This is a genomic window from Rhodococcus sp. B10 (genome assembly GCF_011770055.1).
Taxonomy (GTDB): domain Bacteria; phylum Actinomycetota; class Actinomycetes; order Mycobacteriales; family Mycobacteriaceae; genus Rhodococcoides; species Rhodococcoides kyotonensis_B.
Map to the genome: position 1 here is coordinate 1 of NZ_JAAFYV010000025.1, position 57,671 is coordinate 57,671.

The window sequence follows — 57,671 nt, forward strand, 5'->3', positions numbered from 1 at the left end:
AGCAGGCGAGGTGGAGGTGCTCTCCCTCGACCATGCAGGACTCGTCGAGCGGTGCGCCTCGGGTGAGTACAGCGTCGTCGTCTCGCAACTTCGCGACCGTTTCGACGCCGAACTTCTCGAGACCGCGGAAATCACCGGAATCTCCAATTACGCAGTGGGTTTCGACAACATCGACGTCACCGCGGCCACTGCACGCGGGATCACGGTCGGCAACACCCCTGGAGTGCTCACCGATTCGACGGCCGACATCGCACTGCTGCTGATGTTGGCGACGGCGAGACGTGCGGTCGAGGCCGATACTCTCGTCCGAACCGGCGGGTTCGGCGGCTGGGCACCGGAATTCATGCTCGGCACCGATGTGTCCGGCCGAACTCTTGGCCTGGCAGGATTCGGCCGAATCGCCCGCGCGACCGCTCGCCGCGCACTTGGGTTCGGCATGCAGGTCAAATTTTGCCCACGCCCACCATCGGACCGTGAGGTCAGCGACGACGAGCTGGGCGAATTCGCCGGCCGTGTAGACCACGTCGACTGGGACGAGCTCGTGACGACCAGTGACTTTCTCTCACTGCACGTGCCATTGAACGAGGCAACGTTCCATCTCGTCGACACCGATGTCCTGAGCGCGATGAAGAACTCGGCAATTCTCATCAACACCGCTCGCGGACCTGTCGTCGACGAAGAAGCGCTCGTCGTGGCGTTGCGGGAGGGAACCATTACCGGCGCCGGTCTCGACGTCTACGAACGTGAACCGCTGCTCGCCCCCGGCCTTGCCGATCAACCCAACGCAGTCCTACTCCCCCACGTCGGAAGCGCAACGGTATCGGTACGTTCACAGATGGCCCGGTTGTGCGCCGAAAACGCTGCGGCGATGGTGTCGGGGACACTGCCACCGCATCCCGTCAACCCGGAGGCGTGGGCTACTCGTTCGAGCTAGCGGCCCCGCCGATTCCCGCTACGAACGAAACACCGACGTTCGTGCACGTCGACAACCGACCTCTACGAAGCAGGGACTTGACATGACTACATCGACCGCGTCGACCACACCTCCACACGTTCCGGCAGCTTTCGTCAGTGGACTCGAAGGCGTCGTGGCCTTCACCACCGATATCGCCGAGCCCGACAAGGACGGTGGCGCCCTGCGCTACCGCGGCGTCGACATCGAAGACCTCGTCGAGGGGCACGTCACCTTCGGCAACGTGTGGGCACTGCTCGTCGACGGCCGCTTCGGACCCGGTCTGCCACCGGCCGAACCGTTCCCGCTGCCCATCCACACCGGCGACGTCCGCGTCGACGTTCAGGCAGGCCTCGCGATGCTCGCCCCGATCTGGGGCTACCAACCACTTCTCGACATCGACGACGCCACCGCCCGCGACCAACTCGCCCGCGCTTCGGTCATGGCACTGTCCTACGTTGCACAGTCCGCACGCGGCATCTACCAACCCGCCGTCCCGCAGAAAAAGATCGACCGGTGCGAAACCGTCACCGCACGCTTCATGACCCGCTGGAAAGGCGACCCGGACCCCGCGCACACCGAGGCCATCGACGCCTACTGGGTCTCGGCCGCCGAGCACGGCATGAACGCGTCGACCTTCACCGCCCGCGTCATCGCCTCCACCGGCGCCGACGTCGCCGCCTCCCTGTCCGGAGCCATCGGAGCGATGTCCGGTCCGCTGCACGGCGGCGCACCCGCTCGCGTGCTGCCGATGATCGAAGAGGTCGAGAAGTCCGACGATGCCCGCGGACTCGTCAAAGGAATCCTCGACCGCAAAGAGAAGCTCATGGGCTTCGGGCACCGCGTCTACCGCGCCGAGGATCCACGCGCGCGGGTGCTGCGCGCCACCGCGAAACGGCTGAACGCACCTCGGTACGAGGTGGCCGCCGCTCTCGAGCAGGCAGCACTCGCCGAACTCCGTGAGCGTCGCCCGGACCGTCCCATCGAGACCAACGTCGAATTCTGGGCCGCGGTGATCCTCGACTTCGCCGAAGTTCCCGCGCCGATGATGCCCGCGATGTTCACCTGCGGACGTACCGCCGGCTGGTGCGCTCACATTCTCGAGCAGAAGCGCCTGGGCAAGCTGGTACGACCCGCTGCCATCTACACCGGACCCGAACCGCGCTCCCCCGAGTCCGTCGACGGCTGGGACCGGATTGCCTGATTGTCAGCGAGTTCGGGCGCAATCGCCCCTTCGGTCGCTGCACCCATCGAGATTCCATGACAACTGACGAAGCCACGGCCCATACGACACGGCGCAGTATGGTCGCCGTCGGGTGGGCTGTGCTTCTCACCGTGCTGACCAACATGCCCGTCTTTCTCATCGGAGCACTGGCAAACCAAATCTCTACCGACATCCGAACGGGCGCAGCCTCCATTGGTTTTGCGGTTGGAATGTACTGGGTAGGCGCGGCGCTGGCGTCCATGAGCACTGCCCGAATGACACGGCGTCTCAGTGAGGCAACACTCGGCGCCCTCGCCATTGTGTGCGCCACCGTCAGCCTGCTCGGAAGCGCCCTGTGGTTACCGTCGTGGCACTGGCTTATCGGATGGGCGCTGATCGGCGGACTGGGTAATGGCTGTGGCCACCCTGCATCGAACCACCGAATCGTCGGTGCAGTACGAAATGCGCGCCTCGGGTTGTCGTTCGGAATCAAACAGGCCGCAGTTCCCCTGGCGGGTCTCGTCGCCGGTCTTCTCGTTCCATTGACTGCTCTGCGTTTCGGCTGGCACGCCGCGTTCGCGGAGATGGCGGCCGTCGGTGCCGTCCTGCTGCTCGTGTCAGTTCGCCCGATACTGCGGGAGCGTCGCAGCCGCCGACAGCGCACTACCGACCCGCGGGTTCGACGCGGGCTAATCCCCGCTGTGCGGAACGAACTGTTGATCGTCGCAACCATGACCATGTTGAGTGCGGGTGCGTGCAACTCGGTTCTCGCGTTCGCGGTGACCGGAGCACTGGACCGCGGAATCGACTACGCCGGTGCGGGAGCAGTGCTGGCGGGCGTGAGTTCGATGGGTGCAGTGTCGCGTTTTTCACTCGGAGTCGTCGCCGACCGGTTCGACATCAATCCGTTTCGAATAATCACCGCAGTATTGCTGTGTTGCACAACTGGCTTCGGACTCATGCTGATACCGGGTACGGCAACTTATGTGATCGGCATCGTTCTGGCAGGCGGGATCGGCGGCGCCTGGGCCGGTCTGGTTCACCTGTCGATCGCCCGGTTGGCCGGTGAGTCGACAGCCTCCGCCACCGGGTTGGTGCAGACAGGATCGTATATCGGTAGCGCCGCGGGGCCTGTCGCGGCGGGCGCCCTCATCGCCGTCGGCAGCGTCGAGACGGCCTGGATTGCTCTGGGGACGATGGCATTGATCGCGACGGCATTGTCTTTTGTCGTCAATCGCCGCTTGCGACGTTTTCGTGCGCGCGCAGCACCTCTCGTCGACCGGCCCGTTCGGCGGTAATCGGCTCGATCGGGCCGGTCGACAGTCACATCGGGTCGGTGTTGCGACCCGATGATCGAACGAACCCCGATGAGTCCGGGCCTGCACATCCCGGGCACGCGAGAGGGCAGCCTATCGTCGCTCGGGAAGTCAGAAGTCCGGGAAGGGAACCTCTTCTTCTTCGGCCCGTGTTGATGGAGGGAAGTGAAGACGCTCTGGTGTCATCCCGGGCTCGGCTGACACCCGGCTGCATGTGATCGCGTCACAGGTAGTTGGAGAGCTCGATCAGGTTGCCATCGGGATCGCGCACATACACGCTGCGAATCGGGCCTGTAGCGCCCGTCCGTTCGACCGGCCCCTCCACTATGTCGATGCTGTTCTCCCGTAGCTGTGCAATGACCGATTCGACCGTGTCGTCGACCACTAGACACAAGTCGGCGCTACCTGGTGTGGGTACGGAGGCTTTCGGCTCGAACTCGTGCCCAGCAAGATGAAGGTTGATCTTGCTGGATCCGAACTGCAATGCCTTACGGTCGCCGCGGAATGTCTCGACCCGCATGCCGAGCACGCGAACGTAGAAGTCGATGGTTGCATCCAGATCGGACACCGTCAGAACGAAGTGGTCGATTCTGTCGACTATCACGGGCACTCTCCCTGAAGGTCGGAACGTCGACGTTTCACCCTAACGCCCAATGCGTTTGATTCCACCTTTCATCGTATGGAATCACGCGGTCGCAAGAAGGCCGCCGACCCGGTTTCACGCGGGTGGCGGCCTTGCGCGGTCACAGTGCGATGTACTTGGTGTCCAAGTATTCGTCGATCCCTTCGGTGCCGCCCTCGCGCCCGTAGCCGGACTGCTTGATTCCGCCGAAGGGAGCTGCTGCATCGGAGATCACACCGCGATTGACTCCGACCATGCCTGACTTCAAGCGACTGGCGACGCGTGTTGCCCGGACGATGTCGCGGGTGTAGAAGTAGGACGCCAACCCGAACTCGGTGTCGTTGGCAGCGGCGATGCCGTCTTCCTCGCCGTCGAACCCGATCACGGCGGCGACCGGTCCGAATATTTCTTCTTGCAGGAGGCGTGCGTCGGATGTGATGTTGTCCAATACTGTCGGCGTGAAGAAGGACCCGGGGCCCGCAGGCGCGCTGCCGCCGATGCGAACACGCGCTCCCTTGGCGACGGCGTCGTCGACCAGGTCCGCGACTACCGATCGTTGCCTATCGTTGATGAGTGGACCGATGTCGGTGTCGGGGTCGATTCCCGGACCCATTCGCAGCGCCGCGATTCGGCTGGTGAGTTTGTCGGTGAACTCTTCGATAACGGAGTTGTCGACGTGCAACCGATTGGCCGCGGTGCATGCCTGGCCGCCGTTGCGTAGCTTGGCTGCCATGGCACCGTCGACGGCGGCATCGATATCGGCGTCGTCGAACACCACGAAGGGTGCGTTACCGCCGAGCTCCATCGAAGTGCGAAGAAGATTGTCGGCTGCGTTGCGTACAAGAAGCTTTCCGACAGCCGTCGAACCGGTGAAGGTGATCTTGCGGAGCCGTGGATCGGCCATCAGTGGCGCTGTGAGGGTCGGCGCGGTGGACGTCGGCAGAATCGACAGCACTCCGGCGGGTAGCCCGACGTCGGCGAACACCTTCCCCAGCAGCTGCATGGTCAGTGGGGTGTCTTCCGCAGGTTTGACGATGATCGTGCAGCCGGCTGCCAGTGCGGGAGCGATCTTGCGGGTTCCCATGGCCAGTGGGAAGTTCCACGGGGTCACCGCGAGCACGGGGCCCACCGGGCTCTTCGTGACGAGGATTTGTCCGTTGCCAGCCGGGGCGGCGGAATACCGGCCGCCGATACGGACGGCTTCCTCGGCGAACCACCGAAGAAACTCGGCACCGTAGTTGACCTCACCGTGACTCTCGGTGAGCGTTTTGCCCATCTCCAGGGTCATGACCTTCGCGAATTCATCGGCGCGCAGATGTATGAGTTCGTATGCTGCGCGGAGGATTTCACCACGAACACGCGGTGGAGTCATGGCCCACTCGTCCTGCGCGTCGGCGGCCATCTCCAGGGCCCGTAAGCCGTCTTCCGCGCCTGCGTCCGAGATGGTGGCCAGGAGCTGGCCGTTGGACGGGTCGAGAACGTCGAACGTTCTGCCCGACGCGGCGGGTGCGAGTTCACCTCCCATCCACAGTTGTGTGGGTACGGATTCGGTCGTTCGTCCCGTCGATGTCATCGTCGTCATGGTTGTCCTCGTCAGCGGAGATGCAGGGGTGCGGATAGGGCTTCGTACTGCCACTTCGGCTCGTGCAGGCGGGTTCGGATTCGCCACGTCCCGTCGACCTGAACCAATTCGTCGCGATAGCGGATTGCGCGTGCAGAGGCTCGACCGACGCCGTTGTCCCCCCAGTGCACCGTTGCGATGACCCTGCTGTCACAACGTGCGATGTCACCGTCGATGTCGATGTGCAGGTTGCTCAGGGCGTGATCGGTCCCTGTGTACGCCTGCAGTCGGTGGAGCCAGTTCGCCACCCCGCGGCCACCGTGCAGGACCTGCTCTTCGTGGTTGTATCGACTCTCGGAGTCGTCGGTGAAGCACGAGGCGATACCGTCCCAGTCCTGGTTGTCCAGGAAATTGAGGTAGTTCTCGATGGTCTCGCGTACGGCGAGCTTGATCAATGCGGGTTCCGTGCTGGAAACGGTCGTGGACATGTGGGTCTCCTAGTCGGTACTGGTTGCGCGAGTGTTCGTGGATACGACGGAGGTGGCGGTCCGCAGTTGGCGGGCCAATCCGAGAGCGAGGACTGCGGCGATGATGAACGATCCCGACAGCATCAGCAGCCCCGCTTGGTTGTCACCGGTGGATTCGCGGAGCACCCCGAGCAGCCATGGGCCGACGAATCCACCGAGGTTGGCAACGGAGTTGACCAATGCGAGAGCGACTGCCGCCTGAGCACCTGGGAAGTGTTGGGACGGAAAGCTCATCAGCAGCGGTACACCCGCCTGGACACACGCCGCCACGCACAATCCGATGAGCGCAACGACAGCGGATCCGGTCAGAGCAGACACCGCCAGCCCCGCGGCGCAGACTATGAGGACCACGGCAAGGGTCGGACCTCGGTTACCGGTTCGCTGGACGCGTTTGGACACCAGAAGCAACGATATGGCGGACAGGCACCAGGGCAGCGCAGAGATGAAACCCGCTTGGACAGGTCCCACGGTGAAGCGCTCCTGGATGATCTGTGGGAGCCAATAGGTGACCGCGTAGAAGCCGACGAGGATGAAGAAGAAGGTCACGGTGTAGTACCAGGCGGCCTTGCTTTTCACGACCGACATCAAGGCGCTACCGGAGTGGCTGCCGCCGGCGTGTGCGCCGGCAGATTCCGCTTTCAGCGCGGACTGCACCACGGTGCGTTCGCTCTCGGTGAGCCACTTCGCGTCCTTGGGCCCGTTCGCCATGTAGAACAAGGTGATGATTCCGAGGATGACAGCAGCTGCACCCTCGATGATGAACACCCATTGCCAGCCGTGTACGCCCCATACGCCGTCGAGTCGTAGGAGCTGCGCCGTCAGTACCGAACCGAGGGCGAGCGAGATGGGGATACCGAGCTGGAAGAGCGAATATGCTCGTGCTAGTCGTTTGGCGGGAAACCAGAGGCCGAAATAGAAGAGGAGACCGGGGTAGAAGCCGGCTTCGGCGATCCCCAGGAGAAGGCGTGCGACATACAGTGAGTTGGCACCGACCACGAACGTCGTGGCGACGGTAATCAGGCCCCACGTCACCATGATTCGGGCGATCCATATCTTGGCACCGAACTTGTCCATGGCAAGGTTGGACGGGATTTCGAAGAGGATGTAACCGATCGAGAAGAGTCCGGCTGCGAGCCCGAACACGCTGGGACTCAGGCTCAATGACTCGCGCATGGACGATCCGACAACCGCGATGTTCACGCGATCGACGTAGGCGATGAAGAGCCCGAGGATGGCAAGTGGCATGACTCGCCGGCTCACCTTGGCCCAGATGCGTTTTTCTTCCGGGGTCTCGTCGGCGACGTTGGGATTCACCTCGACGTAGGTCGGCGCTTTCGCGCCTCCAGGGTCGTGTTTGTTCATGGCTGACCTTTCGTATTTCGGGCAGGCCGGTGGCCCGCGGGACCGCCGAGGGTCCCGCGGTGACCCGGAAGTGAAGTGTGGGTAGATCTGCAATCAGTCCTTGGAGCCGCCGTCATGAGCGGACACCGTGGGTTCGAGACCGTCGGCGCCGACGACCTCGGCCCATGCCTCGAAACCTGCCTGGAACGCGACGACGCCGGCCTCGGGCAGAGCGATTTCGATGGCCTCGAGGATTTCGGTCGGCGTCAAACCCAAGTCGAGTGCCACACGCACGTGAGATTGGATGTGTCCCTTGGACGCACGCATCACGGTCAGGCTGACGATGAAGATGAGTTCTTTCGTCTTGCGATCGAGCGTCCGCTGGTCGAGATATGCAGCGCTCACCAAGCCGTTGGCTGCCTGAAGTGCCGGAAAGTCGTGCTTGGCCATGATCTTGTGGTACGGCAGAACATAGCCGCGCTTGCGTGCCATGTCGTCGATGTAGTCCTGCGCCTCGGCGAGGTTGTTCTCCTGTGAAATGGTCATGGTGATGTCCTTTCGTGTTCTCTGGTGAGTCAGTGCGTGGTGGTAGGGCTGGTGTGGGCGGCGCTGCGGATGCGGTTCAACGCCGGCGTCAGGTATTCGCGGAACACGGGGTAGTTTTCGGTCACCGGGAAATGACCGATGCCGGTCATTCGTCCGCCAGTTGCTCCGGGAATAGCAGTGATCGTTGCTTCGGTCTCGTCGGCGGTGCACGCGTAGTCGTACTCACCGGTGAGAAGATGAACCGAACATTGCGACGTGTCGATTTCGTGTTCACGGCCGCGCAGATCGAGATCGTTGCTGTAGAAGTAAGTGTCGCCGCGGTAGATGCCAGGCCCACCTTGGCTGTACTCCCACCACACTTCTCTCCGTGATTCTTCTGGGCTTGTCGGTGCCATCAGGCCCGAAACCCATGAGGGCACAACTTGATTGGAATTGATATCGGGCGCGAGCGGCCAGTCGTGGAACCGTCCCTTCACGGTACTGGCACCCGACAGTCCGATCACTCCGCGAAACTCGTCGGGGTGACGGCGTGCGATTTCGAGCACAAGGGAACCGGCCATCGAACATCCGAGAACGACCGGATCGACCAAGTTCAGTCGCTCGCAGAAGGCGCGAACGGTGTCGATGTACCGGTCGGTAGTCAACAGATATTCCTGCTCCCACCATCCGGTGGGCGGCAGGGACTTGCCGTGCCAGGGAAGATCGAACGCCAGCACCCGGTAGTGTTGTGTCACTGCGGAATCGGCGAGCAAGTGTCGGTACTGGCGCGAGTCCGAACCAGCGGTGTGCAGGCACACGAGCGGAATTCCTTCGCCTGCCTCCTCGAAGTAGACCCGGTTGGCGGTCCCGTCGATGTCCAATGACACATAACGCCCCACCACCTCTTCGATGTAGGGATTGCGCGCAGGGCTATTCATCGTTTCCCTCTTTCGACATCGCTGTGCGTGCCAGCGAGAGAATCACCTGCACGAAACGCAGATTCTGGATGAGTTCATGTCGTCCGCTCGCAATGGCGAAATCGTCTTGCCGCCGATCGAGCGCCAACACATCGTTGTGCAGCGGTGGCGGAACCGGTTTGAGAAATTCTCCCCACGCCCTGGCCGAGCCGTCTAGAACAATGACCTCACGTACAGATGTCGACGAGGCGGGCTCGTCTGCCTGCAGAACCCCGTTCTCGAATACACACGTCAGCGACGTCCCTTCACATTGAAGTACCAGGGTCAGCGAGGTCCATCGTCCGACGAGTGCTGCTTCCTTCGATCCATCGATTTCGGCACGCCAGAGCCGCTGCCATGATGGTGTCAGGAATGCGCTGCCCGTATCTGTAAGGCTGTGCTGCATGGTTCTACGTCCTTGATTGTCGAAAGCTCACGCCAATTTTTGGCATGCCGAGTAGAACGGCCGTCCTCATTCAACGACCGAGATGGTTCGGGTACAGGACTAGACGGTCGGTGTCAGCCGTGACAGGGCCGCATCAGCGGCCTGGCGAACGTGTTCGACACAGGCTCGACGCGCGCCGTCCGCGTCACCGGATTCGATTGCCGCGACTATGACACGCAGTTCTCGAACGCTGTCGTGATAACGGCCGGGCGCTCCTAGCGAGAGGTGGCGCAGTTGCTGCACTCTGGCGTGAATAGTCCGCAGCATCGTGTTGATGAACGTGTTGCCCGCTCCGTCCATGAGTACTGCATAGAACTCGTCCTTGGAGACGAGAACATCTGCGAGCACACCCGCGGCCATCGCTTCTTCTACATCGACTAGTGCAGCACGCAGCGCACGCTTTTGTTTCGCTGTCCCCCGCAGTGCGAAGGATTCACCGGCGAGCGCTTCCAGAGCCCCTCGCACTTCGAACAGTTGAGCGGCCTCGTCCGGCGTCAGTGTCGCGACGACGGGCCCTTGATTGGCAACCATCTGGACCAGGCCCTCTGCCTCCAGGTGCCGAAGCGCCTCCCGTACGACGGTTCTGCTCACGTCGAACCGCTCGCACAGCTCACGCTCGCCCAGTCGCTGGCCGGGGCTGTATTCACCGGCCGCCAGCGCTTCTCGGAGCAACTCCACGACCTGCAAACGCAGAGGTGCTGCTACTCGGGCGGGAAGCGTGGGTCGGCCGGCGATGCTCACGACTCTGAATTCTGCCCGAGGAAGTTTTCGTCATCGAGAGCGGACACCAATCCCAGGATGGCACCGAGGTAGCTGTGCTCGCGCAGTCCCATAGACATACCGGTGGCGGTGCGCGTGAAATTGGACTGCCAAGGCCCGCCGGGCAAGCCGCGTCCGGACCACGGCGGCGCCGAGATATTCGAGAAATGGATCTCGACGAACGGCTTCTTGGTCTCTTCCAGCGCGTGACGGGTGGGCTCTCCGGTGGTGGTCAACCCGGCCGGGTTGAGAAGGTAGCCGGATGCGCGGTCCGCGGACTCGTGCACGAAGTCGAGGATTGCGCCCTCGTAGTTGGAGGTGAAGGTCTCGACGTCGACGCCGAGACCGGTGCCGATCTTTCTGACGTAGTCGTGCAACGCGTCGATAGAGGAGATCGGTCCGTAGACGCGCTTGTTGCGGTTACCCAGGTTGGGCATATTCGGTCCGTCGATCAGAACGATGGTGTGCCGCACAGAACCGTTGCGGTGCCACCCCATTGTGTCAGCCATGTGCCGTCCTTTCGTAGTACGAGAGTACCGTAATACGGTATTCGTGTGACTGTCAACACTCATAAGCGAGGAAAGGACGCGTGCCACTGTCGCTACGTGGTCAAACGCCCCCCTGACCGGGCATTCGGCCCGCAGCGGCGGCCGGGCGCGCACGCCGCTGGTAGCGAACACCGACGCCTGGACTCGCTTCGCTCCATGATCGTCGGGTTGATGTCGAACAACGCTCCGACGTGCTTCCGAGCCGCGATCTTTGGTGTCGCCCCTGCCCTGCTAGAGGATCTCGATAATCCGAATCGCCTGCTCACGCGTTGCGGCATCGATCTTCTTTGGTGCGCCTATATCTGCATTCTCCTGGTGAGAACACAGTCTCCACCAGTCCCGGGACATCTCAGCCATCGTTGTTCTTGATGCGTGATACTCGGCATCAGCGTTATTACAGGTTGGTCCCCCGGACCCCGACAGTCGCTTCGTAAACGACCTTGGCTCAAATTGTTACCGCACCGCCAAGACTCCCTGACACGACGTGCACCGATAAGCCGGTTTTATGTCAGGTGGGTCCGTCAAGACCCCTTGACGGTCCCGGTTGTCGTCGGTGTCACGCGGATCCTTCAGGGTGTCGCTTCGTCGCCGAGCAGATCGAGGGTGCGCTGCAACAGCGCTTCGATGCGGTCCTCGACGTCGTCGACCATGCCCGGCACAGCCGCCAAGGCGGTGTGGGCTCGCCGCCGCGCGTCGACCCCATCGCGGTAGTACCCCGAATCGAGTTCAGCTGGTGTGGGCTCGGGTCGAATGATGTCGACCTGTTCGGCGTCCGCTTGTGGTCTGGTGATGCGTCGTCGTGGGGTGTGCAGCGGTGAGAGCCCGGTGCGGTGTGCGGCGATCACCGTTCCGATCTCGGCAGCGGTCATCGGTGCGGCCGGTAGCGGTAGGTGTCCCCACCGGTCGATCGGCACCGCCACCGGACCGCCGTGGTCCGGCAACACGGTCATGTCGGGAAACGTGTTGCGCTGCACATGCTCTGCGAGCAACGCCGTCGACGGATACCGATCCGAGAACCGTAGGACCGTGTTCCACCGTTCCCACACTTCGGCCGGCTGAGAGCCGGTGACGTCGTGGGGGTCGATGCGGATGCGGTGGTGTCCGCCGATCCAGACGCTGTCACCGTCGACGCTGATGTCGCCGCAGTCGAGTTCGGCAATAGCGGTATAGGACAGGCCTGCTCCGGCCAGAAGAAGGAGAACGGCATCGCGTCGCCCGAACAACGCTGCCGTTGACCCTTCGGTCGGCAGTTCGGCAGCAAGGGCCTGGTACTGCGCGGCACGTCGGATGGTTCGGTCGGCGCGCGCAGAATCCAGCGCGAGACGCATCGAGGTCACCCGTCCCGGGGCGGGGTGTCCGGCGTCGAGGTGAGCGCGGTTGATCGCGGACGCCCGCCGCAGCTGCACCGTGTCGCCGGCGGGGTTCTCGTCGAGGAACTGCGCCAACGTAATCGGCGAGGCGGGTAGGGGTGAGGTGTCGGCGGCGGCGCACCAGTCGGCGAACAGCGCCCACTGGTAGCGATAGCTCGTCACCGCACTTGCCTGTCCCGCCGCCATGTGTGCGACGGTACCGGCCTGAACCGACAGATCAGGTTCAGCGGCGAGGGCGGCCCACCAAGGATCTCCATGGCCCCCGCCGGGTATGTCGCTCGTCCCCCACGGTGAACCCTTGTCACCGGGCGAGTCGCCGTGCTGATCGACGAGAGCCACAGGACCCCTGCGGTCCTGTGGCTCGTCGACGTTACGAGGAGGAACTACTCTGCGAGCTTGGCGATCGACTGCGCCCACAAGAAGACTCTCAATGTAGAAGTCAACCCCTCCACGTGGGCGCAATGCGTCGATGTGCCGGCACTACAAACTGCGCGGCCACCACACTTCGTTAGCCGCGTGAGCGATCGCACTTGTTGTCTACGCCGCTGTCGGCGTCCACTCCCGTTCGTCTCGCAGCAGCGCATACATAACGTTCACTCGGCGGCGTGCGAGGGAGATGATCGCGCCCGGGGCACGTTTGCCCTCGGATCGTTTGCGTTGATAGAACTCTCGCGACGCCGGGTCGCATCGGATGGCTGTCAGCGTGGACATGTAGAACACACGTCGCAGGCGACGGTCGTATCGTTGCGGCGAGCGCAGTCGTCCGGTCTGCGTACCGGAGTCTTTGCTCACCGGCGCCAGTCCCGCCCACGCAGCAAGTTGATCTCCGGATTGGAGGCGGCCGGGGTTGCCGATCGCCGCGAGAAATTCCGCTCCGAGGCGAAATCCCATGCCCGGCAGACTCGTGATGACATCGGCTAGCCGGTGGCGACGGAACCGCTCCTCGATTTGGTCGTCGATGTCCTTGATTCGACTGTCGAGGTGAAGCACGTGACGGGCGAGTTCTGCGACGAGGGCGGCGGCAACCTCCTCGCCTGGTAAGCGAACAGCCTGATCCTGTGCAGCGGCGACTGCCCGCTCCGCGATTGCTTCAGCGTTGCGCACCCCGGCACTGACCAACACCTTCGTCAACCGAGACACACCGCAACGCCGGATAGCGGCCGGGCGTTGGTAGCGAGACAACAGTTCGACCCAGCCGCGATCCGCCTTCGGCTGTGCGGCCCGGTCCAGCGACGGGCATACGTTCATCAGCTGGTATTCCAGCCGGTTGAGTGCGCGAGTCCGTTCGGACACCAGGTCAGAGCGGTGCGCAGTGAGCAATTGCAGTGCGACGATCAAGTCGTCGTTCGGTTCCAGAACAGGGAGGTCATCGCCGCGCATCCGCGACTGATCGGCGATCACCCGAGCATCTTTCGCGTCGGTCTTGCTCTCGCCGCCTCGATAGATCGCCGATGCCTGCCACACCGATCGACCGGTCAGGTACCGCACGCGTTGACCTGCGGAGGCTAAAACTGTCAGCAACAATGTCGCGTACGCGTTGGTCAGGTCGACTGCCCACGATGTCGTCGTCGCCAGAGCGGACACGTCGCGAACGATGCTCCCGATCGCGTTCTCGTCGTTCGCTACTTTGCGTGACAGTAGGGTCTTGCCGGTCTCGTCGACCGCGGTGACCCAATGGTTTTCTTTCCCGATATCGATCCCTGCCCACACCTTGTCTGCCGCCATTCGCATCTCCATCTCGTTGTCCACCAATGGATTCCCAGAGGGCGACCTCGTCGACGGTTCCTTAACAAGCGATGGTCCGCCGTTCTCAATCAGCGACTCGAGGATGCCCCAGTGGACCGGGCGGCCAGTCTTCCTGAACCGCACCCGAGAGCCGGCATACTTGTTGCTGCCTCACCCGATCCACCCGGGAAGCAGCACAGCCGAGCTCAGGCCGACGCTGCAACTTCGAACTTAAGGTACTTGTTGCGGCCGAGGTCGCCGATGGTCTTGATGTTGAACGCGGCTTTGAGGTGCTCGGCGTCACCGGGGCTGACGCCCTGCAGTGCGTCGACGGGTGCGTCGACGAGTTCGGTGAGCGGCTTGTCTTCGTATGCGTTGCCCGAGCTTGTCAGCGATTCCAGCCATGGATATGCCTCCTGGATCTCGTGTGCAGGCGCTCGGGTTCGTGCGCCGCCATCCGAGGGTACGGAATCGACCCTGAGAGCAGGGTGTGTTCACGTGCTCGTCACGGTCGACCGGTTCACTGAGATGGTGACCTCAACTGCCGGCTACGACACCGCATTCCTGTCCACCATCGACCTCGACCCACCGACGCGGCCGGGTCTGGTCGTACTGCCGTATACGCACTTCACGGTGGCAATCGACCCCGATCGACGTCTCGCAGCATCGACGGCGGTGAACATCGACGGACCCCAGCTCCGCGACGTCGAGCGTGGCGACGACTGGCAACTCGATCCACGCCTCCCCGCCACCCAGCAAGCCGGACCCGAGCTGTACTCCAGCAACGATCTCGATCGCGGGCATCTGGTGCGCCGCCGCGACCCGGTCTGGGGCAACGCCGCGATCGCCAAGCAGGCCAACGCCGACACGTTCCACTACACCGTGTGCGCGCCGCAGACCGCGACGCTGAACCAGTCGAAAACGTTGTGGCTCGATCTGGAGGACTACGTGCTCGATCATGCCCGGCAGTACGGGCAGCGATTGTCGGTGTACTCGGGATGCATTTTCGCTGACGATGATCCGGTGTACCGAGGCGTGGCGATCCCACGCGGTTCTTCAAAATCGCAGCCTGGGAACAAGACTCCGAGCTCGCCGCGACCGGATACGTCCTCGGCCAGACACCCTCGTTGGGGCCGATCCTCGAACGTCCCGCCCGCACCGACACCGCTAAGCCCCGCCCGGCCCGTACCGAACCTTCCAGGTACCGATAGAGGACATCGCAGGCGCGACCGAGCTGTCGATGCACCAACTCGTCGCCGCCGATCGGTACACGCTTCAGCCCGCTGCTCGGCCCGAACTTGGACGGTGGACTGAACTGACGGCTCACACGGATATCGTTCTGTAGGGCCCCTGCCACACCTGCGGTTGACCTACTTGACTTGACCTTATTGACCTTAGTATCGTGGGTGGCGTGAGTACACCACTGCAGGATCTCGTTGCCGCTGAACTCGCCGCCAGCGGACTCGACGGAACCGAGTTGAACCCGAGCGATGTCGCGTACGTCGAGAACGGGATCCGCAGCGTGCTCTCCGGCCTGAAAGCGCGCCGAACCTGGGAGAACCACATCGGCGCGATCCTCACCCATAAGCAGGTATTGGACGTGACCGGGTGGACGAAACAAGCACTGAGCCAAGCAGTCCGCGACCATCGCGTGCTCCGACTGGTCGCCGCAGACGGATCGGTGGGCTACTCCGTGGCAGGGTTCGACGACAACACACCTGCACGGCCGATCCTCGGAATCAAAGACGCCCTCCGGGTCTGGGCAAGTGCCGACACCGGTGGGTGGATGGCCGCGTCCTGGCTGATGACCGAGCAACCCGAACTCGGCGGACGAACACCGCGGCAGGCATTGCTCGACGGTGACGGGCCGTCAGTCGCCGATCTTGCTCGCGCAGCGACCGAGCAGCTCGCCGCGTGAGCGCTCCGCGTACCGCACTACATCTACTCGCCCCTCCCCCGCCGGACCACCTCCGTGATCGCTTCCCCGCCTTCACGGTTCAGACTGGCACGGCGGTGTTTCGCTGCCACAGCGCTACCCGCGGCCCGTTGTGGTTCACGAACGGCGGCCACGGACGCTTCGACCTCGCCGACGAGAACGGCACCTGCTACACCGCCGAATCCGAACAGATCACCCTCCTCGAAACGTGGGGCGGGATGCGGGTCGTCCCGAGTACCGAACTCCGTACCCGAGCAGTCACATGCCTTCAGGTAGCCGATACACGTGTACTAGCGGATCTGACATCGAACGCTGCCGCTCAGTTCGGGGTCACCGCAGAGATATTCAGCACCGGCAACTACCAGTTGACGCAGCTCTGGGCGTCGGCGCTCCGCAGTGCAGGATTTAGCGGGATCCGATACTGGGCCCGGCACGACCTCGCGCATACCCACGCCTGCCTGGCCCTCTTCGATACAGCCGGCGCCCACACATCCGCCGGCGCGGATCCGCAGCGCTATGCGGTGACTACTACCGACACGCTCTTCGAGCGAGCGGACCTGATCGACTCACTACAACGCGACACCGGCATCACCGTTCTGCCCGTCCCGCCGTCTCTCTGAGTGCCGTCGGCCGGGAGCAGTGGACGAGCTCGCCCACAGTCGTTCATTCAAACGGTATACACGCGCTCCGCCGGAGTCATTCGAACAGCCGACGGTCTCGGCGCAGCGAATGCTGCGTGAACGACAGTTACCGCACCGTCAACCAAGAATGACGGAAACCGTTGTCGATAATCGGTCGCACAATGGTCGATAGCGAGGCTTGCGTAGGAGTCATTCTTGAACCAACGGTGGAACAGCACCGGCGCGTGTTGCGGTACCCGACATAGTGGGTTGCACATATGTCACGCGCCGGCACTGGGTTCATTGTCCGAGTTGTAGTCTTCCGTCGACTCGGCGTGGGATAGAAAGGTAGTCATCTTGCAGCTCTTCTGGAAGGACGGCTGTCGGTGCGCTCTGCCAGGTGACCGGCCGTAGCCACCGTCTGATCGAGGTCGTACCGACTGAGGTGTGCAGGGTGTTCGTCGATGGCCATGGGCCACCATGCTGCTGCGCCCACGACACCAATACACCCGTGGGGTATCCGTTGAACAGCAGCCGACCGGACTTGGGGAGAAGCGATGCCGAGAGGCGTTGCACCAGTTCGGTTTCGTCGTCTTCGGCGTGGATGGTGCTGGTCAACGATGCAGGAAGGGCTGCGATCGCCTGATCGAGTGAGTCGAGATCGTATCGAGCGATAATGGCGGTCGGTCCGAAGCACTCTTCGACTTCCCCGCCGTGCAGAGAGGTCGCGTCGACCTGCAGCAGGCGCGGTGTGACCGAGAACCCGTCGCCGACCGGCTTACCGCCTTCGGCGATGACAGTGACCTCCTCGGTCTGTTTGAGCGAGGTACTGATCTGGTCGTATGAGGTACTGATCCGCTGGTTCAGCAGTGTCGCGGCAGGCGCTTGTTCGACGAGTTCGGCTGCAGCGGAGACCAACGCATCACCCTCTGATCCTAGTGGGACGAGCACAAGTCCGGGTTTGGTGCATAGCTGACCACCTGATCCGGTCACCGATGCCACCACGCCGGCGGCGATATCCGCGCCGCGTGCTGCGGCGGCCCCGGGGGTCACGACGAGAGGGTTGAGACTCGATAGTTCGCCGTAGAACGGAATCGGGCCCGGTCGCCCGGCGATGATGTCGAGTAGTGCCTTCCCACCACCGAGAGATCCGGTGAAACCGACCGCGGCGATAGCGGGATTGGCGACCAGTCGAGCGCCAGACGAGGTACCGAATACGATGCCCAGCAACCCATCCGGCGCGTCAACCGTCCGGGCTGCTCGTGTCATGGTGTCGAAGGTCAACTTCGACAGTGCTGGATGGGAACTGTGTGCCTTGACGATTACTGGACACCCCGCCGCGAGGGCGGAGACGGTGTCACCGCCCGGGACCGAAAACGCCAGCGGGAAGTTACTGGCACCGAACACCGCAACCGGCCCCAAGGGTACGAGTAGGCGACGCAGATCCGGGCCGGGACCCATCGGGGTGTCACCGGCATGATCGATCGTGGCCTCGAGGTAGCCACCATCGTCGACGACCTCGGCGAACAGGCGGGCTTGGTACACCGTTCTGGTGAGCTCACCGTTCAAACGTGCTTCGGGCAGGGCTGTTTCGCGGGTACCGACGGCGACTATGTCGGTGCGAATCGATTCGAGTTCGTCGGCGATCGCGCGTAGAAGCCTGGCACGGAACTCACGGCCGAGTGCGGCGAACACGGGCGCCGCTGCAGCGGCTTTCGACGCCAGTGCGTCGACCTCTGCATTTGTGGTCACTTCGGCGACGCTCTCGACGATGGCCCCCGTGGTCGGGTCGATGCTGTCGATCATGCTCATTTGTCGATGCCTTCCGGGTTCATCCGGCTTCGATGATCTCGTGGAAACTCCGCAGCGGAAGCAGCTTGGCCATGTCGTACTCGACGCCGATACCGGGACCTGTCGGTACCGCCAGGGTGCCGTCGGAGGAGATCGTGTCCACATGGTCGGAGTAACCGCAGGAATAGATTTCGGGCGACGGGTCTAGTCCAGCAGGAGAGACATTGGCAACCTCGTACAACGTCGTTTGCTGCATAGCTGCGATCAAATGACGGTGGACTGGACTGGGAGCATGCATTTCGGTTGTAACGCCGAGTGACTCACCGAAATGGATGGTCTTGAGGGCTCCGGTGATTCCCAGGTCGTAGTGGACGTCGACGCGCAGCAGATCAGTGCCGCCAGCGAGCAGGAAGTCTGCCTTGGCTTCGGGTCCCGCGACATGCTCGGTCTGCAGGATCGGAATATCGAGCGCGTCTCGGAGCTTCTTGTGCGCGAAAGCACCCAACCCAGTCGGGCGGATCGGATCCTCGTACCATCTGAATTCCGCGTCCTGGCAGGCTTTTCCGACATAGATGGCGTCGGAGAGCGAATCGAAGACGCAGGCAGGGTCGAGCATCAATTCGGCCTGCTCGCCAAGTCGCTCGCGCATGTTACGGACGTTCGCGGCTTCTTCACGCTTGTCGCCGCGATGCCATGAGTGCATCTTGAAGTTACGAAATCCCATGTCTTGCAACCTAACAAAGAAATCGGCGACTGCATCCTGATTCGACAGGTTACCCAGGCGGTCGCCGTTGTGACTGGAGGCGTACGCGGTGACCTCGGTTCGATGTCCACCGAGCATCTGGGTGAGCGAGAGGTTCTGCGCGCGCCCCGCCAGATCCCACAGCGCGACGTCAAGGAAGGACAGACCGTAGGAATGCGCGGGCCTCGCGGAGCGCCGAACGGTGCGGTAAATCAATTCGCGCTCGTGCATTTCATGGCCGACGGCGACGCGAGCCGCAGTGACGGCCTGGGGAACGGCAGCGGAGACATTCCAGTACGCGTAGGAACCTTCGTGACCGTCGTCGGTGAAGACCTGAACCATCAGCACGGACCGATTCGAGGTCGCCCCCGGTGCATAGGTGAACGAGCCGCCGTAGGTGTCGTCGTCGTAGTTATGCGCGAAGTTCTCCACGGGGATGTCGAAGACGCTTACCTCGACGCGATCGATGGTACTCATAGAAACCCTCCTGTGGTCATATATCATATCTTTTGGTCAAGTAAGGCTCCGCATTGTGCGGTGACCAGACTGCTAGGCGGTGTCGAACATCGTGTCGAAGCGAAGACCGAACGACTCGATGTGCTTCTTGATCAGTTCGGCAGCCAATCCGGCGTTGCCGTCCTGGGCGGCCTGCAGAATGTTTCGATGCTCGTCCCATTCGGCTGCCCAGCTGTCGGAGGCGTCCCACCCTTGGATGCTGACCAACGCCATGCGATCCCTGAGTCCGTCGAGGGTCTCCACCATGAGACTGTTCCCGCAGTAGCGGTACAACTCCGAATGGAACCGACGATTGAGCACGCTCAACTTGGCTCGCGCATTGTCGCCGTCCAGTGACGCTGCCTCGACGAGTAGTCGCTCTGCCTCCTCGAACTGCCCGTTCTGCCGGTGTACAGCCAGTTCGACCGCTGCGGGCTCGAGAACGGAGCGAACGCCGATGACTTGCTCGGCCAATTCGCGAGTAGGAACGCGAACGGTTGCGCCCTTGTACGGCTCGAAGACGACAAGGCCAGAACTGGACAGAAGTTTCAGCGCCTCACGAACAGGAGTCTTCGACACTCCGAATTCCTGCGCCAGTTCGGCTTCCACCAATGCCTGCCCAGGAGCGAATTCCCGGGAAAGGATGCCCTCCCGAATCTGCGCGTGGACCCAGTCGATGCGAGATGCGGGGATCTCGAGGCTTCGGGCCATGTGCTCACTCCTCGTGTTGCGACGCCGGCGGCGCTTGAACTTCTGAACGAATGTACCGAACGTGGACGCGTGTTCTCAGGCGCGAAGGGATGCCGTCAGCTGTGTGTTGCTGTTCTTCTCGACGTTCCAGGCGCCGAGCATGCGTCCGACGGCCCGACGGTCATCTTCCGACAACAGGCTGATCGGTGCACGCACCGCTCGGTCGCACAGGCCCAATTGATGGAGGGCTTCCTTGACGACGGAGACGTTCAGTGCGTTGTTGTCCCGCGCGCGGAGATCTTCGAAGGCTTTGATCGCACGCCACTGCTCCAGCGCGAGAGTGAAGTCGCCTGATTGAAGAGCGCGAAGGAACGCAATCGACACTTCTGGGACGACGTTGGCCAATCCAGACGTGAAACCGGTTGCGGTGGCTGCAAATCCCGATGGCGCGTAGGACTCCGCCAGGCCAGCTATCCACACGAGGTCCGATCCGTCGGCATCGGCGAGCGTCGTCGCGAACTGCACAGGATCGGGCAGAGCGTATTTGATGCCCACGAAGTTTTCTGCCCGCCTGCGTAATTCGGCGATGGCCGCGCCCGTGATCGCAGCGTTTTTCACATAGGTCACCAGCCCGAGTTCCGGTACCGCGCGAGCGATGGCGTCGTTGTAGTCGATCCACCCGTCCGCACTGATGTAAGGATGTACGGGCTGATGAACCATCACCGCCTCGGCGCCAGCTTCACGAGCAAAGCGTGCTTCGGCCAACGCATTCGACACCGAGCCGCCGACCCCCACCAACACTGACGCAGGTTCAGCATGCCCCACTGCGAGCTCTACACACCGGCGACGCTCTCCGTCGGTCAGTGAGTAATACTCCCCGGTGTTGCCGTTCGGTGTGATCACCTCGATCCCGGCATCGATCATTCGACGATTGATCACCACCACGGCGTCCTCGTCGATGCGATCTGCATTGTCGAACGGTGTCACCGGTATCGCGACGACGCCCGCGAGCCGCTTCTTCAGCTGATCGAATGCCACATGCCCTCCTCATATATTCCGTAACGTGCATCACGTTTCGTTGATCGTATCTCATATCTTAGCGCAGTCAAATAGAGGGTTCTCGCAGGTGGAAGAGGTTGACGAATCAGCGTTCGGATCGTAGTGTCGGCCATCACACCGCGTCGTACACGATATACGACAGGTTTCTAGGTGCATTCCGCACCACACCACCTCGCCCGACGCAAGGATCCGAACCATGGCAATTGCTTCCACCGCCGAGAACCCGATTCTCGAAGGTGCACTGAAGAAAGCGTTCACCAGAATCGTTCCACTGATCATGATCATGTTCGTTCTCAACTACATCGATCGTGTCAACATCGGCTTTGCCAAGCACGAACTCGAGGTACACGCAGGTATCACCGCCGCCGCGTACGGCGTCGGCGCAGGCCTGTTCTTCATCACCTACGCGATATTCGAAGTCCCGAGCAACGCATTGATGGAAAAGTTCGGCGCGAAAGCCTGGCTCACCCGCATCATGATCACGTGGGGACTGGTCTCCGCATCAATGATGTTCGTGCAGAACACCGCAATGTTCTACGCACTCCGGCTCCTGCTCGGCGTGGCCGAGGCAGGATTCTTCGCAGGCGTGCTGCTCTACTTCACGTACTGGTTCCCCGACCGCTATCGCGGACGCGCGAACTCCAGCCTGTACATCGGGTCGATCGTCGGCGCAGTGATCGCAGCTCCGTTGTCCGGGGTGTTCTTGAGCATGACCTCGGTCGCCGGGTTGATGGGGTGGCAATGGATGTTCTTGGTCGAGGGTGGCGCGTCCGTCGTCGTCGGTTTCGTCATCTGGTTCTTCCTCGTCTCCAAGCCTGCCGACGCGAAATGGCTGACGCAACCCGAGAAGAACGCCATCGCGCAGGAGCTGGCGCGTGAATCCGCAGCCAAGAGAGCGGCCTCCGGCATCACCGAGGCACCCTCGCGCTGGCGAATGCTTCTCGATCCACAGATCACCCTGTTCTGTACAATGATGTTCGCAGCGCAGGTCGCCAATTACGGCGTCACGTTCTGGCTGCCATCGGTCGTCCGATCGATCGATGGGCTCGGCGAACTCCAAATCGGGTTCATCTCGGCACTCCCCTATGCTCTTGCGGGCGTCGCCGTATTCGTGGCCGCCCGCATCTCCGATCGCACAGGGCTTCGCCGCACAGTCCTTGCCGCCGGCTTCGTAGCCGCAGCCCTAGGAGCGCTGATAACCGCGATGGCGTCGCCGATCGTTGCCATCGTCGGATTATGCATCGCGACAATCGGATTCAAGGTAGCAGCAGGATCGTTCTACGTGATACCGCAGGGCTACCTCGATATCCGTCTCCTCGCGCCGGGACTCGCCCTTATCAACTCCATCGGCAACCTCGGCGGTTTCGTCGCACCCGCGGTGCTGGGCGCCGTCGAAGAACGCACCGGTGATCCGGCAGCTGGGTTCCTGTTCATTGCAGTTGTCACCGGAATCGCCATCATCGGAGTGGGGAGAATGCGGACACACCCTCGTCGAGCCGAAGGAAGCCCCAACGTTCCTACCAGCGAGAGCAACACGCAACCCCGGGTAGCCGGCCAATCCCGGCCCTGAAGGCCTGAACCATCTCTGCTGACCGTGGTGAACCACCACGGTCAGCAGGGCGATCGTATTTTTCCTGTCTAGCCCGTGCCCTGATCGCGGTAGCGCTGTCACCGGCGTCGGCCGGGGGATGCCGCCGCCGTGCATCCGATCGTGTGGGACCGCAAGCGCGTGGCTACGAACCGCCGACAGTTGGAATCGATCAACCCAGTGAGCGAGGAACAGGAAGACCGAGTCGCACGCTCCAGGGGCGGATGCGATGCCAGACCTGATCTGAGATGAGGACGCCGTTGCGCAGCTGATCTCGCCGATCCGCCAGTGCACGTTCTCCTGGGAGCCGGATGGTTCGTCCGCCGGGGCGAACCCGCGAGGCTCGGATACTGGCCACCAAATGGTCCGTCTCATCGAGAAAGGCAGCCCTGCCGGCAAAGTGAGCAGGATTGAAGACCTGGAGGAACACGCCCCAACAGCGAAGATTAGGATCCCAGTTTTCGGTGGTACCGGCCCGTCTGCTCGGCTGCAAATGTCCCCCGGCCGGGCACCCTATCGACGATGCCCTCGGCGACGAGGTCGTGGAATGCCCTACGAATTGTCTGACGGCTTGCACCGTACTCCGCAGCTAGTTCCGCCTCGGTGGGAAGCCGAACGCCGTCCTTGTATACCCCCGCAGATATTTCGCTCCGCAATCTGTTCGCGACAGTGCGGTAGACGGGTTCGGACGGGCGTTCGGTTTCAGTCATGACCGACAGATAATAACGCCGAGCCTTCCGTCAGAGCTTTCCGCGCGACACGAGTTGGCTCGCGATGACATTGCGTTGGATCTCGTTGGTACCTTCTCCGACGATCATCAAGGGTGCGTCGCGGAAGTATCGCTCCACGTCGTACTCGGTGGAGTAACCGTATCCGCCGTGAATGCGGACCGCATCGAGAGCAATCTCCATGGCAACTTCCGAAGCGAACAGCTTGGCCATGCCGGCCTCCATGTCACACCGCTCACCGCTGTCGAACTTTTCCGCCGCATGCAGTGTCAGTTGACGAGCGGCGGTGAGCTTTGTTGCCATGTTGGCAAGATAATTACCGACCGACTGATGCTTCCAGATCGGCTTACCGAAGCTTTCACGTTGTTGCGCATACGCGAGTGAATCCTCCAACGCGGCCGCTGCGACGCCGAGGGCCCGGCAGGCAACCTGGATGCGGCCGGTCTCGAGTCCCTTCATCATCTGAGCGAATCCAGCGCCGGGCTCTCCACCGAGTATCGCCTGGGACGAGATTCGGTAGTTGTCGAACGACAACTCGCAGGTTTCGACACCTTTGTATCCGAGCTTGGGAAGATCTCGCGAAACAGTAAGTCCTGGGCCGTGTTCGACCAATACGATCGAAATTCCCTTGTGCCTGGGCGTTGCGGACGGGTCCGTCTTGCACAGCAGCGCGATCACACCGGAGCGACGCGCATTGGTGATCCACGTCTTGGAACCGTTGATGATCAGATCGTCGCCATCGGCCTTGGCGTTCGTGGACATGGCCTGCAGGTCGGATCCGCCGCCCGGCTCGGTGAGTGCCATCGTCGCTCGTACCTCACCTGTAGCCATTTTCGGCAAGTACTTCTGCTTCTGCTCCTCGGTGCCGTACAGCGTTATGAGCTTGGCCACTACCGTGTGGCCGCCCATGGCTCCTGCAAGACTCATCCAGCCGCGAGCAAGTTCCTCGGTCACGTGGACATAACACGGCATCGTGACCGGTGAACCACCGTATTCTTCCGGGATCGCCAGGCCGTAGATGCCGATCTGCTTCATCTGCTCGATCCACTTCTCGGGGTACTCGTTCGCGTGCTCGACCTCTTGCACAGTCGGCTTGACCTCGCGGTCCACGAACTTTCGAACGGTCTCCACCAGGAAGGTTTCTTCGTCGTTCAATTTGAGGCTCATCGTCACTACCTTCGAGTCGAGAGAACCGGACTGCACGCCCGGCGACGAGTATATGTACGGCCATTTTGCTCTGGATATATTTAATTGTCAAGAACTCTCAGGGGTGGTGAGGGCAATCCGAAATCGTCAGGCACCGAGCGTTCACCGTCGGCCCACGCCGCTGCTGTGGATTGTCGAGCGGCTGTTCCAAGAAGGCGGCTGCCTCGAATCGTTGCCGAACAGGGACAGGGTCGGCGTCATGGCCGATCGAGTGTCTCCCGAATGGGGATAACCAAGCCAGTGGGTGCCACAGCTGTCCGCGCACGTCGCCACAGGTGATTGGACAGTTCGAAGTGGCTGGTGCCACCGTTGAGTACACTCTATATTCATGAGTTCGAGTCACTTGGAGGAACGTCGACCGCGACGTCGACTGCGTCTGAGCGATGAGGCCGCAGCACACGTAAGGGAACGGATTCTTGCGGGTGAACTCCGTGCCGGCGAATTCATACGCTCGGAATCGGTGGCCGACGAGCTCGACATCAGTGCGACCCCAGCGCGAGAAGGCCTGCTTGTCTTGCAGGCGGAAGGCTTTCTTCGTGTCGTGCCCCGCAAAGGATTCGTCGTTGCCCCCTTGGACCCGAAGGATATCGACGACGTATTCACCGCGCAGTCTTTGCTGGCAGGCGAACTCGCTGCGCGCGCTTCGACACACGCCGACGCGTCAGTGATCGGTTCTCTCAACACGATTCAGGATTCACTGGAGAGGGCAGCGAGCGAGAAGAACTACGACGAAGTGGAACGGCTCAATCACGCGTTCCACCGCACGGTGTATGCGCTAGCGGACAGTCCCAAGTTGCAGTGGCTCGTAGGGTCGACGCTCGGGTATGCACCTCGAAAGTTCTTCGCTGCCATCCCTGGATGGCCGGAGGCATCTGCCCACGACCACCGCCGCATCGTCGAACTGTTGGAGGCCGGCGATTCCGAGGGCGCCCGCAGCGCCATGGCTGCGCACATTCTCGACGCGGGCCGCCTCCTCACCGCGCACGTCGAGAACATGCACATGCCGCAGACGGCATCGTAGCGATCAGCGTCCGGGAATCGGCCGCGCGCTCACCCTTGTGAATTCGACGATCGAGTCGAAGGTCTCTACCGCACATTCCTCGAAGAACGCGTGTCTCGCACCGGGAAAAGTATGAACAGCAGCGCCCGGGATGCGCGACGCGATTAGCTCGCTGTTCGTCACAGGCGCCAGCAAGTCGTCGGTTCCGTGAAGGATCAATGTAGGAGATGCAATCGTCGGCAACATCTCCCAAGCGTCGTGGGTCCCACTTGCCCTCATATGCCACGCCCGTGCGTCGGGTGTCATTGCCGCGTCACCGAGTGTGACGTACGGCGGCGGGACGCCGGCTACATATCGGTCGGTGTACATCAGCGACGTCAAGACCCCACGTGTGACGGACGAATCCGCGATCAGCGATAACCGAACGGCGTCCGATCGCTCGACGGCGTGGGGTCCTCCGGGCGTCGTGCATCCCAATACGAGTCGGTCGACGCGGTGCGGTGCATCGATGGCGAGCCATTGCGCAACTCGTCCCCCCATAGACGTTCCGAATACGTGACACCTGGATATCCCCACTGCGTCGAGACACCGAACGGCGTCCTGCGCAAGAGTTCTCGTGGTAAACGGACGCGCCCCCAGTGTGCTGTGCCCTGTCCCCCGGTAGTCGAGAGTCACGACGGTATAGACCGTGGAGTAGAGCGAGCGCACTCGGTCCCACCAGTGATGGTTGTTTGCCTGGCCCGACAGCAGAAGCAGGGGCGGACCAAGTCCGGTCACTTGAAGCTCTACCTGCGCCCCGCCCGTGACACGAACGAGCTCTCGGTACTCCCCGGGCACTGTTATCTTGCTGTCGCCAGGATCCGGGCGGCGCGAGCGACTACAGGTGGATCGACCATATGTCCGTCCACACTCGCGACCCCGCCGTCCGAGGACAGAGACGCCGTTATCTTCTCGGCCCACGCAACCTCTTCTGACGTCGGGGTCAAAGCAGTCTTCGCTGGACCGATCTGTGCTGGATGTATACACAGTTTGCCGCTGAACCCCAACGATTTTCCGTACAGCACATCCGCTTCGAGCACCTTCGGATCGCTCAAGTCGGTCGTCACCCCGTCTACTGGTGAGTTGATACCGGCGGCGGCCGCGGCAATCACGAGAGACGACCGTGCCGCGAGAAGCGCCTCGCGATGGTCGGGGTCGACACCCAGTTCGGCTGCCAGGTCGATGTGTCCGAGGGCAGTGCGCACTACACCCGGTACTGAGGAGAGCTCGGACGCTGCAAGTAACCCCCGTGCGGTTTCGACGAGTGCGACTACCGGTACGTTTTGCGCGACTTCCGCCAAGACCTGCGGATCGTCGGCCTTGGGGACCATGATCGCTGACCCCGTTGCGATTATGGCCGCGATGTCCGCTGTCCAGTGTGGAGAGGTACGCGCGTTGACCCGTACCACCGCGTTCCCCCCGCCGCGTAGCCACTCGACGACAGTGGTTCGCGCGATGTCTTTGTCGCCGCCTGCGACAGCATCTTCGAGGTCGATGATGACTACGTCCGCACCCGATGTGGCCGCTCTGTCGAAGCGTTCTGGTCTAGTTCCCGGCACGAAGAGGAAGGTGCGCGCTACCGCTGCTCGCTGCGCGATGGTGGAGGTCATCGCCGCACTGCCTTGGCTGTTGCCGCGGTGGCCACCGAACCCGTGACCGACAGGGCGGCGGACTGCGCGGCGTCGTCGACCGATCCTTCGACGACGAACAGGTCGTCGGCGAAGAGAGGATGTTTGAGACGGAAGGAGAACTCTCCGACCTCCGCGTCGCCCCATGCGCGGCCCACAAGGTCTGCCATCAGCGTTGCGAGGAGTGGGCCGTGCACGACGAGGCCCGGATACCCCTCTACGCCGGTTGCGTACGGTGCGTCGTAGTGAATTCGGTGAGCGTTGGCTGTAAGCGCGCTGTAGCGGAACAACGTCGGGGTGGCCACCGAGCGCGTTGTCGCCCAGGTGGAGTCGGCCTGAGGTTCGACCTGCTTTGTTGCCTGTTCGAACGTCCTGGTCGGTCCGCCGCTGTCGCTTCGGTAGACGATCTGTTGCTGTTCGGTGCGGCACAGGCGGCCGTTCTGCTCGAAATCGTGGCGCACGACGACAAACAGCATCTCACCGGTGCCGCCACGTTTCGGGGTGACGGACTCGACGGAGGAACGGCGGGCGGTCTCGGTATCGACGTGCAAATGGCTGTGTGATGTCACGGTTGAACCGGCGAACATGCGGCGTCGATCGGGAATCGGAGGATAAAAGTGCCCGGCCGCGGGATGCCCATCCAATCCGAGCTCCGAGGTAGCAGGCCAATCCTGAAATGCCGTCCAGTGACCGAGGATCGGGACAATTCCGTCGGCGAATCGCGCTTCGTCGAAGTCCAACGTCCGGGCGAGCTGGATCACTCGTTCGAGGTGCACGCGGTCCGTCGTTTCGACAGGCTCGGGGGTCCATCCGTCGACGTATCGCGCGAGTTCGATCGATTCGGCTGTGTTGTTCTGAGTCATTACACGCTCTTCCTGACTCGGTCCACGCACCGTCGTCGATGACGCAATGTACGAGTCTTAACAATTCTTTGTAGAAAATATTCTACATGGATAGCGTGGGCTAGGCCATGGTTTCGTTCGGATCGCCAGCGAACTGTGGCCACGATGTAGCCGACCCTGGGGTGTCCGCACGGGGTCCCCACGCCACTTGCAGGGACGGGTCCCATCGGTGGACCCATCACCCCATGTTCACCTCGACGGCGCTCTCTGCGCCGCGAAATGCATCGGCGGGTGGGCAATAGCCAGGTCGCTGGTCGCCAGACAGTCGACAGTATGCGAGCACCTCGATCCGCTTGCATTGCGTTCCTCGTCGAACGTTCCGCTGTTAGGGTCAATCTCGTGGTCGGGAGCTACAACTGCTGCTGAGGTGGCATATATGCAGAATCACCGTGCATGCCCCGATCAAAATCCAAGACAAGCTCACGCTTTTTGCGAGCGCGACTAGTCACTTCTGCCCGACTGCACTGCAGCAGCCGAGCCGTTCTTGAATAGCGAATGAGGCTGAGGACAGCACGACCTACGGCGAGGCACGTCGCTGTCGCTGCTGAAGGTTGGTAGTTCGACTTACCGGTAGTTGGAAAGTTCGATGAGGTTATTGTCCGGGTCGCGGATGTAGACGCTCAGAATCGACCCCCTTGCGCCGGTTCGTTCAACCGGACCGTCTTCGACCGCAATGCCGTGGTCCTTCAACTCTGCAGCGACGTCGGTGATCGATTCAGTGACCACGAAACACAGGTCGGCACTGCCGGGCGTCGGCTTGTGCGCTTTGGGCTCGAACTCGTGTCCCGCCTCGTGCAGGTTGATCTTGCTGGCACCGAACGTCAACGCTTTTCGGCCTTCTCGAAATGTCTCTTCGCGCATCCCGAGGACACGAACATAGAAATCTATCGAGGCGCCGATATCTGCGACGGTGAGGACGAGATGGTCGAGACGATCGATGTTCACATGCGACCCTTCGCTGAATTCGTGTGGTCGTCGTCAGCCTAGCTCTGCCGTAGACAGGCCTACCGATGCAAGGTGGTGGTGGTCTCGTGTCAGCAATCACCAGGGGCTGACACGAGACCACGTTCGACGCAAATGTGGAGTCACAGTCCGACATTCGCGTCGAAGTATACGCACTATGAGGCGACGTACTTGGTGTCGAGGTACTCTTCGATGCCTTCGGTGCCACCTTCACGGCCGTATCCGGATTGATTCACACCACCGAAGGGTGCAGCAGCATCAGAGATGATTCCTCGATTGACACCGACCATCCCCGAGTTGAGTTCGTTGGCCACCCGCGCAGCACGCGCACTGTCTCGCGTATAGAAGTACGAAGCCAACCCGAACTCGGTGTCGTTCGCTGCAGCGACTCCTTCCTCCTCGGTGTCGAACCCGATTACAGCGGCCACCGGCCCGAAGATCTCTTCGCGAAGCAATAGCGCGTCCGAGGGGACTCGGTCGAGGACAGTCGGTTCGAAGAACGAGCCTGGGCCGACCGGAGCGCTGCCCCCGGTTCGTACGCGTGCACCCTTGCGCACCGCATCGTCGACGAGGCGCGCCACCACCGTGCGTTGGCGTTCGTTGATGAGTGGACCGAGATCGGTGTCCGCGTCCAGTCCGGGTCCGATGCGCAAAGCGGCAATCCGTGAGGTGAGCTTGTCCGTGAATTCGTCGATGACCGCATTGTCGACGTGTAGTCGGTTCGCTGCCGTGCATGCCTGTCCCCCGTTGCGCATCTTAGCGGCCATTGCACCGTCGACCGCTGCGTCTATGTCCGCATCTGCGAACACCACGAAGGGTGCATTGCCACCCAGTTCCATCGACGTATGGAGGAGGTTGTCCGCAGCATTGCGCACCAAGAGCTTTCCTACCGCCGTGGATCCTGTGAACGTCACTTTTCGCAAGCGAGGGTCGGCCATCAGCGGTCCGGTCAACGGCGGCGCCGTCGAGGTCGGCAGGATCGACAGGACGCCGGGCGGAAGTCCTACATCGGCGAATACTTGGCCCAGTAGCTGCATTGTCAGTGGAGTGTCTTCTGCAGGCTTGACGATGATCGTGCAGCCCGCGGCCAGGGCAGGCGCGATCTTTCTGGTTCCCATCGCAAGAGGGAAATTCCAGGGAGTGATCGCGAGTACCGGCCCTACGGGTGTCTTCGTGACCAGGATTTGTCCGTTGCCGGCTGGTGCGCTGGTGTACCTACCCCCGATTCTGACTGCTTCTTCGGCGAACCATCGCAGGAACTCTGCTCCGTAGTTCACTTCGCCGTAGCTCTCGCTGAGCGCTTTACCCATCTCGAGAGTCATTACATGCGCGAAGTCGTCGGCTCGCTCGTGTACCAGATCGAAAGCTGCACGGAGGATTTCGCTGCGGACTCGTGGTGCGGTAGCGGCCCACTCCGGTTGGATCTGCGACGCAAGTGCGAGCGCCTCGAGCCCATCCTCCGCGCACGCATCGGCCACGGACGCGATCACCTCTCCATTGGAGGGGTCGGTCACCTCGAAGGTCTTCCCGGAGGCAGAGGGTTTCTGCACCCCGCCCAACCACAGTTGGCGGGGGACGGATGCGACTGTGCGCGTGATGCTGTTGCTGTCCATCAGTGGCGTTCCCATCTAGCGCAGATGCAACGGGGCCGACAGTGCCTCGTACTGCCATTTGGGCTCGTGGAGGCGCTTGCGAATCCGCCAGACACCGTCGACCTGTACGAGTTCGTCTCGGTATCGGATAGCTCGAGCAGACGCCCGTCCGACTCCGTTGTCGCCCCAGTGGACAGTGGCGATGACGCGGCTGTCGGAGAATGCGACCTCGCCGTCGATGTCGATGTGCAGATTGCTCAACGCGTGATCGGTCCCTGAATAGGCTTGAAGACGGTGGAGCCAGTCGGCAACGCCCTTGCCGCCATGAAGAATCTGTTCTTCGTGGTTGTAATGACTCTCCGAGTCATCGGTGAAGCACGAAGCGATGCCTTTCCAATCTTGGTTGTCGAGGTAGTTGAGGTAGTTCTCGACCGTCTCGCGGACAGCGAGCTTGGTAAGAGCGAGTTCGGTGGTGGAGATGCTCTGTGTCATCGAAGCTTCCTTAGTGAGTAGTGCGATTGTCTGATGGAGAAGAAGACGTGATACCGGTTGTCGCTGTACGCAGTTGGCGTGCAAGGCCGAGCGCAAGGATTGCTGCGATCACGAAGGATCCGGCCAACATGAGCAGTCCCGCTCGGTTGTTGCCGGTCGCCTCCCGCAGAACTCCGAGGAGCCAGGGACCGACGAAGCCGCCGAGGTTGGCTACCGAGTTCACGAGTGCCAGGGCCACGGCCGCTTGTGCCCCAGGAAAGTGCTGCGAGGGGAAGCTCATCAGTAGTGGTACCCCCGCCTGGACGCAGGCCGCGACGCAGAGACCGATCAGGGCAATGACGGCAGAACCCGTCAGCGCCGACACCGCCAGACCTCCCGCGCAGATGACGAGGACGACTGCCAATGTAGGACCGCGGTTTCCGGTTCGTTGTACTCGCTTGGATACCAGCAGTAGCGACGCGGCGGACAGGCACCATGGGAGTGCCGAGATGAACCCGGCCTGGACGGCGCCGACCGTGAATCGTTCTTGGATGATCTGGGGTAGTCAGTAGGTGACGGCGTAGAAGCCCACGAGCATGAAGAAGAAGGTGACGGTGTAATACCACGCGGCCGGGTTCTTGATGACGGACATCATGGCGCCGCGTGAGTGGCCTCCGCCGGAGTGGTCACCGCCGGCGACCGCTTCTGCTTCCAGAGCGCCGACGACGACACGTCGCTCGGCGTCGTTGAGCCACTTCGCGTCTTTCGGACCGTTGGCCATGTATACGAGCGTGACGATTCCGAGGATCACAGCGGCGGCTCCTTCGATGATGAAGACCCACTGCCACCCGTGAACACCCCATACGCCGTCCAGCCGAAGGAGCTGGGCTGTGAGCACTGAACCCGAGGCGAGCGAGATCGGGATGCCGAGCTGGAAGAGTGAATAGGCCCGAGCGAGGCGGCGTGCGGGGAACCACAGGCCGAAGTAGAACAGCAGACCGGGGTAGAAGCCGGCTTCGGCGATTCCGAGTAGTAGTCTCGCAACGTAGAGAGAGTGGGCGCCGACGACGAAGGTCGTTGCCATGGTGATGACTCCCCAGGTGACCATGATACGGGCGATCCAGAGCTTCGCGCCGAATTTGTCCATGGCCAGGTTCGATGGAATCTCGAACAGAATGTATCCGAGCGAGAACAGACCTGCTGCGAGACCGAAGACACTGGGGCTCAGGTGCAGGGACTCTCGCATGGACGATCCGACCACTGCGATGTTGACGCGGTCGACGTAGGCGATGAACAAGCCCAGAATCGCCAGGGGCATGATCCGCCGGCTGACCTTTGCCCAAATACGCTTCTCTTCGGGAGTTTCGTCGATCGTGGTGGGGTTGATGTCGACGGTCTTACGAGCCGGGGCTCCGCCAGGGTCGTGCTGGTTCATGATGTGGCCTTCCGGTTTCGGGTACGCCGGCGGACCGCGGGGCCGGTTAGGGCCCCGCGGTGACACCGAAAAGAGCGACGGGTTGATCTGCGATCAGTCCTTGGAGCCGCCGTCGTGTGCGGCAACAGTCGGTTCCAGCCCTTCTGCACCTACCACCTCTGCCCATGCTTCGAAGCCGGCCTGGAAGGCAACGACGCCTGCTTCCGGCAGGGAGATCTCGATCGCTTCGAGGATTTCGGTGGGTGTCAGTCCGAGATCGAGTGCGACCCGGATGTGGCCTTGGATATGGCCTTTGGACGCTCGCATGACCGTGAGGCTCACGATGAAGATGAGCTCTTTCGTCTTGCGGTCGAGGGTGCGCTGATCGAGGTAGGCAGCGCTGACCAGACCGTTCGCGGCTTTGAGAGCGGGAAAGTCCTGCTTGGCCATGATCTTGTGGTACGGCAGCACGTATCCGCGTTTGCGGGCCATGTCATCGATGTAGTCCTGCGCCTCGTCGAGGTTGTTGTCCTGCTGCAGTGTCATATTGATGATCCTTTCTTTTTGGTGGGTCAGTGGGTGGAGTCCGCGCGCCGACTGTCTATGTCGCGCAGTGCAGGCAAGAGGTATTCGCGGAACTTCGGGTAGTTCTCCGAGACCGGGAAGTGTCCGATGTCGGTCATTCGGCCACCTGTCGCCCCAGGGATCGCTGCGATGGTCGCCTCGGTTTCATCGGCGGTACATGCATAGTCGTATTCACCGGTCAGCAGGTGGACACTGCATTTCACGGTGTCGATCTCGTGTTCTTTGCCGCGTAGGTCGAGGTCGTTGCTGTAGAAGTAGGTGTCGCCGCGGTAGATACCGGGACCACCCTGGCTGTACTCCCACCACACTTCGCGACGCGATTCTTCAGGGCTCGTCGGTGACATGAGACCGGAAACCCAGGACGGCACAACTTGATTGGAGTTCACGTCCGGCGCGAGCGGCCAATCGTGAAACCGGCCCTTGACGGTGCTTGCTCCGGAGAGTCCGATCACGCCGGTGAATCGATCCGCATGCGTGCGCGCGAGCTCGAGTACAAGCGATCCTGCCATCGAACATCCCAGCACGACAGGGCTTTCGAGTTCCAACCGGTCGCAGAACGCGAGTACGGTCTCGATATACCGATCCGTGGTAAGCAGGTATTCCTGCTCCCACCACCCAGCCGGGGGAAGGGACTTTCCATGCCATGGCAAATCGAAAGCCAGCACCCTGAAACGTTCGGTCACTGCCTCGTCGGCGAGGAGGTGACGGTACTGCCTGGAATCGGAACCCGCGGTGTGTAGGCATACCAAGGGGGTTCCCGAGCCGGATTCTTCGAAGTACACGCGATTGTCGACACCGTCGATGGAGAGCGTGATGTATCGACCGACAACTTCTTCGACATAGGGATTGTGCTCGTAGTCAGGCATCGTTTCCTACCTTCTGCACCGCTGTCCTGGCGAGCGCGAGAACGAGTTGGACGAACCGCAAGTTCTGAATGAGTGTGTGTCGCCCCGATTCGACGGCGAAATCGTCTTGCCGACGGTCCAATGCCAAGACATCGTTGTGTAGAGGTGGAGGAGTAGGCAGGAGGAACATCCCCCATGCGCGAGAGGACCCGCGAAGGACGATTGCGTCCCGACCGCCGTCTTCGACGTCGGTTCTCCCTGTCAGTACCCCGTCGACGAAGCGGCAGGTCAGGGTTCGTTCGTCACATTTGAGGACGAGGGTGATCGAAGTCCATCGACCGACGAGTTCGACTTCGCGAGATCGGGAGAGTGCGTGTTGCCAGTTCGTCTGCCATTCCTCGCCGAGAAACGGGGAGTTCGTCGCAGAGATGTTGTTCTGCATGTTCGGGTCCTTGTCGGGGCATGCGGGATTATGGGCATGCTGAATAGAGCCGATGTGTGGTCGGCAGGGGTGTTGTTACTCGGCTGTTTAAACCTGTGCGCCGGCTGCCAAACGTGCGAGAGCCACATTGGAGGCCTGCTGGACATGTTCGACACAGGCGATTCGGGCCGCTTCGGCGTCGCCGTCCTCGATTGCGGACACGATCGCTCGTAGCTCACGGATGGTGTCGACGTGTCGACCAGGTGCCCCGAGCGAAAGATGTCTCAGTTGTTGAACCCGTGCGTGGATCGTCCGCAGCATTGTCGAGACGAACTCGTTTCCAGCGCCGGCCATCAGAACCGCGTAGAACTCGTCCTTGCTGACCAGTACATCTGCAAGTTCGCCTGTTTCCATGGCTTCTTCCACATCCTGCAGAGAAGACGCCAGCATGCGCTTCTGCTTCGGTGTGCCGCGGACAGCAAAGGACTGCCCCGCCAAGGCCTCGAGAGCCCCTCGCACTTCGAACAACGCAGCTGCCTCGCTCGCCGTCAAGGTCGCCACGATCGGCCCTTGATTGGCGACCATCTGGACCAAACCCTCAGCTTCGAGATGGCGCAAGGCTTCGCGAACGACAGTCCTACTGACATCGAACCGTTCACACAGTTCGCGTTCTCCCAGCCGTTGACCCGGGCCGTACTCCCCCGACGCCAAAGCCTCGCGAAGCAACTCGACCACCTGCAGACGCAGCGGTGCTGCTACTCGAGAAGGAAGCGAGGGCCGACCGGTGATGCTCACAACGGTGAATTCTGCCCGAGGAAGTTTTCGTCATCGAGGGCAGACACCAATGCGATGATCGCGCCCAGGTAACTGTGCTCACGCAACCCCATCGACATGCCGGTCGCGGTACGCGTGAAATTCGACTGCCACGGACCGCCGGGTAGTCCACGACCGGACCACGGAGGCGCAGAAATATTGGAGAAATGAATCTCGACGAACGGCTTCTTCGTCTCCTCGAGAGCGTGCCGGGTGGGTTCGCCGGTCGTGGTCAGACCTGCCGGATTGAGCAAATAACCGGAGGCGCGGTCGGAGGACTCGTGGACGAAATCGAGGATCGCACCTTCGTAATTCGAGGTGAACGTCTCGACCTCGACACCAAGGCCAGCACCTATCTTCTTCACGTAGTCGTGCAGTGAGTCGATCGACGAGATCGGCCCGTAGACCCTCTTGTTGCGTTTGCCCAGGTTCGGCATGTTCGGGCCATCGATCAGAACGATGGTGTGCTTCTCGGTTCCGCCCCGGTGCCACGCCAATGTGTCAGCCATGTGAATTCCTTCCGTAATACGAGAAGACCGTAATACGGTATGAGTGTGACTGTCAACACCGGAAACCGCGAAGCATGCCTGCATCACGCTCCTCTCTCGTCGGACCCAGCTGTTGCTGACAGACGTGCAAATTCATGTGCCGGGCGTCGCAGGCGATGGATGGTCGCAGACGATGGCAGGAGCGAAAATCTCAGCTCACTCGGACTACAGGACGGCCAGGCCGCTCTGAATGAGGTCGCGCATGTCGAGCGATCGTGCGGCTCGGCGATCGAGCTCCGAAGGAGGGGTGGGTCCCGGCGTGGACGAGTCGGTTGAACTGCGCGCGGTGAGACGAATACTGAGCCCGATCGACGCTCGCTCCTCGGATTCAGTGGGTGTACCGGCTGCAGGCTCATTCGAGGGTTCGGGTGCGCGTTCCGGTGGGCCCACGAATTCAGCAGCACCATCGTCTCGGAGCGATCGAATCGGTACAGCCATGATGCGGAGCGGCCTGCGTGTCAGCGGTCACGTAATTCCCCAGGCTTGAGGGGTTGTCCGTCACGTAATTCCTCACCCGCTGTCACGTAATTCCCCACCCTGGGGCGTGTCGGTGCGGGGTTGGGGTGCTGCTCAGGTTCGCTCCTGACACGAGGTCCTGCCAAGGGCTCGTGGAAGGGGCCTGAGGTGGCAAGGAAGTCATTCACCGTGAACGATCTCATCGAGATGTTCCGACACTGGAACGCCGGCCGATCCCAGGTCGATATCTCCGAAGCACTGGGACTCGACCGCAAAACCATCCGCAAATACCTCCAATCAGCGGTCGCCGAAGACATCGAACCAGCGCCGAAGGAGGTGTTCGACGAACAACTCTGGCGCGAGCGGATCGACCGCTGGTTCCCCGCACTCACCGACCCGGCGGCCCGCGCGCTCACATGGGAGCAGATCGCACCGCACCACGACTGGATTACCAGCCAGCTCGACGTCCCTGTCACCGTCGCCACCATCGCCCAGCGGCTCCGCGACGACCACCGTGTCGATGTGTCTGAATCGACCGTCCGACGTTACATCGCAACAACATTCGCCGAACAACGTCTCGAAGAGAAAGTGACCGTGCCACGCGGCAGCGTCGAACCGGGCAGCGAAGCGCAGATCGACTACGGCAAACTCGGCATGTGGTTCGACCCGAGCCTTGGCCGCCGCATCACCGTGTGGGCGTTCGTGATGATCCTGTCCTGCTCCCGCAAAATGTTCGTCCAACCCGTCTTCCGGATGGATCAAGCATCGTGGAACGCCTCCCACGTCGCGGCGTTCGAGTTCTTCGGCGGCGTCCCGGCACGGATGGTCTGCGACAACCTCAAAACCGGTGTGCAGCGACCCGACCTCTACGACCCGATGATCAACCCCGCCTACCAGGAGTTGGCGAGCTTCTACGGCACTCTCATCGATCCCGCCCGAGCCCGCAAACCCAAAGACAAACCCCGCGTCGAACGTCCCATGCCTTACATTCGAGACTCCTTCTGGGCCGGAAGCGAGTTCACCTCACTCGCACAGATGCAGAGCGCGGCATTGCATTGGTCCACAGAGGTATACGGGCGTCACCAGCACCGCGGACTCGACGGCGTATCACCCTCGGCGATGTTCGAGGCCGTCGAACGATCCGCCCTCGCACCGCTCCCCGCCCGACCGTTCGAGGCCGTGCACTACTCGGTCGGCACCGTCGCTCCGGACTGCCACGTCAAAGCCGGCAAAGCGTTCTACTCAGTGCCCTGGCGCCTGCTCGGACAAAAAGTCATCATCCGCACCGCCGGGGACATCGTCCAGGTATTTCACGACGATGCCGTCGCCGCGACTCACGTCCTGCACCTGAGCGGGCGGTCCACGAACCTCGAGCACTACCCTCCGCAGAAAGTCGCACACACCCTGCGCAGTGTCACCTGGTGCCGAGCGCAAGCCGAACAAATCGGTTCCGGCGCAACACAAGTGATCGACGAACTGTCCTCCGTCAACGCTATCCACCGACTCTGGGCCATCCAAGCCATCATTCGACTCCGCGAGAAATACGACGACACCCGCCTCGACGCCGCCTGCACCAGAGCGCTCGAACTCGACGACGTGCACTACCGCACCATCAAAGGACTCCTCGTCGCAGGAAACGAACACGGAGAGCACCCCGACGACCAACCGTCGGTTCCGCTGCCGCCGGCGATGCTCCGCGGCCCCGACGCGTTCGACACCGAACGTTCAGCATGACGCGACGAAATCCCGAACGCACCGTCTACGAACGACCTTCGATAGCGAGGACACCATGACCATTCACGACCCTTCTCTGAGAACCGCGCTGAAGACCCTCAAACTCACCGGGATGCTCGACACCCTCGACGCCAGATTGGCGCAAACCCGCGACGGGCAACTCGGGCACCTCGAATTCCTGCAAGTGCTCTGCGAAGACGAAATCGCCCGCCGCGAATCAGCCGCCCTGACCAGACGAGTCCGCCGAGCCAAGTTCGAACAAGCCAATACCTTCGAAGACTTCGACTTCACCGTCAGCCCGAAACTCCCCGCCGCGATGCTCCGCGACCTCGCCGCGCTACGCTGGCTCGACGCCGGTGAATCGGGGACTGTCAGATAAACGGTTGATCCGGTCTTGGTTCGACACGCCGAGCTGAGCTTGGCAGGAAGGATCGACGATGACCGAAACACTGGAGCCCATGGCGGACGAGGTGGATCAGAAGCAGTTGGCCGAGCAGCTCCTGGCTCAAGCCAAGGAGCAGGGCGTGGAGTTGATGGGCCCGAACGGGCTGCTCAATCAGCTCACGAAAAACGTCCTCGAGACCGCACTGGATGCTGAGATGACCGAGCACCTCGGCTATGAGAGACACGACGCTGCCGGCCGCGGCAGCGGGAATTCTCGAAACGGTACCCGTTCGAAGACGGTGCTCACCGAGATCGGGCCGGTGGAAATCGATGTTCCCCGCGACATCGACTCCTCGTTTGCGCCGCAGATCGTCAAGAAACGTCAACGCCGTCTGACGGGTATCGACGAGATCGTATTGTCGCTCACTGCAAAGGGATTAACGACCGGTGAGGTGTCCGCGCATTTCCAGGACATCTACGGTGCGACGGTATCGAAGGACACCATCTCCCGCATCACCGACAAAGTCGTCGGGGAGATGACCGAGTGGCAGAACCGGCCCCTCGAACGGGTGTACCCGGTGATGTTCATCGACGCTGTGCACGTCAAGGTCCGGGACGGGCAGGTCACGAACAGGCCGATGTATGTCGCGATCGGTGTCACCGTGGGCGGTGAACGCGACATCTTGGGGATCTGGGCCGGCGACGGTGGTGAGGGCGCGAAGTTCTGGCTTTCGGTGCTCACCGAGATCAAGAACCGAGGCGTTGCCGATGTGTGCATCGTGGTGTGCGACGGACTGAAGGGATTGCCGGACGCGATCAACACGGTCTGGGAGCTGGCGGTGGTGCAGACATGCATTATTCATCTGATACGCAACACCTTTCGGTTCGCGTCACGGAAATACTGGGATGAGATGGCGCGTGATCTGCGGCCGGTCTACACCGCGCCTTCGGAGTCGGCGGCGAAGGAACGGTTCACCGAGTTCAGGAAGAAATGGGGTGAGCAGTATCCGGCGATCATCAGGATGTGGGATAACGCGTGGAGTGAGTTCGTTCCGTTCCTGGACTACGACGTGGAGATCAGGAGGGTGATCTGCTCGACGAACGCGATCGAGTCCGTCAACGCCCGATACAGGCGTGCTGTGCGTGCTCGTGGGCACTTTCCGACCGAGCAGGCGGCGCTTAAGTGCTTGTATCTGGCGACTCGAGCGCTGGACCCCACAGGGAAAGGTAAGGCACGATGGGCAATGAGGTGGAAGCCAGCGCTCAATGCCTTCGCGATCACCTTCGAAGGACGCATCACCCCGAACGGTAACTAACCGACGCCGAGATCGGATCCACCGTTAATCGGACACTCCCGTGAATCGGTCATCCTCTACGGACCGGGTGTTATCTATGGGTTGGGTCAGAACGGTGGTTCGTGTGCGGGTCAGGTTGTCGTTTCGATTGATTCAGCAGTGTGTTGGGTGTTGCCGCGGCGGGCCCTTTCGCGTCGTAGGTCGAGGTTTTCGCCGTGGGCTTGTTCGAGCGCGTCGCGCAGAGCTTGGGTTTGCTGTCGGTGACGTTTCTTGAGTTCAGTCATCTGTTGTGTAAGCGTGATGACCAGCGGGTTCTCGTCGGTGGCGATGGGGCGTGCGGTTGTCGTTGAGAGGTGCTTCCCGCGTAGGTATTCGATGCGTCGGCGAAGCTCGGAGTGCTTGTAAAGGAAGGCGTGCGAGACGGCCGGCCTCTCGTTGCACGGACTGAAATGTGATGGGTTCACCGCGTTTGACCAGGGATCTGATTGCTTGATCGGCAGCGTGTGCGGCGCGCTGAGATTTGGCCTTCGCGGCGGCAGTGAGGACGGCGATGCGGCGTTCTCGGGTGTCGGTCATGGTGTGCCTCTGCGGTCTTTGATCGGCTCGAGAGTTAGTGCGATCGGCCCGGCAGTGGAGCGGTTGCACGGCGGGGTGATGTCGTCGAGTGGATTCTCGGGTGTGCGTTCGAGGGTATCTAGGAGGTCTGTAAGGGCGGTGTGTTCGGCGCGGCGGAGGTTGAGCCAGACGTTGTCCGAGGGCATAGGTTGGCCGTGTTTCTGTTCGAATTCTGTTGTGGCTCTGTCGATGATCTCTGTGGTCTCGTGAAGCTGACGTTTGAGGACGCTGCTGTGAGTGATGTCTGTGACGAAGACCGAGCATGTCAGGCATGCGTTGCCTTTTCCGCATGTCTGCAGTGGAGGAAGCATGCACCAGCCGTTCGGGAGGATTCGGTCGGCACTGCGGAACAGATGCAGGCTGTCGTGGTCGTCGCTGGACAATGCGATGCGCGTGCCGTCGGCGCGGAGTTTCGTGGTCGCGAGAAATGCTTGTTCGGCGTGTTCGTCGCGGGCCGCGATGTAGTGCATGGTCATCGTCGGGGTGGCATGGCCGGCATAGCGTTGGAGCACGTGAACCGGTAAACCGAGTTCGGCCAGGCGGGTAAGTCGGGTGTGACGAAACCGGTGAGTGTGACTCAGTTGCACCCGGTGTCCGCGGGAATCTTTGATCTGGATCACCGAACTGAGGGTGCGCAAAACCCAGTTGTATGTGCCGGATGGATAGGTTTTGTCGCCGCGACGGTTGCCGCTGCGTTGGACGAACAGGAAGCGGTGATCGACGTTCGGATAGTGAGTGTGCAGCCAATGTTTCTGTTCGGCGATGATTTCTGCTACTTCACGGTCGACGAGGATGGTGTCCGGTGCAACGTCGATCTTGCTCTGAGCGTAGCGGAACCTCGACAATGTTCCGTCGGCGTCGGCGCTTTGATCGGCCGTGGCGGAAAGGCAGTCGTAATCGCACGTTCGGATCTCGCTCGAACGTCGGCCGGTGAGGATTTGTAGCAGGATCATGCGCATGGCCTGCGGATCCTCGAGCCCGTCGACAGTGATGTCGGTACCGTCGCCGCGTGTGAGGGTGAGCTGTTGATCGCGGGGCAACCCGATCAACGGCAGAGCTGCGGTGATCTGGCTGAGCGCATGGTCGTCGATGTAGTGGGTGTCGCTGAACCCGTGGTGGTGTGGAATTCGGGTTACTCGGCCGAACCAGCTGTCCGCGTGGGTGGTGGTCACGTGCTGCCAGGGGCCGGGGCCCAGAACGGTGCGCGACTCGGCGGGGTTGGCCGCGATGAACTCGAAGAGACCGGCGACGGCACGCAGGTCGTCGTTCACGGCGCGGATCGCCACGGGTGTGCCGAGGTGTCGGGTATCGGATTGGCGGGTGGCGCGATTGCGGCGATCCGCGGTCCAGCGGGAAAAGGCCGCGGCCTGCTCTACGGCGGTGGCCGGGTCACCGAGGACGTCGGTCGCGTCGGATAGTGTTGTACTGAGCCAGGTGTCGAACCGACGTAAGCTCAGGATTCGTTCCTGGCTGACCGTGGTCCACCGCAATGTGCCGGACTCGAGCATGGTGCCCAGATACCATTTCACTGCAGACCGCAGCCATGGCTGGGTGATCTGCCCGGGCGAACACCCGTAGTTCCCGCATGGCTCCCTCGCGGTCAGTGGGATCCGCGGATTGCAGCGCGGATGCCACTCGTCGAGCTGCCACCAAGGACCGTCGTGGCACGCCGAGATCAAGGCCTGGCGGGCGAAACCGAACAGCACCCGCAGCCGCGCACGTCCCTTGTGAGAGGGCACCGACTTGCCTCTACTGAGATAGAACCAGCTCTGCAGTGCGACGGCAGCGTCGTAGTCCATCTCGCGAATCGATGACGGAACCCGATGCCCCTCTGCTGTTGCGCGGCGCAGCACGTTCGCCAACTGCGCAATCGCAAGCACCGCTACACGGGTGCCGTCTTCGCTCTGCCAATGTGCCATCCACGCCAACTCCGCGGCAAAGGGATCCGGAATCGAACTCAAATCGAGCTGAGGCCAGTCATTCTCGGTGATCGCTGCCCAGTTCTCGATGCCGGGGCCCAGGACCGGTCCGTGCCATTGCGGCGGCAGTGCGTCATGTAGTCGCCAGATCGGGTCGATACCGATGCCGACGCCAACGGGCGGGTCCTGCCGCTGAGGGGTCATCGTCTTACCTGCATCGCACCGGCATAGGCGGCCCAGTTCGCTGCAGCGCGCAAGGCCTCGTCTTCTCGGACCCACCCGTAGAGGTCGAGGGTGGTCTGCACGTGGGCGTGGCCGAGTCGGCGCGATACAACCCAGTCGGGTGTCCCGGCCAGAAGCAACGCGGTGGCGTGCGTATGCCGAAACCAGTGTGGAGTCCACTCGGGTGGGCCGGCGCCGTGTCTGCGTAGCGCCGACACTTTCTCTCGTACCGTCGTTTCGCGCAGCGCAGCCAGCAGAGGTGGGCGCATCACATTCACCAGAAGAGGACTGTCCTCGGTCAACGTCAGACCGAATTCAGCAGCCCTGCAAACGATGTAAGTGAGGTAGTCAGCGAAAAGACGTTCGAGGTCGGAGCCGACGTAAACCCGTCTCGGACGCATCATTTTCACTCGAGCCCCATTCGTGTTGTCCTCTCTCGGGACGATCTCGACGAACGGTGTCCCGCCGCGACCCATCACGAAGTCGCCGATCCGCAACCCCAAAGCCTCACCGAGCCGCATACCGGTGTCTGCGAGCAATGCGAAGAGAAACCGGTCTCGCAGGTTCCCTTCCCACTCTGCGGTGACGGCATCGAACACCGCGCATCCATCCAAGATGGCCTGAATCTGGTTGGGCAACAGTATCGGTGGACGGCGAGTGCCGCGATGACCGCGCACCCGCACCAGTGACGATGGTTGCGGTGCAGCGCGAAAAACGAGATGAGAAAGCAGACCCCGTGTCGGTATCCGCCGCGACGTTCCGCGCATCAACTTTCCCGCAACTGGAACTCCGAATACTGCTTCTTGCCAACGATAGAAGGACACCACCGCCGCAAGGCGGGCCTCCAACGTCGACGCCTGCGGCGCTGAGTCGGGTGGGACGAGGCTGTGCTCGACTTTGCGGTCGTTGCGCAACCAGGACAGAAATCCGGTCACTGCCGGGGCGCCCACATTGTGCCAGTTGCCTTCGTCGCCTCGCTGCTCCAGAAACGACCACCACTGCGCCAGCGATGTTGCATACCCACGCACGGTGTTCGGCGACCACAGGTGCCGGTGAGCTTCCAACCACTGCTCGATCGGTACTACCGTGCGGTAGAACGCGTCGACCACAGTCCAGGTACGGGTCCCTCCAGCAGGCGTAATCGCCAATCCGAATGCCACACACATCATCCCCTTCGTTGTTGCGGTCCCTCCGATAACCCCGAAACAACGATGACCGAGCAAGACCAACTACCGTCGTCGTGGACGTTACGGACAGTGGAATAACACCCGTTGATAACGGTCGGTGTCGGGAAAACCCATGTCGCACAAGCACTCGGCCATCAAGTCGCCCGCCGCGGAGGCGACATCCGGTTCGTCAAATGTTCCCGCATGCTCGCCGACCTCGCGGGCGGACACGCCGACCGGACCATCGGACAACGCATGCGCGAATACACCCGACCGCACGTACTCATCATCGACGACTTCGCGATGCGTGAGCACACCACCACTCAATCCGATGATCTCTACGACCTCGTGTCCAATCGCGCGATCGCCGGTAAACCGTTGATCCTGACGAGCAACAGAGCCCCCAAAGATTGGTACCCACTGTTCCCGAACCCCGTCGTCGCCGAATCGCTCCTCGACCGACTCATCAACACCAGCCACCAAGTCCTCATGGACGGGCCGTCCTACCGACCCCGCAAACGACCCGGAGCCAAGACCACCTGACAACCGAGTCCGTCACCGATATCCTCACCTCAGCAGCTCCCGGCATGGGGAATTACGTGACAACTACCCCTGGGGAATTACGCGACCGTCGACATGCGCGTGTGAGCACGTTTGTCACAACCAGAGATCGCTTTCGCCTGCTGACGCACACAACTCGGTCGAAGGGTCGAACGTCCAATGCGCACCTACAGCGACTACCGCGCAGTATGCATAAGTGAACAGTGCTGTCCCCGCACCCGTGCTTACAGTCTCACGGTGGGGTCATCCTGCTTCACCCGACACTGTTCGAGTACCTGCTTGCTACGGCCCACAGAGTCGAGCTGCGCCGGAGTCGAAGACTCGACCAACGGACAACTCGACCCACGGACAACTCGCCCCACGGACGTTGGCGGCTGGATTCGCGAACGACTCGTGCTGAGTTGCCCGGCACCGCCACGCGCGGTGTCCTCAACGCCCACCTGTTAGCAACGATGGTGCACTTCGTTAACAGGTCGCGCTTTGTACGCGCGGTGATTCAGAAAGAGTCTGGTCTTCTACGGAGTTCGACGACCAGAACCTCGACCGTGCGCAGTACATACGCAGGGTCGAGGTATCACCGCTCGCAACTGCAGCCCGTGCAGACATTGGGCCACGAGTCGGCGTCGTTGTTCCGATGGAGAAGAGAGATCGGGCACCGGCGTGCTGCATCCGGCCCACGTACAGGTTGCTCGACCGAACCTCGCATGGGCCGCCAAGACCAGTGTGAGAGGTATTCCGAGATTGGGTTCTGTGTGCACCTCAGGCAGTAGGACGCACAAGCACTCTCGCCGGCGCACCGTCGTAAGCTCGGATGTTCAGCGCTGCGAAAATGAATTCGGCGCGTCGACCGGATACCTCGGTCGGTGGTTTGAGGTGCTCGCTGATGAGGACACCTGCTTTGAGCAGCAGTCGGTGGACGGGCCAGTCGAACGGTGTGGGACGTTGGTAAGTGGGCAGATCGGGCGACCCGAAATCGACTGCCAACATCTTGATTTCACGGTCGGCGAGCCATTGCGCACCCGCCAGGTCGATGCTCGGATGCTGAAGGTAAGTGTCCGTGCCGACGTGAGCCGCCCAGCCGGTGTCTAGCGCGACGATGTCGCCTGGCTCGATACTCGGTGTCGCATTCTCGAAATGCTCGGCGGAGATGACCCCACCAGGCTCGACGTCGATCTGCACGACCACTCCTGGACCGGTCAGGCGTTCGAGTGGTACATCCTCGAATGCCGGACCGTCGGCGTAGAAGTGGCGGGGGGAGTCCACGTGGGTTCCGATATGGACGACCATGGAGATCTCACTGACATTGATCATGTCGTCTTCGAGTGTGCGGAATTTGCTGAAGACCGGGGCGTCGAACGGGACCATCCGCGGAATGTTCTCGTCGATGACGTGTGTCGCATCGAGCCAGGGCCCGACCGGCGTGTAGGCGGAGGTTGATTCGCACGGCCATCCGGCCCAACCGGTGATCGGCGGTTTCGTGTAGTCACACATTGGCTTGTCCAGTCGTAGTTAGTTGGGTCCGGTGGCAACAGGGCGCGACGAATCGTTGGACCACTGCGACCAGGAACCCGGATAGAGGGCAGGACTGACGCCCAGAATGTTCAGTCCTGCAATGACATGCGAGGCAGTAACTCCCGAACCGCAATATACCGCTGCGACTTCGCTGCCCGTACCGACATGATCGGCCAGGACCTTCCGAAGGTCGTCGTCGCCGAGAAACGTGCCGTCGCTATCGAGGAGTGCACTGGTCGGCAGATTCTTTGCCCCGGGGATGTGTCCGGCCTTCGGGTCGACGGGTTCGACCTCGCCGCGAAAGCGTTCTGTGGCACGTGCATCCACCAGTCCGCCGGCGTCGGCGATTCGGGCTGCGCCGTCGGCGTCGATAGTTTCGAGGTTGCCTGCCTGCAACGTCACGTCGCCGGGAAGAATGGACCCGTCGCCGGCCTCGATCGGGTGGGCGGATCGGACCCAGGCGTCGAATCCTCCGTCGAGGATCTTCACGTTCTCGAGTCCGGCCCACCGAAGCAGCCACCAGGCGCGTGCTGCCGAGGTGCTCGGACCTGCGTCGTACACGACGACGTCATCTCCGTCGTCGATTCCCCATCGACGGGCAGCGGCTTGCAGATCTGCGATGTCGGGCAGTGGATGCCGACCGTGTTCTGGGCTGGCGGCGCCGGCCAGCTCGGTGTCCAGGTCGACATACACTGCACCTGGGATATGCGAATGCCGGTACAACTCGTGGCCGTCGCTGCGTCCGAGGGCCCAGCGCACGTCGAGAATCACTGTGCGACTTGTCGAATTGGGTCGAGCGAGCTCCTCAGCTCTCACCAGCACGGCATGGCGGGATGTTTGCGATGTCATCGTGTTTCCTACGTTGTCGAACTTGTGGGTGGATGTCAGCTCGCAGAATCGGCGATGACCCATTCGAACGCATTCGCGGTCGACCGTGCTCCCTGCGCCGTCTTGGTCCGGTTCGGCTCCCCCAGGTCGGACAGCAACTTCTCGGTGGTGCGTACGATTTCCCCGAGAGACTCTGGTGTGAGCCATTCGGGCCTCGTCGCGAACAGAATGTCCTCGGTCGAGGTATTACCACTGGCGCCGGGCGCGAAAGGGCAACCGCCCAGACCGCCGAGCGAACCGTCCACCATGGCAGCGCCTGCGGAGATTGCGGCGAGAGTGTTGGCGACGCCGAGACCCCAGGTGTCGTGCCCGTGGTACACCACGCGCCGTGCCGGTGTTTCGCCGACGACTCGTGCGATCAGCCTCGACACCTGAGTTGGTACCGCCTGTCCGAGCGTGTCGCAGATGACGATGTCGTCTGCGCCGTCGGTGCGCGGGTCGTTTGCGATCTCGATGATGCGGTCCTCGCTCACATATCCCTCGAACGGGCACGTGAACGACGTGGCGAGGGTGAGCTGGATGCGCCCGCCGACTGATTTGACCTTCTCGATCGCCGCAGGCATCGCCGCGATGCTGTCCTCGGTGGGGCGGCCGATGTTGGCCTTGTTGTGCGAGTCGGATGCGGACAGACAATATTGAAAGTTTTTCGCACCGGCGTCTATGGCCTTTTCCACATGCCGGGGCGTAGCCACCCACAACCACGACCGGTCGAGCTCGTCCTCGGTGAGACCGCGCACGACATCGAGCGAGTCGGCAAGTGTCGGAACAAGATCAGGCCTCGCGAGCGAACCGATCTCGAGCTCTGGCACGCCGAGTCGGATCAGTTGCCGGATCAGGTCGATCTTTGCTTCGGTCGAGGGCGCTACCTTGGTCAGCTGCAGGCCGTCACGCAGTGTGACGTCGCGAACGAGTGTGCTGGGTTGAAACTGGAAACTCATGGTCAAATCCTCACTGTGACGGGGCATGCTTGGCGAACGACTCGAGACTGGCGAGTACTTCTGCAGTGTGTTCGCCCAAATCCGGTCCGGCCGATTCGATGTCGATGGATCGTTCACCGATGACGGGCACGATGCCGGAGAACGCGACGTCCTCGATGCGGCCATTCGTGATCTCGACCGGAATCTTCTGAATCATGTTACGCGAGAGATACTGTGGGTCGGAGATGATGTCCTCGGCTGTGTAGATGGGACCGGCGGGCACCTCTGCTTCGTCGAGAATCGCCAATGCTTCATCCCTCGTCAACGACCCGGCCCACCCACCGATCACGATGTCGAGTTCATCGCGGCGCTCCCATCTGCCCGCATTGGTGGCAAGACCCTGATCTTGGGCGAGATCATCGCGTCCGATGACCCTCATGCATCGCCCGAAGATCGAATCTGCGTTCGCGGCAACGATGATCGAACGCCCGTCCGAGCAGACGTATGCATTCGACGGCGCAATCCCTTCCATCCGCCCACCGGTCCGGGTACGTGTGACCCCGTACGCCGAGCGATCGGGAACCAGAGATTCCATCATCGACAGAATGGACTCGTTCAACGCCACATCGATGGTGCGAGCGACAAGTGGAAGCGTATGTCCGTCGAGAATTTGACGCTGAAAGAGCGCCATGACCGTGCCGAAAGCCGCGTACAGTCCCGCGATGGAATCACCGATGGATACCCCGACGCGTACGGGCGGCCGATCCGGATCGCCGACGAGTTCACGCATTCCCCCAACGGCTTCGGCAACAGCGGCGAATCCGGGTTTGCCCGAGAGCGGACCGGTCTGGCCGAACGCCGAGATTCTGGTGATCACGAGGTCGGGATTGACGCTGGTAAGTTCGTTCGGGCCGAGTCCCCACTTCTCCAACGTGCCCGGGCGGAAGTTCTCGAGCACGACATCGCACGTGGCAGCGAGGGCGAGGACGGTCTGCTTGCCCTCATCGGTGCGGAGATCGAGCACCACCGACTTCTTGTTCCGATTCACCGTACGGAACAACATCGAGGTCGTTCCCTCGTACAAGCGCCAGTTGCGGAGCTCGTCACCGACGAGGGGGCGTTCGATCTTGATGACTTCTGCGCCGAAGTCTGCGAGTAGTCGGCCGGCCGTGGGTGCGGCGATGTAGTTGCCGAGCTCGAGGACCCGAACACCTGCAAGTGGAAGCGGTGCGGTGTCGCTCACGACCACGAACCCGTCGCCGACTCGGGCAAAGGATCAAGCCCCGCCTCACGCCACGCGGGATACCCTCCGGACACCTGGACGACCGGTGTAAACCCCAAGGCGGCAAGTTGTTCCACGACAGGACCAGAGCCACCTTCACTTGTGCAGAAGACCACGATCGGCCGATCACGTGCAGCGTGCTCGAGGTCGCCTCCGGATCCGAATCGGATTGCCACATCCGGCTTGAGTACCGAGATCGCTCCGTCGATGACGCCGGCCTCCTCTCGCGTCGCAACCCTGCGAACATCGATCAGAATTCCACCGTCGGACACCACCTGATGTGCAACCTCGGGGGCCACTGAGCTACCGCTGTTCAACTCGACCATCTGCTACTACCTTTCAGCAAAAACTACGTCTGGAGCATGTGTGGATCAGTGTTCGTAGCCGAGAATCACATCCTGCTCCCAAGCGCGAATTCGGACATCACGTACTCGCTCGAGGTGTCGACTCAACAGGCGACGGGCTGCATCCTGGTCACGTGAGGCGATCGCTTCCATCACACCCCGATGCTCAGCGTCGGTCTCCTCCAGGTTTTCGTGGACCTCGATTCGGGCGGAGTTGTACGGTGCAAGCTGAGCGACGGTACGTTCCAACAGTTCCGAGGCGGTGCGGTTCTTTCCTATCGATACCGCCGACAGATGCCACTTTCGATTCAGTTCCGTCTTGACAGCGCGATCGGTTTCACTACATGCACGTTCGAACATTGCATTGAGCGCACTGATGTCGCGGGTGGTTGCTCTTTCGCACGCCGAAACGACCGCGGTCACTTCCAACGCGATGCGCACGTTGTAGATATCGATGATTTCCTCGACATCGCGTTGGGGAACTTCGTACCCGCGCACCACCCGGCGCAGCAAACCATCGTGCTCGAGCCGACTGAGGGCATCACGGATCGGAGTACGCGACATCCCGTACGGGCCGGTCAGTCCGGCTTCGGTGAGCGTCGTACCAGGCGAGAGGACCCCGGAGACAATATCGTCGCGAATGCGACGGTAACCGGCCTCGGTCCGTGTACTCACATCTTGTGTACTCACAAGGTCTCCCCGTGCTCGTTTCTCGAATGCGGATTCTCGACGTTCACGCTCAACCGGAGGTTGCCGGTTCGGCGAGGCCGGAGGTCCCCACTTTGGGCACGGCGTCGATCAGTTGCCGGGTATACGGCTTCTGCGGCTCCGTGAGCACATCGTGGGTAGTTCCTTCCTCGACCACTATGCCTTTCTTCATAACCGATACCGTGTCCGACACCTGTTGCACGACAGCGAGGTCGTGCGTGATGAACAGGTAGGTCAAGTGGTGCTCGGCCTGTAGATCCACCAACAGTCGGAGCACTCGATCCTGCACCGATACATCAAGCGCTGATACCGGCTCGTCGAGAATGAGCAGCTCGGGTTGCAGCGCCAGCGCGCGCGCGATGGCGACACGCTGGCGCTGGCCGCCCGACAGCTCGCGCGGCTTGCTCCGCACGACACGTTCCGGTAGCGCAACCGCGTCCAGGAGCTCCCTCACCCGCGCTCCTCTGCCCGCTCGATTCCCGATGCCGAAGGAATCGAGAGGTTCGCGCACGATGGACTCGATGCTCGACCGAGGGTCGAGTGAGGAGTAGGGGTTTTGATACACCAACTGCACGCCTTGATGCCACCGCCGGATCTCCGCGCGAGAGCCTCCTGCAGGAGTCGCGCCGACGGAGTGCCCGGCCACCGATACCGTGCCGGAATCAGGAACCTCGAGACGTGCGACCAGACGCGCGACAGTGGTCTTGCCCGAGCCGGATTCGCCGACGAGGGTGTGTGTGGTCCCTTTCGTGATGGAGAACGACACGTCATCGAGTGCGACGGTGCTGGGGCCACGACCCCCGGCGCGGAATGTCTTCCTCAATCCTGCCGCGGTGACGAGAGCGCCGGGTTCAGACGCCGACACCACCGGTGTGTCAACAACGCGAGGGCGAATGCGTCCGGTGAGGCCGAGCGTGGGTGCCGCCGCGACGAGTTGAACCGTGTAGGGATGAGTAGGTGTCCGAAGAACGGCGTCCGAGTCGCCGTGCTCGACCAGTCGGCCGTGTTGAAATACCAGCACCCGAGATGCACGTTCTACCGCGACGCCTAGGTCATGGGTGATGAGGAGGACCGACGTCTTGCTCTTGTCGGCCATCAAGCCCAACGCGTCGAGTACGCGCTTTTGCACAGTGACGTCCAAAGCCGAAGTGGGTTCGTCGGCGATCACCAGTGCCGGAGCGCACGCCATGGCAATGGCGATCAGTACACGCTGACGCATACCACCGGACAACTCATGCGGATACGACCGAGCGACCAGATCTGGATCGGGCAGCCCGACTTCATCGAGAAGGGCCCGGCTTCGGGTCTGCGCGCTGTCTTTCGAATGCCCGTGAAGTCGGAGCGCTTCCGCGACCTGTACGCCGACTCGTTGTACTGGATTGAGCGAGACCGTCGGATCTTGGGGAACCAGCGAGATGTCGCGCCCTCGAATAGCATCGAGTTCTTTGCGCGGTCTCCCCGAGGTGACCCGGCCTCGCAACGCGACGGTCCCGTTGGTCACTTCCGAGCCCTTCGGGAGCAGCCCGAGTACGGCATGTGCCAGTGTGCTTTTGCCCGAACCGGATTCACCAACGACCGCCACGGTCTCCCCGGGGTGCACAACGAACGAGACGTCCTGCAAAGCTCGATGAGATCGGGTGCCCTTGCCGTACGCGACGGTCAGGTTGTCGATCGCCAGCAAGGGGTCCTCATCCGGGCTCATCGCAGATCTCTTTCGATTGCATGGCCGATTCGGTTCGCGGAAACGACGACCAGTACGACGACTATTCCCGGCAAGGTGGTCAACCACCATCCCGACGCCAGAAAATTGCGCCCTTCGGCGATCATCTGGCCCCACTCCGGATCAGGGGGCTGTGCGCCGAATCCGAGAAAGCTCAGAGCAGCGACGGACAAGATCGCCGACCCGAATTCGAGGGCCGCGAGGGAAAGCACCGAACCAGCAGAATTCGGCAGGACTCGGCGGAACAGGACTTTGTACCAACGACCGCCCACCATCGACGACGCCTCGACGAATGCCCATCCACGTACACGCACCACCTCGGACCGCATGACACGAGCGAACGATCCTGCGGCGGCCACACCGACTGCGATCGCGACGTTCAAGGTGCCGAAACCCAGAACAGTCACCACCATCAGGGACAGCAACAGCCCGGGAATGGCGAGCAGAACGTCGACTCCGCGCATGATCACATCGTCGAGTGCCCCGCCGATGTATCCGGCCGCCAGGCCGATGAGCGAACCCACCATCAGTGCAATGAGAACGGCAACGATCGTCGCCTGCAGAGACAGTGATGCCCCATGTACGACACGCGCGTAGATATCACGGCCGAGGTTGTCGGTACCGAACCAGTGCTCACCGCTCGGGCCCTGCAACCGGTTTCGCGGTTCGGCGAACAACGGATCGCGTGATGTGAACAGTGATGGGATCAAAGCCCATCCGACTACGCCCGCGATGACCACGATTGCGAGCGCAAGGCTCGGTTGCCGGAAGGCCGCGCGAAGACGTCCGCCGCGTCGGGATACCACGGGGTCCACGGGCTGGCGGTCCGATCCGAGATCTGCTTCGAGGACCGGTGAGTCCGTTGCTCTGACTGCCTCGAATTCGACGGATACGTTCATGCCGAGACTTCCTCGTCTATACGAATCTTCCTGCCCGGACGGGTGACTCGTGGATCCAGAAGGGGGTACGCGAGATCGACCACGAGGCTGGTGACTACGAACATCGTGGCAGCCAGTAGCACCAGACCCTGCACCATTGGTATGTCCTGTGCCTTCACTGCCTGCTCGGTAAGTCTGCCGACCCCGACCCGCGAGAACACGGTTTCGGTCACCACTGAGCCCGCGAACAGCCCGCCGAACACGACACCGGCGAGGGTAGTTGCCGGTATGGCGGCATTGCGCAACATGTGGCGCAGGTGCACACGATGCTTACTGGCGCCCTTGGCGGTGGCTGTGTCGATGTAGGGTTGCTCACCGACTTCGGTCAGAGCCTTGACCAAGACCTGGGATATTACGGCAGCTGTCGGGATCGACAGCGTGATCGCAGGCAGTACGAGAGTCTCGAACCCATCGTTTCCGATTGCCGGGAGCAGTCTGAGGTTGAACGAAAAAACCTGCACCAGCACGAGACCGATCCAGAACGTCGGTAGCGCCGACCACAACGGTGGGATGCTCTGCAACGAGTTGCGCAGCCAGGGGGTTTCGACGTAGGTGGCAATCAACGCCAGTGCAACACCGACGATCACGGCGATGACAATCGCCCCGCCCGCAAGCTGCGCGGTCTGAGGTATCGCGGTGGCGATGCTGTGCGACACCGAGTCGCCCGTCTGGATCGACGTGCCGAAATCACCCCGGATGGCGGCGAACAAGCGGGCGATGTACTGCTCGATGATCGGTCGGTCGAATCCGTACTGGGCGCGTAATTCCGCGGCGCGAGTCTGATCCACCGCTCCGGCGGACTCCCCCTCGGTGCGCAGCATGATCGAAATCGGATCGCTGGGTAGGAAGTACAACACGACGAACGTGACTGTGTATGCAGCCCAGAGCACGCCTACCGCCTGCGCGATACGACGAATCAGATACCGAGTCATGACAGTGCACTGTCCGCGGGCGCATCTGCGACCCCGAGATGCTCGCGCAGCGTACGCCCTGCGTACTCGCTTCTGTATCGCCCACGATTCTGTAGCTCGGGCACCACATTGCGTACGAACTCTCCGATTCCAGAAGGCAGTACCGAAGGCGAGATCACGAAACCGTCGCAGGTCTGCTCATCGACCCACTCGATGAGCTGCTCCGCGATCTCCTTGGGTCCACCGACGACGCAATTTTCTCTGGACCGCAGCAATTCGATGACCAGACCCCGCGCACTCAGATTCGCACTCGATGCCATTTCGCGCCAACGCTCGACAATCGGCTCAGCGGTACGCGGTGCGTCGGCGCGTCGGGTCGTGATCCGAACACTCGGCCGGTGGCCTGGTGCCGGAGCAATGGATGGAAGGGGGGAATCCACATCGAGATCGGGGAAATCGATTCCCCATGCGTCCTCGACGTAGGAACGCACAAGGGCCGGCGTTGCACGTAAGGCCAATTCATACTCCGCTCGATCGAGTGCATCAGCTGCGTTCTCTCCCAGTACGAACCGAGTACTGGCCATGACCTTCAACGCATCAGGGCTCCTACCGAAACCGACCAACCGCCGTTCGATGTCGCGGTAGAACCCACGTCCTTCGTCTAGGGATCTGCGTTCGGTGAAGATCGCATCCGCGTACTTCGCAGCGAGGGAACGTCCCTCATCGGAATCACCCGACTGCACCAGAATCGGTCTCTGCTGAGGGCTGACAGGCAGCGACGGCGAACCGGAGATCGTGACGTGGAGACCACGGTGGTCCACCTCGCCCCGCCCGTTCCACACTGCCTGCACGGCCGTCAGGTAGTCCTCGGCACGGTTGTACCGATCTTGGTGGGGAACGAATCGCCCGCGTCGGAAGTTGGCGGCGATCAGATCATCGCTGGCGGTGACAAGATTCCAGCCTGCGCGCCCACCGCTGAGCACATCCAGGCTCAGAATGCGGCGAGCGAGATCGAACGGCTCGCTGTGGGTCGCGTTGCCTGTAGAGATCAGTCCGATCCGATCCGTGGACGCCGCTACTGCCGACAACCTCGTGACCGGATCCGGACGATCGGCAACGTTGTGGTCGACGACAGCGCCGTTGGATTCGTGGATGCGTAGCCCTTCGGCGAGGAAGACCGCATCGAAGAGACCCTGTTCGGCAACGGAGGCGAACTCGCGGAACGAGTCGACGTCGATCTGACTCCCCGCGTCGGGGTGACTCCACAGAGTTTCCGGATTGGTGCCCGGAAAGAATGCGAACAGGTGCAGTGGACGTTCGGACGGCTCGGTCATGACATGACCTCGGTGAACGTGCCGACGGCATAAATGCTGTCGGGCCGACTCAAACCGAACATCTCGCGCAGTGTGCCCGCGGCACCGACATCACCCCAGGTGTGTGCGAGTAGTCCGCGCAGTGCCGCGCCGGACATCGGTCGGATCAGGACGCCTGAGACATAACCCTGTCTACGCAACGACGCGACGGTATCGATGGTGGCGTGTATTTCTTCTGAATCCAGCTGTGCAAGCACAGGTGTCGCGCCGACTGCCGCGGCGATCTCGGTCGAATCGCCGAGAGGAGCGATCAACACCTCGGCCGAATCGGCATCGGTACCGGCGCGTTGTGAGCTGGTGCGCAGGAACGTCGGCACTCGGCCCTGAGGCGAGCGGGGGGTGACCAGTGGGCCGCGGACGCGAATACTCCTCCCGTGGTGGTCGATTCGATGAAGCTTGGCCACATCCAGGTAGCGCCCGGACTCGATGTCGCGAATGACCGCTCCGTCCTCCCACCCGTCGAACAATCGCTGAGTCACGCCGATGAACTCGTCGATTTCCGCGTCGATCTCGTCTGGATCCTCGGTGACCGGTCTGTCGAACAGGTTCGCGTGAGCGGCCGCGCTGGGTCGCACCGGCAACCATCCGGTTCGACCCAGGGTGTCGAAGTCCGAGGTGGCCAGCGCCTCACCGATGTCGAACGGCTCCAGGTACAAGGGCTGCACCGTCGCCACGACACCGATCGAGGTGGTCGACGCGCCGAGGAAGGAGGTCACAGCAATCGGATCGAGTGTGGTCTGCGACGTTTCGTCGCCGTAGCTGTCCTCGACGAGGAGAAAACCGATGCCCGATGATTCCGCAGTTCGCGCGACATCGAGGAGGGCGGCGATGTCGACATCGGTTCCTGCGGTGAGCTGTCCCAGTGACAGTCCGACAACGAATCGAGATGCGCTCATTGATTCAAGTCCCTTTCGACCAGTTCGTGTGCTTGCTCAGGACTCGACCCATGTGTCGTAGAAGGACAAGCGAGCGCCCGTGTCGAAGCGCACGTCGTGTACCCCGTCGCGGTACGCCTTGGTTTGGACGATTTCCCACAGCGGCGCCAAGTGGCCCTCGCTCAAGATCAACGACTGGGCCTGGTGCACCAGGTCGAGACGTTTGGTCGCGTCGGGCTCGGATGCCTGCGTGTCGAGCAAGGACTGGACCTCAGGATTGAGAACTTTGTTGGTGTTCTCGAAATCCGTCGAAAGATAGAACCGAAGGATGTCGGGGTCACCACGAGTCCAATTCACGTAGTAGAGGTCGTACTGGTTTTCGCTGACCTTCTGATCGAGCGTGGCACTGTCGACTCGCTCGAGGTTCACATCGATACCGACGGCCAACAACTGCTGCTGGATGAGGGTGAGACGATCTGTCTCGTCCTGGAAGAAGGGAAGTTCCAACGTGAGCTTCTGACCGTCCTTCACGCGGACACCGTCCGGCCCCTCTGTCCACCCAGCGTCGTCGAGCAACTCTTTCGACAGTGCGGGATCGTAGGCGAACTCGCTCGATGCGTCGTACCAGCCCGGGGTTGTACTGGACAGTGCGTTGGTCGCCGGTTCGGCAACACCCTGCAGGATAGATTCGACGATCTCGGAACGGTCGATCGCGTGCTGAAGGGCAAGTCGAACGTTTCTGTCGCTCATGATCGGGCGAGACTCGTTGGGCGTCAGGTTGTATGACAGACCTGCGCCGATCGCGGATGCGAGGTAGAACCCGTTGCCGTCGAATGTCGGCTGATCCTGAGCCTGTACGTCATCGATCCCATCCACCTGGCCCGAGGTGAGTAGTCCGACCCGGACTCCGCTTTCGGGCACGATCGGGAACACGATCCGATCCAGATACGTAGGTCCGGAATGGGTGGCCTGACTGGACGCCCAGTCGTAACCGTCGCGCTTCGCGAGCACGATCTCACGGTCGGGACTGTAACTGTCGAGAACGAAAGGTCCCGACCCCACCACACCCTTGGACTTTCGTTCATCGACGCTGAGCTGCGTACTGGCAGGTGAGATGATTCCAAGCGAGATCGTGGAGGTGCCCTGCAGGAACTGCGCAGTGGGCTTGTCGAACACCACGGTGAAGTTCAGCGGATCGGTGACCCGAGTCTCTTGATATCCCTCGAGGTAGCCGGCGGCGAGACTGTGAGTAGGCCCCAGCGTGCCTACCGTATCGAAGTTCGCTTTCACTGCTGCCGCATCCAGTGCGGTGCCATCGCTGAACGTGATGCCCGGGCGCAACGTGAACGAGAATTCGGTCAGGGTGTCGTTCTGCGTCCAACTTTCCGCCAGCCACGGAGACAGTTCACCGGTCTCGGTGTTCTGGTCGGTCAATGATGCGACCAACTGTCTTAGGACAGGCGGCCCACCCTTGCTGATGTTGCGTTGGGGATCGAGACTCTTGGAGTCGTAGCTCAGGGCGAACGTGAACGTCCCTCCCTGCGCCGGTCCGCTGGACTCACCGGGCGTAGTGTCTCCCGAACCGCAGGCCGTCAATGCCAATGTAGTTGCGGCCACAATCAACGCCAAGGCGGACTTGCGCCAGTTGGTACTCATATCCTGCTTCCATCAGTTTCATGGTGCGACAACGCAGCGTCTCCGGCTGTACGAACAGAACCAACGTATACATCAGTATTCAGCACCGACAGACTTACAATCGCCGTGATTCAATCTCCCTCACTGCATCTTTGGATTGCGAACGTGCGTTATGCGAATTATTCTGAGTTGAATTCAAGGGGCACGCTGTATGCGGTCGTATTCGATTCGACGCCGGCGACCTCGAAATCAACGGATCGAATTTCCCCACCAGCGGACCGTTCTGAAC

At 61.8% G+C, this 57,671-nt stretch carries 52 protein-coding genes and 4 pseudogenes; 12 read left to right on the forward strand and 44 right to left on the reverse strand.

From position 1 onward, the window contains the following. From RhoFasB10_RS16905 to RhoFasB10_RS16915, 3 genes are all read left to right on the forward strand, one after another. Window positions 1–934, forward strand: a 934-nt coding sequence (locus RhoFasB10_RS16905; RefSeq protein WP_167677458.1) for a D-glycerate dehydrogenase, incomplete at its 5' end; no start/stop codon positions are given. Window positions 935–1,016: 82 nt separating this feature from the next. Then, window positions 1,017–2,156 carry a citrate synthase 2 gene (locus tag RhoFasB10_RS16910; protein WP_167677460.1) on the forward strand — a complete coding sequence of 380 codons (1,140 nt, stop codon included), beginning with the start codon at window positions 1,017–1,019 and terminating at the stop codon, window positions 2,154–2,156. 56 nt (window positions 2,157–2,212) lie between these two features. Next, entirely contained in the window at window positions 2,213–3,454 is a 1,242-nt protein-coding gene (locus tag RhoFasB10_RS16915) for an MFS transporter (protein ID WP_167677462.1), read from the forward strand. A gap of 241 nt (window positions 3,455–3,695) precedes the next feature. On the opposite strand, the gene RhoFasB10_RS16920 is transcribed toward RhoFasB10_RS16915, so the two are convergent. The 12 genes and pseudogenes from RhoFasB10_RS16920 to RhoFasB10_RS26415 all read right to left on the reverse strand — a co-directional run bounded on the left by RhoFasB10_RS16920 (window position 3,696) and on the right by RhoFasB10_RS26415 (window position 14,256). After that, entirely contained in the window at window positions 3,696–4,076 is a 381-nt protein-coding gene (locus tag RhoFasB10_RS16920; protein WP_167677464.1) for a VOC family protein, read from the reverse strand. 139 nt (window positions 4,077–4,215) lie between these two features. Beyond that, a complete protein-coding gene (locus tag RhoFasB10_RS16925) occupies window positions 4,216–5,667 on the reverse strand; it encodes an NAD-dependent succinate-semialdehyde dehydrogenase (protein WP_167677599.1) in 1,452 nt (483 codons plus the stop codon). Window positions 5,668–5,687: 20 nt separating this feature from the next. After that, the gene (locus RhoFasB10_RS16930) at window positions 5,688–6,143 is read right to left on the reverse strand and encodes a nuclear transport factor 2 family protein (protein WP_167677466.1); all 456 of its coding nucleotides are present in this window, start codon (window positions 6,141–6,143) and stop codon (window positions 5,688–5,690) included. Between the two features lie 9 nt (window positions 6,144–6,152). Beyond that, entirely contained in the window at window positions 6,153–7,544 is a 1,392-nt protein-coding gene (locus RhoFasB10_RS16935; RefSeq protein ID WP_167677468.1) for an MFS transporter, read from the reverse strand. A gap of 93 nt (window positions 7,545–7,637) precedes the next feature. Further along, a complete protein-coding gene (locus RhoFasB10_RS16940; protein ID WP_167677469.1) occupies window positions 7,638–8,069 on the reverse strand; it encodes a carboxymuconolactone decarboxylase family protein in 432 nt (143 codons plus the stop codon). Between the two features lie 29 nt (window positions 8,070–8,098). Continuing rightward, window positions 8,099–8,986, reverse strand: coding sequence for an alpha/beta hydrolase (locus tag RhoFasB10_RS16945; RefSeq protein WP_167677471.1), 888 nt, complete (start codon window positions 8,984–8,986; stop codon window positions 8,099–8,101). Beyond that, window positions 8,979–9,410: a hypothetical protein gene (locus RhoFasB10_RS16950; protein WP_167677473.1), complete on the reverse strand. Its 432-nt coding sequence runs from the start codon at window positions 9,408–9,410 to the stop codon at window positions 8,979–8,981. The genes RhoFasB10_RS16945 and RhoFasB10_RS16950 overlap by 8 nt, the downstream gene beginning before the upstream one ends. Before the next feature lie 99 nt (window positions 9,411–9,509). Then, complete coding sequence (locus RhoFasB10_RS16955; protein WP_346764414.1) at window positions 9,510–10,190, reverse strand: GntR family transcriptional regulator; 681 nt, start codon at window positions 10,188–10,190, stop codon at window positions 9,510–9,512. Further along, on the reverse strand, window positions 10,187–10,717 hold the full coding sequence (locus tag RhoFasB10_RS16960) for a type II 3-dehydroquinate dehydratase (protein WP_167677475.1): 531 nt from the start codon (window positions 10,715–10,717) through the stop codon (window positions 10,187–10,189). Before RhoFasB10_RS16960 ends, RhoFasB10_RS16955 begins: the two co-directional genes overlap by 4 nt. Before the next feature lie 608 nt (window positions 10,718–11,325). Next, on the reverse strand, window positions 11,326–12,312 hold the full coding sequence (locus RhoFasB10_RS16965; protein ID WP_206031026.1) for a hypothetical protein: 987 nt from the start codon (window positions 12,310–12,312) through the stop codon (window positions 11,326–11,328). A gap of 351 nt (window positions 12,313–12,663) precedes the next feature. After that, the gene (locus RhoFasB10_RS16970) at window positions 12,664–13,851 is read right to left on the reverse strand and encodes an IS110 family transposase (protein ID WP_167677477.1); all 1,188 of its coding nucleotides are present in this window, start codon (window positions 13,849–13,851) and stop codon (window positions 12,664–12,666) included. A 206-nt stretch (window positions 13,852–14,057) separates the two neighbouring features. Then, window positions 14,058–14,256 (reverse strand): annotated as a pseudogene (locus RhoFasB10_RS26415) (hypothetical protein). Window positions 14,257–14,382: 126 nt separating this feature from the next. Between RhoFasB10_RS26415 and RhoFasB10_RS16980 the strand changes: the two are divergent. From RhoFasB10_RS16980 to RhoFasB10_RS16990, 3 genes are all read left to right on the forward strand, one after another. Then, window positions 14,383–15,165, forward strand: coding sequence for a DNA/RNA non-specific endonuclease (locus tag RhoFasB10_RS16980; protein ID WP_206031027.1), 783 nt, complete (start codon window positions 14,383–14,385; stop codon window positions 15,163–15,165). Between the two features lie 97 nt (window positions 15,166–15,262). Beyond that, a complete protein-coding gene (locus tag RhoFasB10_RS16985) occupies window positions 15,263–15,769 on the forward strand; it encodes a hypothetical protein (protein WP_167677479.1) in 507 nt (168 codons plus the stop codon). Continuing rightward, the gene (locus RhoFasB10_RS16990; protein ID WP_346764415.1) at window positions 15,766–16,407 is read left to right on the forward strand and encodes an RES family NAD+ phosphorylase; all 642 of its coding nucleotides are present in this window, start codon (window positions 15,766–15,768) and stop codon (window positions 16,405–16,407) included. The genes RhoFasB10_RS16985 and RhoFasB10_RS16990 overlap by 4 nt, the downstream gene beginning before the upstream one ends. A 300-nt stretch (window positions 16,408–16,707) precedes the next feature. Here the strand turns inward: RhoFasB10_RS16990 and RhoFasB10_RS16995 are convergent, their stop codons facing one another. The 4 genes from RhoFasB10_RS16995 to RhoFasB10_RS17010 form a co-directional block, all read right to left on the reverse strand. Further along, complete coding sequence (locus RhoFasB10_RS16995) at window positions 16,708–18,219, reverse strand: aldehyde dehydrogenase (NADP(+)) (RefSeq protein WP_167677481.1); 1,512 nt, start codon at window positions 18,217–18,219, stop codon at window positions 16,708–16,710. A 19-nt stretch (window positions 18,220–18,238) separates the two neighbouring features. Continuing rightward, window positions 18,239–19,444 carry an enolase C-terminal domain-like protein gene (locus tag RhoFasB10_RS17000; RefSeq protein ID WP_346764416.1) on the reverse strand — a complete coding sequence of 402 codons (1,206 nt, stop codon included), beginning with the start codon at window positions 19,442–19,444 and terminating at the stop codon, window positions 18,239–18,241. A gap of 45 nt (window positions 19,445–19,489) precedes the next feature. After that, window positions 19,490–20,146: a GntR family transcriptional regulator gene (locus RhoFasB10_RS17005; protein WP_167677485.1), complete on the reverse strand. Its 657-nt coding sequence runs from the start codon at window positions 20,144–20,146 to the stop codon at window positions 19,490–19,492. A gap of 75 nt (window positions 20,147–20,221) precedes the next feature. After that, entirely contained in the window at window positions 20,222–21,163 is a 942-nt protein-coding gene (locus RhoFasB10_RS17010) for a dihydrodipicolinate synthase family protein (protein WP_167677487.1), read from the reverse strand. Between the two features lie 217 nt (window positions 21,164–21,380). Here RhoFasB10_RS17010 and RhoFasB10_RS17015 point away from each other — a divergent pair, with 217 nt between their 5' ends. Continuing rightward, complete coding sequence (locus RhoFasB10_RS17015) at window positions 21,381–22,754, forward strand: MFS transporter (RefSeq protein ID WP_167677489.1); 1,374 nt, start codon at window positions 21,381–21,383, stop codon at window positions 22,752–22,754. 467 nt (window positions 22,755–23,221) lie between these two features. On the opposite strand, the pseudogene RhoFasB10_RS17025 reads toward RhoFasB10_RS17015, so the two are convergent. Next, window positions 23,222–23,482 (reverse strand): annotated as a pseudogene (locus RhoFasB10_RS17025) (winged helix-turn-helix domain-containing protein); the annotation flags it as partial. Window positions 23,483–23,512: 30 nt separating this feature from the next. Further along, window positions 23,513–24,667 (reverse strand): acyl-CoA dehydrogenase family protein, encoded by a 1,155-nt coding sequence (locus RhoFasB10_RS17030; RefSeq protein ID WP_167677495.1) that lies wholly within the window; start codon window positions 24,665–24,667, stop codon window positions 23,513–23,515. 367 nt (window positions 24,668–25,034) lie between these two features. On the opposite strand from RhoFasB10_RS17030, the gene RhoFasB10_RS17035 reads away from it, so the two are divergent. Then, window positions 25,035–25,727: a GntR family transcriptional regulator gene (locus RhoFasB10_RS17035; RefSeq protein WP_167677497.1), complete on the forward strand. Its 693-nt coding sequence runs from the start codon at window positions 25,035–25,037 to the stop codon at window positions 25,725–25,727. Window positions 25,728–25,730: 3 nt separating this feature from the next. On the opposite strand, the gene RhoFasB10_RS17040 is transcribed toward RhoFasB10_RS17035, so the two are convergent. The 12 genes from RhoFasB10_RS17040 to RhoFasB10_RS17095 all read right to left on the reverse strand — a co-directional run bounded on the left by RhoFasB10_RS17040 (window position 25,731) and on the right by RhoFasB10_RS17095 (window position 35,888). Further along, entirely contained in the window at window positions 25,731–26,543 is an 813-nt protein-coding gene (locus RhoFasB10_RS17040) for an alpha/beta hydrolase (RefSeq protein WP_167677499.1), read from the reverse strand. A gap of 2 nt (window positions 26,544–26,545) precedes the next feature. Beyond that, a complete protein-coding gene (locus tag RhoFasB10_RS17045) occupies window positions 26,546–27,355 on the reverse strand; it encodes a CoA ester lyase (protein WP_167677501.1) in 810 nt (269 codons plus the stop codon). Next, entirely contained in the window at window positions 27,352–28,236 is an 885-nt protein-coding gene (locus RhoFasB10_RS17050) for a MaoC/PaaZ C-terminal domain-containing protein (protein WP_167677503.1), read from the reverse strand. The genes RhoFasB10_RS17045 and RhoFasB10_RS17050 overlap by 4 nt, the downstream gene beginning before the upstream one ends. Before the next feature lie 603 nt (window positions 28,237–28,839). Further along, entirely contained in the window at window positions 28,840–29,220 is a 381-nt protein-coding gene (locus tag RhoFasB10_RS17055) for a VOC family protein (RefSeq protein ID WP_167677505.1), read from the reverse strand. A 173-nt stretch (window positions 29,221–29,393) separates the two neighbouring features. Next, on the reverse strand, window positions 29,394–30,851 hold the full coding sequence (locus RhoFasB10_RS17060) for an NAD-dependent succinate-semialdehyde dehydrogenase (protein WP_167677507.1): 1,458 nt from the start codon (window positions 30,849–30,851) through the stop codon (window positions 29,394–29,396). Between the two features lie 15 nt (window positions 30,852–30,866). Then, the gene (locus RhoFasB10_RS17065; RefSeq protein ID WP_167677509.1) at window positions 30,867–31,322 is read right to left on the reverse strand and encodes a nuclear transport factor 2 family protein; all 456 of its coding nucleotides are present in this window, start codon (window positions 31,320–31,322) and stop codon (window positions 30,867–30,869) included. Between the two features lie 10 nt (window positions 31,323–31,332). Beyond that, on the reverse strand, window positions 31,333–31,857 hold the full coding sequence (locus RhoFasB10_RS17070; RefSeq protein WP_346764418.1) for an MFS transporter: 525 nt from the start codon (window positions 31,855–31,857) through the stop codon (window positions 31,333–31,335). 9 nt (window positions 31,858–31,866) lie between these two features. Continuing rightward, the gene (locus tag RhoFasB10_RS17075) at window positions 31,867–32,736 is read right to left on the reverse strand and encodes an MFS transporter (RefSeq protein ID WP_167677513.1); all 870 of its coding nucleotides are present in this window, start codon (window positions 32,734–32,736) and stop codon (window positions 31,867–31,869) included. A 93-nt stretch (window positions 32,737–32,829) separates the two neighbouring features. Continuing rightward, window positions 32,830–33,261 carry a carboxymuconolactone decarboxylase family protein gene (locus RhoFasB10_RS17080; protein WP_167677515.1) on the reverse strand — a complete coding sequence of 144 codons (432 nt, stop codon included), beginning with the start codon at window positions 33,259–33,261 and terminating at the stop codon, window positions 32,830–32,832. Between the two features lie 26 nt (window positions 33,262–33,287). Continuing rightward, on the reverse strand, window positions 33,288–34,166 hold the full coding sequence (locus tag RhoFasB10_RS17085; RefSeq protein WP_167677516.1) for an alpha/beta hydrolase: 879 nt from the start codon (window positions 34,164–34,166) through the stop codon (window positions 33,288–33,290). A 508-nt stretch (window positions 34,167–34,674) separates the two neighbouring features. Next, window positions 34,675–35,361, reverse strand: coding sequence for a GntR family transcriptional regulator (locus RhoFasB10_RS17090; protein WP_346764417.1), 687 nt, complete (start codon window positions 35,359–35,361; stop codon window positions 34,675–34,677). After that, the gene (locus RhoFasB10_RS17095; RefSeq protein ID WP_167677518.1) at window positions 35,358–35,888 is read right to left on the reverse strand and encodes a type II 3-dehydroquinate dehydratase; all 531 of its coding nucleotides are present in this window, start codon (window positions 35,886–35,888) and stop codon (window positions 35,358–35,360) included. Before RhoFasB10_RS17095 ends, RhoFasB10_RS17090 begins: the two co-directional genes overlap by 4 nt. 684 nt (window positions 35,889–36,572) lie before the next feature. On the opposite strand from RhoFasB10_RS17095, the gene istA reads away from it, so the two are divergent. The 3 genes and pseudogenes from istA to RhoFasB10_RS17110 all read left to right on the forward strand — a co-directional run bounded on the left by istA (window position 36,573) and on the right by RhoFasB10_RS17110 (window position 39,817). Continuing rightward, a complete protein-coding gene (gene istA / locus RhoFasB10_RS17100; RefSeq protein ID WP_167677520.1) occupies window positions 36,573–38,117 on the forward strand; it encodes an IS21 family transposase in 1,545 nt (514 codons plus the stop codon). 55 nt (window positions 38,118–38,172) lie between these two features. Further along, a pseudogene (locus RhoFasB10_RS17105) lies at window positions 38,173–38,481 on the forward strand (ATP-binding protein); the annotation flags it as partial. A 73-nt stretch (window positions 38,482–38,554) separates the two neighbouring features. Next, window positions 38,555–39,817, forward strand: a complete 1,263-nt coding sequence (locus RhoFasB10_RS17110; protein WP_167677522.1) for an IS256 family transposase — start codon at window positions 38,555–38,557, stop codon at window positions 39,815–39,817. A gap of 551 nt (window positions 39,818–40,368) precedes the next feature. Here the strand turns inward: RhoFasB10_RS17110 and RhoFasB10_RS17120 are convergent. Further along, the gene (locus RhoFasB10_RS17120) at window positions 40,369–42,534 is read right to left on the reverse strand and encodes a tyrosine-type recombinase/integrase (RefSeq protein ID WP_167677524.1); all 2,166 of its coding nucleotides are present in this window, start codon (window positions 42,532–42,534) and stop codon (window positions 40,369–40,371) included. After that, complete coding sequence (locus tag RhoFasB10_RS17125) at window positions 42,531–43,712, reverse strand: tyrosine-type recombinase/integrase (RefSeq protein WP_167677526.1); 1,182 nt, start codon at window positions 43,710–43,712, stop codon at window positions 42,531–42,533. The genes RhoFasB10_RS17120 and RhoFasB10_RS17125 overlap by 4 nt, the downstream gene beginning before the upstream one ends. Window positions 43,713–43,832: 120 nt before the next feature. On the opposite strand from RhoFasB10_RS17125, the pseudogene RhoFasB10_RS17130 reads away from it, so the two are divergent. Further along, window positions 43,833–44,261, forward strand: a pseudogene (locus RhoFasB10_RS17130) (ATP-binding protein); the annotation flags it as partial. 777 nt (window positions 44,262–45,038) lie between these two features. Here RhoFasB10_RS17130 and RhoFasB10_RS17135 read toward each other — a convergent pair. From RhoFasB10_RS17135 to RhoFasB10_RS17190, 12 genes are read right to left on the reverse strand one after another with little or no spacing between them, the layout of a single operon-like run. Continuing rightward, window positions 45,039–45,770, reverse strand: coding sequence for a cyclase family protein (locus RhoFasB10_RS17135; protein WP_167677528.1), 732 nt, complete (start codon window positions 45,768–45,770; stop codon window positions 45,039–45,041). Between the two features lie 18 nt (window positions 45,771–45,788). After that, window positions 45,789–46,640, reverse strand: coding sequence for a sulfurtransferase (locus tag RhoFasB10_RS17140; protein WP_206031028.1), 852 nt, complete (start codon window positions 46,638–46,640; stop codon window positions 45,789–45,791). 35 nt (window positions 46,641–46,675) lie between these two features. Next, window positions 46,676–47,617, reverse strand: a complete 942-nt coding sequence (locus RhoFasB10_RS17145) for a hydroxymethylglutaryl-CoA lyase (protein ID WP_167677530.1) — start codon at window positions 47,615–47,617, stop codon at window positions 46,676–46,678. Window positions 47,618–47,627: 10 nt separating this feature from the next. Beyond that, window positions 47,628–48,839, reverse strand: a complete 1,212-nt coding sequence (locus tag RhoFasB10_RS17150; RefSeq protein ID WP_167677532.1) for a CoA transferase — start codon at window positions 48,837–48,839, stop codon at window positions 47,628–47,630. Beyond that, entirely contained in the window at window positions 48,836–49,204 is a 369-nt protein-coding gene (locus tag RhoFasB10_RS17155) for a rhodanese-like domain-containing protein (RefSeq protein ID WP_167677534.1), read from the reverse strand. The genes RhoFasB10_RS17150 and RhoFasB10_RS17155 overlap by 4 nt, the downstream gene beginning before the upstream one ends. Window positions 49,205–49,249: 45 nt before the next feature. Then, window positions 49,250–49,912: a GntR family transcriptional regulator gene (locus tag RhoFasB10_RS17160; RefSeq protein ID WP_167677536.1), complete on the reverse strand. Its 663-nt coding sequence runs from the start codon at window positions 49,910–49,912 to the stop codon at window positions 49,250–49,252. A 49-nt stretch (window positions 49,913–49,961) separates the two neighbouring features. After that, window positions 49,962–51,632 carry an ABC transporter ATP-binding protein gene (locus RhoFasB10_RS17165; protein WP_167677538.1) on the reverse strand — a complete coding sequence of 557 codons (1,671 nt, stop codon included), beginning with the start codon at window positions 51,630–51,632 and terminating at the stop codon, window positions 49,962–49,964. Continuing rightward, a complete protein-coding gene (locus RhoFasB10_RS17170; RefSeq protein WP_167677540.1) occupies window positions 51,629–52,549 on the reverse strand; it encodes an ABC transporter permease in 921 nt (306 codons plus the stop codon). The genes RhoFasB10_RS17165 and RhoFasB10_RS17170 overlap by 4 nt, the downstream gene beginning before the upstream one ends. Beyond that, window positions 52,546–53,520 carry an ABC transporter permease gene (locus RhoFasB10_RS17175; RefSeq protein WP_167677542.1) on the reverse strand — a complete coding sequence of 325 codons (975 nt, stop codon included), beginning with the start codon at window positions 53,518–53,520 and terminating at the stop codon, window positions 52,546–52,548. Before RhoFasB10_RS17175 ends, RhoFasB10_RS17170 begins: the two co-directional genes overlap by 4 nt. Further along, a complete protein-coding gene (locus tag RhoFasB10_RS17180) occupies window positions 53,517–54,833 on the reverse strand; it encodes an LLM class flavin-dependent oxidoreductase (protein ID WP_167677544.1) in 1,317 nt (438 codons plus the stop codon). Before RhoFasB10_RS17180 ends, RhoFasB10_RS17175 begins: the two co-directional genes overlap by 4 nt. Beyond that, on the reverse strand, window positions 54,830–55,768 hold the full coding sequence (locus RhoFasB10_RS17185; RefSeq protein ID WP_167677546.1) for an LLM class flavin-dependent oxidoreductase: 939 nt from the start codon (window positions 55,766–55,768) through the stop codon (window positions 54,830–54,832). Before RhoFasB10_RS17185 ends, RhoFasB10_RS17180 begins: the two co-directional genes overlap by 4 nt. A 36-nt stretch (window positions 55,769–55,804) precedes the next feature. Next, the gene (locus tag RhoFasB10_RS17190; protein ID WP_167677548.1) at window positions 55,805–57,403 is read right to left on the reverse strand and encodes an ABC transporter substrate-binding protein; all 1,599 of its coding nucleotides are present in this window, start codon (window positions 57,401–57,403) and stop codon (window positions 55,805–55,807) included. Window positions 57,404–57,671 lie beyond the last annotated feature (268 nt).

Bases quoted from the DNA above. Each gene is read 5' to 3' on its own strand.
- RhoFasB10_RS16910 (WP_167677460.1), top strand. From the start codon at position 1,017: ATGACTACATCGACCGCGTCGACCACACCTCCACACGTTCCGGCAGCT.
- RhoFasB10_RS16915 (WP_167677462.1), top strand. From the start codon at position 2,213: ATGACAACTGACGAAGCCACGGCCCATACGACACGGCGCAGTATGGTC.
- RhoFasB10_RS16925 (WP_167677599.1), bottom strand. From the start codon at position 5,667: ATGACATCGACGGGACGAACGACCGAATCCGTACCCACACAACTGTGG.
- RhoFasB10_RS16930 (WP_167677466.1), bottom strand. From the start codon at position 6,143: ATGTCCACGACCGTTTCCAGCACGGAACCCGCATTGATCAAGCTCGCC.
- RhoFasB10_RS16935 (WP_167677468.1), bottom strand. From the start codon at position 7,544: ATGAACAAACACGACCCTGGAGGCGCGAAAGCGCCGACCTACGTCGAG.
- RhoFasB10_RS16940 (WP_167677469.1), bottom strand. From the start codon at position 8,069: ATGACCATTTCACAGGAGAACAACCTCGCCGAGGCGCAGGACTACATC.
- RhoFasB10_RS16945 (WP_167677471.1), bottom strand. From the start codon at position 8,986: ATGAATAGCCCTGCGCGCAATCCCTACATCGAAGAGGTGGTGGGGCGT.
- RhoFasB10_RS16950 (WP_167677473.1), bottom strand. From the start codon at position 9,410: ATGCAGCACAGCCTTACAGATACGGGCAGCGCATTCCTGACACCATCA.
- RhoFasB10_RS16960 (WP_167677475.1), bottom strand. From the start codon at position 10,717: ATGGCTGACACAATGGGGTGGCACCGCAACGGTTCTGTGCGGCACACC.
- RhoFasB10_RS16965 (WP_206031026.1), bottom strand. From the start codon at position 12,312: ATGGCGGCGGGACAGGCAAGTGCGGTGACGAGCTATCGCTACCAGTGG.
- RhoFasB10_RS16970 (WP_167677477.1), bottom strand. From the start codon at position 13,851: ATGGCGGCAGACAAGGTGTGGGCAGGGATCGATATCGGGAAAGAAAAC.
- RhoFasB10_RS16995 (WP_167677481.1), bottom strand. From the start codon at position 18,219: ATGAGCATGATCGACAGCATCGACCCGACCACGGGGGCCATCGTCGAG.
- RhoFasB10_RS17000 (WP_346764416.1), bottom strand. From the start codon at position 19,444: ATGATATATGACCACAGGAGGGTTTCTATGAGTACCATCGATCGCGTC.
- RhoFasB10_RS17005 (WP_167677485.1), bottom strand. From the start codon at position 20,146: ATGGCCCGAAGCCTCGAGATCCCCGCATCTCGCATCGACTGGGTCCAC.
- RhoFasB10_RS17015 (WP_167677489.1), top strand. From the start codon at position 21,381: ATGGCAATTGCTTCCACCGCCGAGAACCCGATTCTCGAAGGTGCACTG.
- RhoFasB10_RS17030 (WP_167677495.1), bottom strand. From the start codon at position 24,667: ATGAGCCTCAAATTGAACGACGAAGAAACCTTCCTGGTGGAGACCGTT.
- RhoFasB10_RS17035 (WP_167677497.1), top strand. From the start codon at position 25,035: ATGAGTTCGAGTCACTTGGAGGAACGTCGACCGCGACGTCGACTGCGT.
- RhoFasB10_RS17045 (WP_167677501.1), bottom strand. From the start codon at position 27,355: ATGACCTCCACCATCGCGCAGCGAGCAGCGGTAGCGCGCACCTTCCTC.
- RhoFasB10_RS17050 (WP_167677503.1), bottom strand. From the start codon at position 28,236: ATGACTCAGAACAACACAGCCGAATCGATCGAACTCGCGCGATACGTC.
- RhoFasB10_RS17060 (WP_167677507.1), bottom strand. From the start codon at position 30,851: ATGGACAGCAACAGCATCACGCGCACAGTCGCATCCGTCCCCCGCCAA.
- RhoFasB10_RS17065 (WP_167677509.1), bottom strand. From the start codon at position 31,322: ATGACACAGAGCATCTCCACCACCGAACTCGCTCTTACCAAGCTCGCT.
- RhoFasB10_RS17075 (WP_167677513.1), bottom strand. From the start codon at position 32,736: ATGAACCAGCACGACCCTGGCGGAGCCCCGGCTCGTAAGACCGTCGAC.
- RhoFasB10_RS17080 (WP_167677515.1), bottom strand. From the start codon at position 33,261: ATGACACTGCAGCAGGACAACAACCTCGACGAGGCGCAGGACTACATC.
- RhoFasB10_RS17085 (WP_167677516.1), bottom strand. From the start codon at position 34,166: ATGCCTGACTACGAGCACAATCCCTATGTCGAAGAAGTTGTCGGTCGA.
- RhoFasB10_RS17095 (WP_167677518.1), bottom strand. From the start codon at position 35,888: ATGGCTGACACATTGGCGTGGCACCGGGGCGGAACCGAGAAGCACACC.
- RhoFasB10_RS17110 (WP_167677522.1), top strand. From the start codon at position 38,555: ATGACCGAAACACTGGAGCCCATGGCGGACGAGGTGGATCAGAAGCAG.
- RhoFasB10_RS17120 (WP_167677524.1), bottom strand. From the start codon at position 42,534: ATGACCCCTCAGCGGCAGGACCCGCCCGTTGGCGTCGGCATCGGTATC.
- RhoFasB10_RS17135 (WP_167677528.1), bottom strand. From the start codon at position 45,770: ATGTGTGACTACACGAAACCGCCGATCACCGGTTGGGCCGGATGGCCG.
- RhoFasB10_RS17140 (WP_206031028.1), bottom strand. From the start codon at position 46,640: ATGACATCGCAAACATCCCGCCATGCCGTGCTGGTGAGAGCTGAGGAG.
- RhoFasB10_RS17145 (WP_167677530.1), bottom strand. From the start codon at position 47,617: ATGAGTTTCCAGTTTCAACCCAGCACACTCGTTCGCGACGTCACACTG.
- RhoFasB10_RS17155 (WP_167677534.1), bottom strand. From the start codon at position 49,204: ATGGTCGAGTTGAACAGCGGTAGCTCAGTGGCCCCCGAGGTTGCACAT.
- RhoFasB10_RS17165 (WP_167677538.1), bottom strand. From the start codon at position 51,632: ATGAGCCCGGATGAGGACCCCTTGCTGGCGATCGACAACCTGACCGTC.
- RhoFasB10_RS17170 (WP_167677540.1), bottom strand. From the start codon at position 52,549: ATGAACGTATCCGTCGAATTCGAGGCAGTCAGAGCAACGGACTCACCG.
- RhoFasB10_RS17175 (WP_167677542.1), bottom strand. From the start codon at position 53,520: ATGACTCGGTATCTGATTCGTCGTATCGCGCAGGCGGTAGGCGTGCTC.
- RhoFasB10_RS17180 (WP_167677544.1), bottom strand. From the start codon at position 54,833: ATGACCGAGCCGTCCGAACGTCCACTGCACCTGTTCGCATTCTTTCCG.
- RhoFasB10_RS17185 (WP_167677546.1), bottom strand. From the start codon at position 55,768: ATGAGCGCATCTCGATTCGTTGTCGGACTGTCACTGGGACAGCTCACC.
- RhoFasB10_RS17190 (WP_167677548.1), bottom strand. From the start codon at position 57,403: ATGAGTACCAACTGGCGCAAGTCCGCCTTGGCGTTGATTGTGGCCGCA.